The 56,929-nt window shown below is 59.6% G+C and carries 53 protein-coding genes, 3 tRNA genes and 1 riboswitch (1 of these 57 cut by a window edge); of the genes, 31 read left to right on the top strand and 25 right to left on the bottom strand.

Features of this window, described 5'->3' with window-relative positions:
- The 7 genes from serS to EXY20_RS34945 form a co-directional block, all read left to right on the top strand.
- Positions 1–273, top strand: the 3' portion of a protein-coding gene (gene serS / locus EXY20_RS34970) for a serine--tRNA ligase (protein WP_135557066.1). The gene continues 1,011 nt to the left of window position 1, outside the view; the window shows 273 of its 1,284 coding nt (coding positions 1,012–1,284); its start codon lies beyond the left edge, outside the window; the stop codon is at positions 271–273.
- A 132-nt stretch (positions 274–405) separates the two neighbouring features.
- A tRNA-Ser gene (locus EXY20_RS34965) sits at positions 406–495 on the top strand.
- A gap of 94 nt (positions 496–589) precedes the next feature.
- Complete coding sequence (gene lepB, locus EXY20_RS34960) at positions 590–1,150, top strand: signal peptidase I (RefSeq protein WP_135557065.1); 561 nt, start codon at positions 590–592, stop codon at positions 1,148–1,150.
- 105 nt (positions 1,151–1,255) lie between these two features.
- Positions 1,256–1,585, top strand: coding sequence for a hypothetical protein (locus EXY20_RS34955; RefSeq protein ID WP_135557064.1), 330 nt, complete (start codon positions 1,256–1,258; stop codon positions 1,583–1,585).
- Positions 1,586–1,621: 36 nt separating this feature from the next.
- On the top strand, positions 1,622–1,771 hold the full coding sequence (locus tag EXY20_RS39370) for a hypothetical protein (RefSeq protein ID WP_167859740.1): 150 nt from the start codon (positions 1,622–1,624) through the stop codon (positions 1,769–1,771).
- Positions 1,772–1,790: 19 nt separating this feature from the next.
- On the top strand, positions 1,791–1,937 hold the full coding sequence (locus EXY20_RS34950; RefSeq protein ID WP_135557063.1) for a small acid-soluble spore protein P: 147 nt from the start codon (positions 1,791–1,793) through the stop codon (positions 1,935–1,937).
- A 570-nt stretch (positions 1,938–2,507) separates the two neighbouring features.
- Positions 2,508–3,527, top strand: a complete 1,020-nt coding sequence (locus tag EXY20_RS34945; RefSeq protein WP_135557062.1) for an HD-GYP domain-containing protein — start codon at positions 2,508–2,510, stop codon at positions 3,525–3,527.
- A gap of 18 nt (positions 3,528–3,545) precedes the next feature.
- Here EXY20_RS34945 and EXY20_RS34940 read toward each other — a convergent pair whose 3' ends face one another.
- Positions 3,546–4,745, bottom strand: coding sequence for an MFS transporter (locus EXY20_RS34940; protein WP_135557061.1), 1,200 nt, complete (start codon positions 4,743–4,745; stop codon positions 3,546–3,548).
- A gap of 178 nt (positions 4,746–4,923) precedes the next feature.
- Here EXY20_RS34940 and EXY20_RS34935 point away from each other — a divergent pair, with 178 nt between their 5' ends.
- The 3 genes from EXY20_RS34935 to EXY20_RS34925 are packed head-to-tail and all read left to right on the top strand — an operon-like array spanning position 4,924 to position 7,859.
- Positions 4,924–6,345 carry a sialate O-acetylesterase gene (locus EXY20_RS34935; protein WP_167859739.1) on the top strand — a complete coding sequence of 474 codons (1,422 nt, stop codon included), beginning with the start codon at positions 4,924–4,926 and terminating at the stop codon, positions 6,343–6,345.
- Between the two features lie 49 nt (positions 6,346–6,394).
- The gene (locus tag EXY20_RS34930) at positions 6,395–7,255 is read left to right on the top strand and encodes a helix-turn-helix domain-containing protein (protein ID WP_135557059.1); all 861 of its coding nucleotides are present in this window, start codon (positions 6,395–6,397) and stop codon (positions 7,253–7,255) included.
- Positions 7,256–7,277: 22 nt separating this feature from the next.
- On the top strand, positions 7,278–7,859 hold the full coding sequence (locus EXY20_RS34925; RefSeq protein ID WP_135557058.1) for a GNAT family N-acetyltransferase: 582 nt from the start codon (positions 7,278–7,280) through the stop codon (positions 7,857–7,859).
- Here the strand turns inward: EXY20_RS34925 and EXY20_RS34920 are convergent.
- Positions 7,802–8,476: a VOC family protein gene (locus EXY20_RS34920; protein WP_135557057.1), complete on the bottom strand. Its 675-nt coding sequence runs from the start codon at positions 8,474–8,476 to the stop codon at positions 7,802–7,804. The two genes, EXY20_RS34925 and EXY20_RS34920, sit on opposite strands and share 58 nt — an antisense overlap.
- A 523-nt stretch (positions 8,477–8,999) precedes the next feature.
- Between EXY20_RS34920 and EXY20_RS34915 the strand changes: the two genes are divergently transcribed.
- Positions 9,000–10,526 (top strand): FAD-dependent oxidoreductase, encoded by a 1,527-nt coding sequence (locus EXY20_RS34915; RefSeq protein WP_235886344.1) that lies wholly within the window; start codon positions 9,000–9,002, stop codon positions 10,524–10,526.
- A 78-nt stretch (positions 10,527–10,604) separates the two neighbouring features.
- On the opposite strand, the gene EXY20_RS34910 is transcribed toward EXY20_RS34915, so the two are convergent.
- From EXY20_RS34910 to EXY20_RS34895, 4 genes are read right to left on the bottom strand one after another with little or no spacing between them, the layout of a single operon-like run.
- Positions 10,605–11,276 (bottom strand): hypothetical protein, encoded by a 672-nt coding sequence (locus EXY20_RS34910; protein WP_135557056.1) that lies wholly within the window; start codon positions 11,274–11,276, stop codon positions 10,605–10,607.
- Entirely contained in the window at positions 11,273–12,457 is a 1,185-nt protein-coding gene (locus EXY20_RS34905) for a hypothetical protein (protein ID WP_135557055.1), read from the bottom strand. The genes EXY20_RS34910 and EXY20_RS34905 overlap by 4 nt, the downstream gene beginning before the upstream one ends.
- A complete protein-coding gene (locus EXY20_RS34900) occupies positions 12,450–13,013 on the bottom strand; it encodes an anti-sigma factor family protein (protein WP_135557054.1) in 564 nt (187 codons plus the stop codon). Before EXY20_RS34900 ends, EXY20_RS34905 begins: the two co-directional genes overlap by 8 nt.
- The gene (locus tag EXY20_RS34895) at positions 13,010–13,591 is read right to left on the bottom strand and encodes an RNA polymerase sigma factor (protein WP_135557053.1); all 582 of its coding nucleotides are present in this window, start codon (positions 13,589–13,591) and stop codon (positions 13,010–13,012) included. Before EXY20_RS34895 ends, EXY20_RS34900 begins: the two co-directional genes overlap by 4 nt.
- Positions 13,592–13,774: 183 nt before the next feature.
- Here EXY20_RS34895 and EXY20_RS34890 point away from each other — a divergent pair, with 183 nt between their 5' ends.
- Positions 13,775–14,872, top strand: a complete 1,098-nt coding sequence (locus EXY20_RS34890) for a DNA alkylation repair protein (RefSeq protein ID WP_135557052.1) — start codon at positions 13,775–13,777, stop codon at positions 14,870–14,872.
- A 70-nt stretch (positions 14,873–14,942) separates the two neighbouring features.
- On the opposite strand, the gene EXY20_RS34885 is transcribed toward EXY20_RS34890, so the two are convergent.
- The 4 genes from EXY20_RS34885 to EXY20_RS34870 all read right to left on the bottom strand — a co-directional run bounded on the left by EXY20_RS34885 (position 14,943) and on the right by EXY20_RS34870 (position 21,147).
- Positions 14,943–15,722 (bottom strand): class D sortase, encoded by a 780-nt coding sequence (locus tag EXY20_RS34885; RefSeq protein ID WP_135557051.1) that lies wholly within the window; start codon positions 15,720–15,722, stop codon positions 14,943–14,945.
- A gap of 109 nt (positions 15,723–15,831) precedes the next feature.
- Entirely contained in the window at positions 15,832–16,371 is a 540-nt protein-coding gene (locus EXY20_RS39595; protein ID WP_207671385.1) for a hypothetical protein, read from the bottom strand.
- 751 nt (positions 16,372–17,122) lie between these two features.
- A complete protein-coding gene (locus EXY20_RS34875) occupies positions 17,123–19,447 on the bottom strand; it encodes a helix-turn-helix domain-containing protein (RefSeq protein WP_135557050.1) in 2,325 nt (774 codons plus the stop codon).
- A gap of 152 nt (positions 19,448–19,599) precedes the next feature.
- Positions 19,600–21,147 carry an extracellular solute-binding protein gene (locus tag EXY20_RS34870; protein ID WP_135557049.1) on the bottom strand — a complete coding sequence of 516 codons (1,548 nt, stop codon included), beginning with the start codon at positions 21,145–21,147 and terminating at the stop codon, positions 19,600–19,602.
- Positions 21,148–21,382: 235 nt separating this feature from the next.
- Here EXY20_RS34870 and EXY20_RS34865 point away from each other — a divergent pair, with 235 nt between their 5' ends.
- Positions 21,383–22,279, top strand: coding sequence for an ABC transporter permease (locus EXY20_RS34865; protein ID WP_235886343.1), 897 nt, complete (start codon positions 21,383–21,385; stop codon positions 22,277–22,279).
- A gap of 27 nt (positions 22,280–22,306) precedes the next feature.
- Positions 22,307–23,188, top strand: coding sequence for a carbohydrate ABC transporter permease (locus tag EXY20_RS34860; protein WP_135557048.1), 882 nt, complete (start codon positions 22,307–22,309; stop codon positions 23,186–23,188).
- A gap of 47 nt (positions 23,189–23,235) precedes the next feature.
- On the opposite strand, the gene EXY20_RS34855 is transcribed toward EXY20_RS34860, so the two are convergent.
- Positions 23,236–23,547, bottom strand: coding sequence for a hypothetical protein (locus EXY20_RS34855; RefSeq protein ID WP_135557047.1), 312 nt, complete (start codon positions 23,545–23,547; stop codon positions 23,236–23,238).
- A gap of 55 nt (positions 23,548–23,602) precedes the next feature.
- Positions 23,603–24,295 (bottom strand): DUF1648 domain-containing protein, encoded by a 693-nt coding sequence (locus EXY20_RS34850; protein ID WP_167859738.1) that lies wholly within the window; start codon positions 24,293–24,295, stop codon positions 23,603–23,605.
- Positions 24,296–24,417: 122 nt separating this feature from the next.
- Between EXY20_RS34850 and EXY20_RS34845 the strand changes: the two genes are divergently transcribed.
- The 3 genes from EXY20_RS34845 to EXY20_RS34835 all read left to right on the top strand — a co-directional run bounded on the left by EXY20_RS34845 (position 24,418) and on the right by EXY20_RS34835 (position 25,379).
- Positions 24,418–25,026, top strand: coding sequence for an SGNH/GDSL hydrolase family protein (locus EXY20_RS34845; RefSeq protein WP_167859737.1), 609 nt, complete (start codon positions 24,418–24,420; stop codon positions 25,024–25,026).
- An 89-nt stretch (positions 25,027–25,115) separates the two neighbouring features.
- Positions 25,116–25,191, top strand: a tRNA-Arg gene (locus EXY20_RS34840).
- A 111-nt stretch (positions 25,192–25,302) separates the two neighbouring features.
- Positions 25,303–25,379, top strand: a tRNA-Pro gene (locus tag EXY20_RS34835).
- Between the two features lie 136 nt (positions 25,380–25,515).
- Here the strand turns inward: EXY20_RS34835 and EXY20_RS34830 are convergent.
- The 9 genes from EXY20_RS34830 to tadA all read right to left on the bottom strand — a co-directional run bounded on the left by EXY20_RS34830 (position 25,516) and on the right by tadA (position 35,171).
- Entirely contained in the window at positions 25,516–26,940 is a 1,425-nt protein-coding gene (locus tag EXY20_RS34830) for a sensor histidine kinase (protein ID WP_135557044.1), read from the bottom strand.
- Positions 26,937–27,623, bottom strand: coding sequence for a response regulator transcription factor (locus tag EXY20_RS34825; protein ID WP_135557043.1), 687 nt, complete (start codon positions 27,621–27,623; stop codon positions 26,937–26,939). Before EXY20_RS34825 ends, EXY20_RS34830 begins: the two co-directional genes overlap by 4 nt.
- A 175-nt stretch (positions 27,624–27,798) precedes the next feature.
- Positions 27,799–28,467 (bottom strand): zf-HC2 domain-containing protein, encoded by a 669-nt coding sequence (locus EXY20_RS34820; protein WP_135557042.1) that lies wholly within the window; start codon positions 28,465–28,467, stop codon positions 27,799–27,801.
- A complete protein-coding gene (locus EXY20_RS34815; RefSeq protein WP_235886342.1) occupies positions 28,457–28,993 on the bottom strand; it encodes an RNA polymerase sigma factor in 537 nt (178 codons plus the stop codon). Before EXY20_RS34815 ends, EXY20_RS34820 begins: the two co-directional genes overlap by 11 nt.
- A 214-nt stretch (positions 28,994–29,207) precedes the next feature.
- Positions 29,208–29,564, bottom strand: a complete 357-nt coding sequence (locus EXY20_RS34810; RefSeq protein ID WP_135557041.1) for a hypothetical protein — start codon at positions 29,562–29,564, stop codon at positions 29,208–29,210.
- 61 nt (positions 29,565–29,625) lie between these two features.
- Entirely contained in the window at positions 29,626–30,909 is a 1,284-nt protein-coding gene (locus EXY20_RS34805) for a CapA family protein (RefSeq protein WP_235886341.1), read from the bottom strand.
- 79 nt (positions 30,910–30,988) lie between these two features.
- A complete protein-coding gene (locus tag EXY20_RS34800) occupies positions 30,989–32,707 on the bottom strand; it encodes an ABC transporter ATP-binding protein (protein WP_167859736.1) in 1,719 nt (572 codons plus the stop codon).
- A complete protein-coding gene (locus EXY20_RS34795) occupies positions 32,700–34,544 on the bottom strand; it encodes an ABC transporter ATP-binding protein (RefSeq protein ID WP_135557039.1) in 1,845 nt (614 codons plus the stop codon). Before EXY20_RS34795 ends, EXY20_RS34800 begins: the two co-directional genes overlap by 8 nt.
- 120 nt (positions 34,545–34,664) lie before the next feature.
- Positions 34,665–35,171: a tRNA adenosine(34) deaminase TadA gene (gene tadA / locus EXY20_RS34790; RefSeq protein ID WP_135557038.1), complete on the bottom strand. Its 507-nt coding sequence runs from the start codon at positions 35,169–35,171 to the stop codon at positions 34,665–34,667.
- Positions 35,172–35,523: 352 nt separating this feature from the next.
- A riboswitch (cyclic di-GMP riboswitch) is annotated at positions 35,524–35,618 on the top strand.
- A gap of 104 nt (positions 35,619–35,722) precedes the next feature.
- On the opposite strand from tadA, the gene EXY20_RS34785 reads away from it, so the two are divergent.
- Entirely contained in the window at positions 35,723–36,430 is a 708-nt protein-coding gene (locus EXY20_RS34785; RefSeq protein WP_167859735.1) for a PilZ domain-containing protein, read from the top strand.
- 68 nt (positions 36,431–36,498) lie between these two features.
- Here the strand turns inward: EXY20_RS34785 and EXY20_RS34780 are convergent, their stop codons facing one another.
- Together EXY20_RS34780 and EXY20_RS34775 are read right to left on the bottom strand one after the other, a co-directional pair.
- Positions 36,499–37,527 carry a Gfo/Idh/MocA family protein gene (locus EXY20_RS34780; RefSeq protein ID WP_135557036.1) on the bottom strand — a complete coding sequence of 343 codons (1,029 nt, stop codon included), beginning with the start codon at positions 37,525–37,527 and terminating at the stop codon, positions 36,499–36,501.
- Between the two features lie 201 nt (positions 37,528–37,728).
- A complete protein-coding gene (locus EXY20_RS34775) occupies positions 37,729–37,956 on the bottom strand; it encodes a hypothetical protein (protein ID WP_135557035.1) in 228 nt (75 codons plus the stop codon).
- 233 nt (positions 37,957–38,189) lie between these two features.
- Here EXY20_RS34775 and ychF point away from each other — a divergent pair, with 233 nt between their 5' ends.
- From ychF to EXY20_RS34755, 4 genes are all read left to right on the top strand, one after another.
- Positions 38,190–39,290 carry a redox-regulated ATPase YchF gene (gene ychF, locus EXY20_RS34770; RefSeq protein WP_135557034.1) on the top strand — a complete coding sequence of 367 codons (1,101 nt, stop codon included), beginning with the start codon at positions 38,190–38,192 and terminating at the stop codon, positions 39,288–39,290.
- Between the two features lie 106 nt (positions 39,291–39,396).
- Positions 39,397–40,473 carry a peptide chain release factor 1 gene (gene prfA, locus EXY20_RS34765; RefSeq protein ID WP_135557033.1) on the top strand — a complete coding sequence of 359 codons (1,077 nt, stop codon included), beginning with the start codon at positions 39,397–39,399 and terminating at the stop codon, positions 40,471–40,473.
- A 42-nt stretch (positions 40,474–40,515) separates the two neighbouring features.
- A complete protein-coding gene (gene prmC / locus EXY20_RS34760; protein ID WP_135557032.1) occupies positions 40,516–41,415 on the top strand; it encodes a peptide chain release factor N(5)-glutamine methyltransferase in 900 nt (299 codons plus the stop codon).
- 50 nt (positions 41,416–41,465) lie between these two features.
- Entirely contained in the window at positions 41,466–41,684 is a 219-nt protein-coding gene (locus tag EXY20_RS34755; RefSeq protein ID WP_135557031.1) for a hypothetical protein, read from the top strand.
- Between the two features lie 248 nt (positions 41,685–41,932).
- Here EXY20_RS34755 and EXY20_RS34750 read toward each other — a convergent pair whose 3' ends face one another.
- The gene (locus EXY20_RS34750; protein WP_135557030.1) at positions 41,933–42,670 is read right to left on the bottom strand and encodes a glucosamine-6-phosphate deaminase; all 738 of its coding nucleotides are present in this window, start codon (positions 42,668–42,670) and stop codon (positions 41,933–41,935) included.
- 117 nt (positions 42,671–42,787) lie between these two features.
- On the bottom strand, positions 42,788–43,819 hold the full coding sequence (locus EXY20_RS34745) for a LacI family DNA-binding transcriptional regulator (RefSeq protein ID WP_135557029.1): 1,032 nt from the start codon (positions 43,817–43,819) through the stop codon (positions 42,788–42,790).
- A gap of 331 nt (positions 43,820–44,150) precedes the next feature.
- Here EXY20_RS34745 and EXY20_RS34740 point away from each other — a divergent pair, with 331 nt between their 5' ends.
- The 9 genes from EXY20_RS34740 (at position 44,151) to EXY20_RS34700 (ending at position 56,730) form a co-directional block, all read left to right on the top strand.
- Positions 44,151–45,011: a response regulator transcription factor gene (locus tag EXY20_RS34740; protein WP_135557028.1), complete on the top strand. Its 861-nt coding sequence runs from the start codon at positions 44,151–44,153 to the stop codon at positions 45,009–45,011.
- Positions 45,008–47,776, top strand: a complete 2,769-nt coding sequence (locus tag EXY20_RS34735) for a cache domain-containing sensor histidine kinase (RefSeq protein ID WP_167859734.1) — start codon at positions 45,008–45,010, stop codon at positions 47,774–47,776. The genes EXY20_RS34740 and EXY20_RS34735 overlap by 4 nt, the downstream gene beginning before the upstream one ends.
- Positions 47,777–47,857: 81 nt before the next feature.
- A complete protein-coding gene (locus EXY20_RS34730) occupies positions 47,858–49,579 on the top strand; it encodes a type 2 periplasmic-binding domain-containing protein (protein WP_135557026.1) in 1,722 nt (573 codons plus the stop codon).
- 150 nt (positions 49,580–49,729) lie between these two features.
- Positions 49,730–50,647 (top strand): ABC transporter permease, encoded by a 918-nt coding sequence (locus tag EXY20_RS34725; protein ID WP_135557025.1) that lies wholly within the window; start codon positions 49,730–49,732, stop codon positions 50,645–50,647.
- A 1-nt stretch (position 50,648) separates the two neighbouring features.
- Positions 50,649–51,575: a carbohydrate ABC transporter permease gene (locus EXY20_RS34720; RefSeq protein ID WP_235886340.1), complete on the top strand. Its 927-nt coding sequence runs from the start codon at positions 50,649–50,651 to the stop codon at positions 51,573–51,575.
- A 20-nt stretch (positions 51,576–51,595) separates the two neighbouring features.
- Complete coding sequence (locus tag EXY20_RS34715) at positions 51,596–53,572, top strand: FG-GAP repeat domain-containing protein (protein WP_135557024.1); 1,977 nt, start codon at positions 51,596–51,598, stop codon at positions 53,570–53,572.
- A 210-nt stretch (positions 53,573–53,782) separates the two neighbouring features.
- The gene (locus EXY20_RS34710; RefSeq protein ID WP_235886346.1) at positions 53,783–54,748 is read left to right on the top strand and encodes a sialidase family protein; all 966 of its coding nucleotides are present in this window, start codon (positions 53,783–53,785) and stop codon (positions 54,746–54,748) included.
- A gap of 108 nt (positions 54,749–54,856) precedes the next feature.
- A complete protein-coding gene (gene spoIIR / locus EXY20_RS34705; protein ID WP_135557022.1) occupies positions 54,857–55,516 on the top strand; it encodes a stage II sporulation protein R in 660 nt (219 codons plus the stop codon).
- 107 nt (positions 55,517–55,623) lie between these two features.
- Positions 55,624–56,730 carry an L-threonylcarbamoyladenylate synthase gene (locus tag EXY20_RS34700; RefSeq protein WP_135557021.1) on the top strand — a complete coding sequence of 369 codons (1,107 nt, stop codon included), beginning with the start codon at positions 55,624–55,626 and terminating at the stop codon, positions 56,728–56,730.
- The last annotated feature ends 199 nt before the right edge of the window (positions 56,731–56,929 follow it).

Genomic DNA, 56,929 nt, shown 5'->3' with positions numbered 1-56,929 from the left:
GAGGTATGGCTGCCGCAGAGCGGCACGTACCGCGAGATTTCGTCCTGCACCAACTTCGAGGACTTCCAGGCGCGCCGCGCCAACATTCGTTTCCGCCGCGAGCCGAAGGCGAAGCCGGAGTTCGTACATACGCTGAACGGCTCGGGGCTGGCGATCGGGCGTACGGTAGCGGCCATTCTCGAGAATTACCAGCAGGAAGACGGCAGCGTCGTCGTACCGGAAGCGCTGCGCCCCTACATGAACGGAGTTACGGTAATCGCGCCGCGTCCTTGACGGACGGGGCGTTTTTCTTTGTTTTAGGGAAGGGAGCCAGCTTGCACAAATTTTTCGCTTTGTGGTACAATGCTCAATGTGACGTGGAGTGCTTTCGCCTGTGCGGCCAACGCGCGGCGGAATGTCTTTCACGGAGAGGTGGTCGAGTGGTTTAAGGCAGCGGTCTTGAAAACCGCCGTGTTCGCGAGGGCACCGTGGGTTCGAATCCCACCCTCTCCGCCATAACAGAACCATTAAAGAAAGTACCGTGGGAAAACGGCCGCTGTCCCGGACAGGTCAGCGCGACCGTTTTCTCTTGCGAAGAGGGAGAATGCGCATGAACAAGCTGTGGAAAGAGCTTCGCGGGTGGATCGGCTCGATCGCGCTCGCCTTTATTCTGACGCTCATCATCGGCGTCTTCATCGTACAGCCCACGAAGGTTTCGGGCCATTCCATGGACCCGACACTGCATGACGGTCAGCGCGTCTACATATCGAAGCTTCCTCACACGTTCGGCTATACGCCGAAATACGGCGACATCGTTATCGTCGACAGCCGCACCACCCGCAAACGGTCGCTGCTCGACGACATCAAGGATCACCCGCTCTTCCATCTGTTCGAGAAAAACAACGAAGAACACATCATCTTCATCAAACGCGTCATCGGCAAAGCGGGCGACGAGCTGCGGTTCCAGGACGGCCACGTGTACCGCAACGGCGAGAAGCTGGACGAGCCCTATTTGTACGAAGCGATGCATTATTCGTCCAATGAAACGGTGATTGTGCCGGACAACTTCGTCTTCGTGATGGGCGACAACCGCAACCACAGCCAGGACAGCCGCGCGATCGGCTCGATTCCGCTGGACCATGTGCTCGGCTCGAAGATCGGCGCCAAATAAGCGATATCGCAAAACCTTCCTTACGCTCCTTGCGGGCGAGAGGGAGGTTTTTTTCGCATAAAAGGGCGGCGACTTCCGCAATTTAAAGTGGAGGAGGTGTTGCCCATGGAGATCGAACAGGAACGTCTGGCTGCCGCATGGCGCAAAATGATGCCCGCGGTATTGCATGAAGGAGACGAAGCCACGGTGAACGCCGACGAATCGGACCCATCCGGGCTGATGATTACGATTCGCACGGCCGGGCATACCGGGTTTTCATTCGATTTTCGCTGCCGCTATGTGGATGATCGGGAAGTGATGGTCGAACTGGTCGATGCGGACAAATACGGACGCACGATCGACGAGCGGCCGGAGCGTGTGCAGCAGTTGGTCGAGGACTACGTACGGCATATTCACGAATGCGCCCAGGCGCTGCAATCGATTACGCGCGCCTAGGGCAACGGCCCCGCGGCGCAAGGAGGATAATCGTTCATGAGCAAACGGCAAGGAGCGGCCGACAAAAATGCCCGCAATGTCGTCAAGGATCTGGAGCAAACGCCGGTCAACAGCCACCAGGCGCAGCAGCTGCAGCAGCAAACGAACGACCGCAGGCACCAGGACGCGCTCAATCACGAGGAATAACCGGCGGAGGTGATCGCAGATGGCGAAGAACAAGGCGGTGCCGGTGAATGCGCCCGGCGGCGAGAACAACCGGCGCGAACGCGGCGGAGCGCAGCAGGAGCCGCTGTCCGGCTCGAAGAAGGTCAAGAACCAGAACCATACCCGGCATAACAATGGGGAAGGCTGAAGGCTGACGTGCAGCAGCTCCTCCGGGCGCTTGGCGCAAAAGCCGGGCGCATAGAACGGCGGAGACGGGACATACTATTGGTGACGGTGAAAGAGAGGTGTGGTTCCATTGAACGACAGTGGGCAACAACCGAAAGGACTTTCCATCTCGACATAGAAGCTGGAGGGATGTGCCAAAGACACGTAAACGGTAGTCTGAGACACATGATTGTCGAAAGACAATAAGACGAAAGTTGCTATCGCCGAAGTAAAGCTCCGAAATCAATCACCGTCGGAAGGGCCCTGTCAACAGGGTCCTTTTCCGCATGTCAGGGCCAACGGTCGTTCTTTGGGTGCATACGGCTCCTCGCGGGTTGGCGCGATCTGGGACCAGAGCCTTGTGATCCGGCTGAAGCGAGTAGGCTCGCCGGCGGTGAGACAGGTTGGGATTATTTTGAAAATAACGCAATTCGACAACACCGTTTGCTAAACTTTTCACGGACAATCGCCTATATTATTTACAGGCATTGGTCATTTTGTCATTCAAGGGGGCATCCACGAATCGAATGTTATCAAAATGGAGGAGGTTCTTATGAGAAATAAACCTCACGAAATGGAACATTTGGTCGGTCAACGGCTGAAGCGGGATTTGTTCAGCCCTAGCGGAGTGCTTGTATTGCCCGCGTATACGGTGCTTAGGGAGGAGCATCTGCACAAATTGGCGGTGCGGAACAGCGGGCTCACAGCGAATGACGTTCACGATTCGAAGGGATTGGAGGCCAGCCACATTGTCGAAGAAGCGATAGAGCAGATTCGGCAAATTTTTCGCGAGACGCACCACTTGCGGCGGATTCCGCTGATCGAGGTGCGCAAGCGGGTGATTCCCGCGATTCACCAGGCGGCGGAGAATGGAAGCATCTTCAGCTTGCTTAACGAATTGCAGGCCAAGGACGACTATACATATCGACACAACATCGCGGTCGGCGTGATCTCAGCGATGATCGGCAAGTGGTTGAAGCTGAGCGAAGCGAATTTGACGTCGCTGACGATCGCGGCCACGCTGCACGACATCGGCAAAATCAAGATACCGCTGCATATTCTGAATAAACCGGGTCCGTATACGGAAGAAGAATTCGAAACCATGAAGGAGCATACGTGGTACGGCTATGAGCTGCTGACGAACACGGTCGGCATTTCGCACCGCCAGGCGCTGGTTGCGCTGCAGCATCACGAGCGGATGGACGGCAGCGGCTACCCGCACGGTCTGAAGGGCGATGAAATCGAGCTGTTCTCGCGCATTGTCGCGGTCGCCGACGTGTTCCACGCGATGACGTCGGATCGCGCCTATCACGAGGCGGTGCCGTTCTACAAGGTGCTCGGCGAAATGCACCGCAACGCATTCGGCAAGCTCGACCCGACGATCACGACGCTGCTGATCAACAAGATCATGAACTCGCTGGTCGGCAACGAAACGATGCTGTCGGACGGACGGCAAGGCCGGATTGTGATGGTCAATCCGCACAATTTTGCCAAACCGGTCGTCTTTACCGGCAATGAGTTCATCGACCTGAGCAAAATGGACGATGTGAATATGGAACGAGTCATCGGCTAATCGATGGTGAAAGCGCTATTACGACTTGCTTCCCGCCGGCCCGCGCAAGCGTGAAACGACCGTAAACAAGAGCAGCATGACGGCGAACAGCGCGGCCAGCAGCCACTTGGTTGCGCTCGTATCGAAGGTGTCCATGCTCCAGCCGGTGAGCAGCGGCAATACGGCGCCTCCGACACCTCCCGAGGCGATCAGCGTGCTCGTCGTACGCTCGGTGGAGCCGGGGAGCGCGGCATTGGCGAAGATGAGCGCAATCGAGAAGATGCCGGACATGGCCAGGCCGAGCAGCAGCACGGCGACAAGCGCCAGCGCGGCCTGACCGGACGCGGCGAAGATCAGCGCCAGCGCAAAGGAGCCGCCGCAGCTGACCAGCAAGTAGCGCGCATACGTGTAGCGCTCGGCAAGCAGGCCGGCGAACAGGCGGCCGATCGACATGGTCAGCCAGAACAGCGTCACGCCCAGCAGGGCGGACGTACCGGTCAAGCCGTACGATTCTTCGAGCATGGATGGCAGGAAGTTGACCAGCCCCATCTCCAGCCCGACGTAGACGGCAAAAAACAGCACCAGCAGCGCAATCAGCCGGCTTCTTCCCGAAGCGCGGCTTTGTTGCTTGCTGCCCGCCGCAGGCCCGGGGTGCGCCGCGGCGGCCTGCTGCTTCGCTTCGCGCAGCGCCTGGTTCACGGCATGGAACGGCATTCGCCACCAGGCGACGGCCACGGCCAGCGAGAGCGCGGAAAGCGTAACGAAAGCCCATTGCCAGATACCGGCGGCAATGAACCCGCCCGCGGCCAGCGGCATGAGCAGGGCGCCCAGCCCGAAGCACACTTCGAGCCGGCTCATCGCGACTGCCTTGCGTGTCTGGATGACGTCGATGATGACCGAACCGACGACGGTTTCGACGATGCCGAAGCCGAACCCGGCTGCGGGAGCCACCGCCATCATCAGCGGCCATGCGGGCAATGAGCCGTACACCGCCTCTGCCGCACAGAGGACGACGGTGGCGAGCAGCAGCGTGTTCTTGATGCCGAGGCGCTTCGTTGCCAGCGGCGTGCCCAGCACGCCGATCAGGAAGCCGCCGAACTGGGCGAAGACGAGCGTTCCGCCGTATTTGTAAGTCAGGTCGTAATGATGCAAAAGGTCGGTCATCAGCGAGCCGACAATCACGTGAGCGAAGCCGATCAACAAGTAAGAGAAACATCCCATCCAAAGCAGGCGATTCATGGCAAACTCCATTTCGTAAGGCAGAATGTGCAAGTTGCAAAGCCTTTCTTAACATATCAAGGTTCTTGCCCGATGTACAGTAGTGTCGACTGGTGGAATGTGTTATATTGTACGCAATTGGGTGGACAATACCCGAATGCGGACTCGTTCGGACAGGGAAAAGGGGCGGCAAGATATCATGGGGGACCACCATACGGCGTCGTTCGGCGTCGTTATTGCGCAAGGGCCGCAGGCATGGGCCATCATCCAGCAGGAGCAAGGGTTCGGCGCGATTGCGCTTGCCGGCGTCTGGTCGCCGGCGGATCAGAAGGAGCCGCAGGAGCCGGCCGTTTACGCGCGCGTGGTGCGCGAAGAGGACGGAAGCGCGGTTATGCCGTGGCAGCGCTGCGAGATGCTGCCGGATCGCGGCTGGCGCACGGTGCTTGAACGTATTCCCGCGGGCGGGCTGTACCGGGTGGAAACGTGTCTCCAGCCGGATCATCGCATGACCGATATTACTTGGGCGCTGCGCGGCGACATGATTCACCATATCGGCGTCGGCGATCTGTTCGTCATTGCCGGCCAAAGCAATGCCGCCGGCTACGGCCGCGGCCCGCACCAGGACGCGCCGGAGCTCGGCATTCATCTGATGCGCCATAACGGGCGCTGGGATTTGGCGTCGCATCCATTCAACGAATCGACCGCCACAGTTCATCCCGCGAACCGGGAAACGGCCAATCCGGGCCATTCGCCTTATCTGGCCTTTGCGAAGCTGGTGAAGCGGGAAGCCGGCTATCCGATCGGGCTGCTGATGACAGCGCTCGGCGGGTCGCCGCTGCGGAAGTGGAACCCGGACGAAGACGGCGATCTGTACCGGAACATGATGAATATTATTGCCGCCGCCGGCGGTAAGGTGCGAGGCATGCTGTGGTACCAGGGCGAGTCCGATTGCGCCCCGGACGCAGCGGACACGTATCTGGACCGCTTCCGCAGCTTCGTCTTGCATTGGCGCCGCGATCTTGGCGATGCAGGGCTGCCGGTGTTTACGGTGCAGTTGAACCGCCATACGTGGGCGCCCGGCACGGATGAGAACGACCGTTCCTGGGGCAAGGTGCGCGACGCGCAGCGACGGGCCGCCGAAACGATGGACGGCGTGTATGTCGTGCCGGCGCTCGATTGTCCGCTGTCGGACAATATTCACAACAGCCCGGCCGGCAATATGACGATCGGCGAACGAACGGCGCATGCGGCGCTGGCGGTGCTGTACGGGCGCGGGACGGCTTATCTGGCGCCGACGATTGCGGAGGCGACGTACGGCCTTGTCGACCGCGACGGGCTGCGCACGATTGCGCTGCGCTTCAACAACGTCGTCGAGGTGCTGCGGCTGATTGGTGCCCCGCAGGAGCGGGTATTCGCCGTGGAGGATGCGGAAGGCGCGGTGGAAGTAAGCCGGTGGCGCATTACCGGCCGCAACGAAATCGAGCTGACGCTCGGCCGGGAGACGGCCGGACTTACGTTCGTGCATGCGGCCTATGAAGCGAACCCGCCGGTGACGCGTCTGCCGCTCGATACGGCGACGTATTTGCCGATGCTCGCCTTCTACGGCGTAGCGGTGAAGTAGCAAGCGAGTAACAAGCGGGGCGCTGCCCGAACGGACGGAGGGACGGCCGATGAATCCGTATTTGTATCACCAGCTGCCGGACACCATGTCGCCGCCGCTGGGACCGTTGTATGCGAGCCATTTTGTCGAGTCGTACGGGTATTACGGCCGTCGGCCTCACGGGACGAAGGACTGGCTGCTGATCTACACCGTTTCGGGCGAAGGCGCGTTCCGCATCGACCAGGAGGTGCAATTGTCCGGGCCCGGAGACGCCGTCATTTTGCCGCCGGGCACGCCGCATCATTATGCGACGCCGGAGGGCAAGACGTGGGAGCTGCAGTGGGTGCATTTTCTGCCCCAGCCGGAATGGACTCGCTGGCTGCAGCTGCCGCGGCTGGCGGGTCAGCTCATCTATATGCGAATCGGCGATCTCGAGTCGCGGGGGCGGATCGAGGGCGCTTTCACCAGACTGATCGCCGATTGCCGCAGCATGAACAAGTTGAACGAGGAGCTCGCGCGTATCGCGCTGGCGGAAATTCTCGCGATCCTGTACCGTGAACACGCGAAGAGCCGCATGAACGTCTATGACGAGCGGGTCGAAGAGGTGCTGCATTATTTTGCCGAACGGCTTGCGGACAAGCATACGCTGGCCGACTTGGCGGCCATGGTGTCGCTGTCGGAATCGCGGCTCGGCCATCTGTTCAAGCTGCAGGTCGGCAAAGGCGTGATGGACACGCTGCTTGCCATGCGGCTGCAGAAAGCGGCCAAGCTGCTGGAGCTGACCGGCCGGCCGATCGGCGATATCGCGACGGAGGTCGGGTTCGAGTCGCCGTTTTATTTTACCCGGCGGTTCCGGGCGTTCTTCGGCGTCAGCCCGACGGCGCATCGCAAATATGCGCAGGAGAAATGGCGCTACGACGGAGAGCCGTAAGGAAAGAAGGGGGCGGGGGGCGATGACGCCGAGGTTGGAAACGGAGCGACTCGCGCTCCGGTTGTTCGAATTGGCGGATGCGCCGGAGGTGCAACGGCTGGCCGGCGCCGCGGAAGTGGCGCGAACGACGCTGTCCATCCCGCACCCGTACCCGGACGGGGCGGCGGAAGCGTGGATCGAGCGGACGCGGCAAGTTTATGCGAGCGGGAGCATTCATGCGTTCGCCGTGGAGGCGAAAGTGCCGCCGTTGTCGCGGGAAACCGGCGAGTTGGCGGGCTGTGTGAGCTTGCGCGTCAACGGGGCGCATCGCCACGCCGAGCTGGCCTATTGGATCGGCCGGCCGTTCTGGGGGCGGGGCTATGCGACGGAAGCCGCGCGAGCCGTAGTGCGGTATGGCTTCGGCGAGCTGAAGCTGAACCGGATCTTCGCCGCCGCGATGACGTCCAATCCGGCCTCTTCCCGGGTTATGGCCAAACTCGGGATGAAGCACGAAGGCACGTTTTCGCAGCATATTTGGAAAGACGGCAGCTTCGCGGACTTGGTGTACTATGGCGTGGTGCAGGGAGAATGGGAGGATGGAGGCGCGTTGTCGGTAATGCGATAAGGGTAACCTTCCTCCAAGGAATAGACGCCGCCGGGTATTCCGCTAATCGAAATTGCTGTTGGGAATATGGCTGCTTGTTTGTTGGATCCCAGCCAGACTCTCCTGCAAGCGGACAAAATCAACAACCCCTCTTCGTCCCCCACAGCAGCAAACGTGTCATTCCGATCCTTATAGAATTCGATCAGAAGGCTGGTTTGCAGCAACTTTATGGTTCCTGGAACATCTTTCACGGCGAGCCCGATTTCGCTAATATTCAATAAATGTTCTGCGGAGAAGGGAGTATCGGTTTTATTTGCCAAGGAGTGTCTGGCGATTAGCTCGACAATATTTTCCGCAGGGTCATAAAAATAGATGGATGTAGCATGCCAGCTTTTCGAGTAAATCCGATACGAGTTGTTGGGCAACAAATTCAGATGAACCCCTCTGCCGTTCAGCCAGCTTACGGCTTCGTCGATTTTATTTTCCGGAATGTCGAAAGCGAAATGGTAAAAGGGGCGTCGTCCGCGGTCCGATGTCTGTTCGAAAGTTAAGGATGATTGGCCTGCCTTTACCGTAAACGAATCCTGCAATTCGGCCAGCAGCGGCAACCCAAGATCAAGTACGTAGTAACGTTTCAATCGATCCAACTCTCCTGTGAGCAGCTTTACCCCGTCTATTCGCACGAAAATCCACTCCATTTCCGCTAATTTGAATGTATGTTTCCCAACAAAACTTCCAAATGGTCTATGACTCGGCGGTCTTTTTTGAAATAAGTCATTATTCATGGCCTATTTAATGAAAAATGGGCCGCCTCTACAAAATAGGCCATGATTTCGCTGGCTATTCGGTTAAAGGTCACCGAAAACAGGGTGACTTGGTGCGAATAAGCCATGTTTTCACTGGCTATTTTCGATGCAACGGGTCAAATACGGCAAATAAGCCATTTTTTATGGGCTATTTCATTCGTTCAACGATCGTACCCCATCAACTCGACCTTCGTCATTTAGCGGTCGCGCCAAATACATGGTTACCCCCCTCATCGTGTTGATGCATTTCCATCATCATGCAGGGAACGGAACAATAATGCAAGGATTTCCGGTTCTTGTGGCGAATTTCCTATTATTCGCATGATTCGATGTAGCAGAGGAGATCAGCGTAAGGATGATTCAGTTTGCAAAAGGACGTCGGCAGGTTTCGGCGCTGCTTATTATTTTTGCCGCGCTGCTGCTGGCCGGGTGCAGGGAGGAGCGGGAATCGGAACCGATGGCAAGTGCGGTTCCCACCGATTCGCGAAGCATGGATGTCGTGCTGATCGGCTCCGAGATTGAAGGGGTTTATTTGGCTAACGCTGCCAAAGAAGCCGGTTTGTCGGTCGTCATATTGGATCCGCGGGACGAACCGGGAGGCCAGCTCATCCAAGGGGAAATGCATTTTCTCGACGAAGTGCAGGATGGCGAAGGCCACTCCTTGCTGCAAGGCAAGGTCAAGGAGTTGTTCGACGCTTACAAAAAAGGCACGATCCGCAAAGCGCCCGAGTTTCGGAGCTATTACGGGAAGCTGCTGGAGGGAATTCCGATCGAGTCCGGCATCACCGTTGCTTCTGTGGATTTCGGCACCGACCCGGCAACCGCGAAAAAACGAATCCAGTCGCTACACTACCGGACCCCAAACGGACAAGCCCAAACGATTTCCGCGAAATACTGGGTGGAAAATAGCGATTTTGCCGCTTTATCGAGCAAGCTCGGCCTGAATCGCCTCCCCGGCGTTGAAGTGGTATTCGGCGGCGACAAGGACTACATGGCTTCATCGCTGATGATGAAGTTCAAGAACGTGGACTGGGCGACATTCAAGCTGGAAGTGAACAAGCTCGGCAATGATGAGCGCGAATCGAAGTACGGGAAAACGACCACTGTGACGGATATGTTCACCTGGGGCTTCGGAGATGTCGGAGGAAGGTACAAGCCGACAAGCCCGCAAGTATTTCTCCGCGGCTTGAATGCGGTTAACCAGTTGAACGGCGAAGCGCTGATCAACGCCTTGCTGGTGTACAATGTCGATCCTTCCGATCCGGAATCGATCCGTCAGGCGCTGGAGCTGGGCAAGCGCGAGTCCGGGCTGATTTTGCAGCATCTTCGTCAAGAGCTGCCGGGATGGGAAAAGGCCGAGCTGAACGGCTATCCCAATTACTTATACGTACGGGATTATGACCGGTACGAAACCGAGTATGTGCTTCGGGCAACCGATCTGATGAGCGGCCGCATGTTTCCGGACAATGTGAGCATTGCCGGCTACAAGCTGGATCTGCAGGGGACGCAGCACTCCGTCTGGGGCAGAGAAATGGGACATCCGGACAAATATGGCATGCCGCTGCGCGCTTTTCTCCCGAAGGGATACGCCAACGTCATCGTCGCGGGCAAAAATGCAGGAGCCGCCGGCATCGCTTACGGAAGCGCCCGCATTCAGCAGAATACGTCGATTGCCGGCGAGGCAATCGGTTATTTGCTCGGCTATTTGGAGAAAGGCAAACTTCCTCTCACCGGTCTTACCGATCAACAGATGGCGGAGTTCCAGAAGACGTTGCTGTCAAAAGGCATTACGGTTACGGGCGTACAAGGGAAAAACAAACTCGACGAAGCGGACGCCGGGAACAGGGAGCTGTACACCCGGGAGGCGTCGCGGATCAAGTAACGCCCGGGGCCGATCCATCCGGCAAAAGCGAAAAACCCTCCGTGAAGGAGGGTTCTGTATCGTTCCGGCCGTCGTCTGTTATCCGTTCTGCCATTCGATGGGCTGGTTGTTCGCTCCCCGCAGCTCGATCGGCACGTCGTTCGGCAGCGCCACCGTGATCGACGGATAGGAGTAAGACCGGTTCCACCCGTTGCGCTCCGGAGGCTGTTTGAGGGAGATGTACAGTGTATTGCCGACGGTCCGCAAGGTGGCCGCATCGCCGGTCATCGGCGTTTGTTCTTTTCCGCCTTGGAATTGGGCGCGGTAGCTGCCGAAGATGTGCACCTCATGGGTGGCGACGGTGTCGATCCGCGGCAGCATCCCTGCAACTTGCACGACGATCCGGTCGACGCCGGCCGGCAGCGGCTGCTCCAGCGCGGGCCACTCGACGGTGCGCTCTTCGCTGCCGATTGCATAGCGGATTTCCGCCGCCAGCCCCGTTGAAGCCGCCAGCGCATAGCCGAGGCACGCGATCAGCAGCACGCCGACGAACAGGATGCTGAACACGTCGTAATAGACGACCGGCCGCTCCCCGCGCGAAAGCGCGACGAACAGCAGCAACTCCAGGCCAAGCAGAATGAAGATGACCGGCCACCAGCGGATCAGCGCATCAAAAGCGGACCAGCCGTTCCAGGTCGAGCCGAACAGCGCCATGCCGGCCATGATCAGCGACAACCCCATGGACATGGTCCCTACCCGCCAGCGTTTCATGGCGATTCCTCCCCTCGTTTGGCCGACTTGCTGCCCAGCATCAGCTTCAATCCGCCGAGAATGAACAGCACCGACACGACGATAATTTGCGCATAACGGTCAAACCAGTAGGACAGCCGCCATTCCGGATACGCCTGGTCGATCAGCCGCAATACCGCCCCATCGAGCAAATAATATGCGCCTAGCGCCAGGAGCGCGATGCCGACCCATTTTTGATAATTCATCAGTCCGTTCACCAAAGGGACATCCTTCAGTTCTTCCTCCTCTTGCCTCGATACGTGCTGCATGGCGTCAAACAGGCTGAAAAACCACAAGATCGGAATAACGAACATGAACAGCGTCAACCGCAGCGCGTCCATCAGGTAAATCGCCAGCAGAAAAGCCGCCATCAACTGCAGGCCGCGCTTCTGCAAGCCGAGGTACAGATGACCCGCGCCGGGGAAAATCGACAATGTCAATGCGACGATTTTGCTCTTGCGGCCGTCTTCGCGCGTGCGGTCGAGGTCCTCGAACAACGTTCGGTCCACGAGCGTTTCGCCCCGCTGCTTGCGGGACTGCAACTGCACGGCGTCGAACAGGCCGTAGAACATGATGACGGGCAGCGCCAGCAGGAAAATGAAGAAGCCGTCGACATGCGTTACGTAGCTGACGAAAACGGTCATTGCGAACAGCCCGAAGAAGCTGAGCAGGAAGGTCAGGCCGCGCTGCATCAACCCGAGCTGGAAGTGGGCGAGCCCGGGAATGAACGACAGCACGATGGTGAAGAAGCGTTCGTTGTGATGGCGATAGTCCAGCTCGGCGCGCAGACGTTCGGCGGCGTGCGGATCTTCCTCTTCCATCCGGGCGGCGATCACGGCGGCCGACAAATCGTCTGTCTGTTCGACGTGGCTCGCGTAGGCGTGGCGCTGGCGATAGCCGTGTCCGTTCCCGCGTCCGGGCGAAAGCAGCGAAACGATCATGTCCAGCATGTTGACGACTCCGAACGCGAGCGAAACGAGCAGCATAAACACGGCCAGATCGTCCGGAGGCAGGTTGTTGACGATCGCGGCGAACAGCAGCAGGGCAAGCGGTCCGAAGAAGCCGCCGCCATACAACACGGCGCGGATCGGGCGGCCCCAGTACAGATGGCCCAGGCCGGGGATAAACGATAACAGGAACGCGATCAGCGGATTTTTATTCACGCGGGGCTCCTCCTTCGGTGCGGGTATGGATATTGTCGAGCACGGCTGTCGTTTTGACCAGCAGCCGCTCGGAGAACGATTCTTCCTGGCGGTCCGATTTTGCCGCCGAATCGAACTGATCGACGCGTTCGCCGATATGGCGGAAGACGCCGGATGCCATGAGCAAGATAGTGATGGCGGCTGCAATCGCATACTGCACCAGCGTTCTCCTCAGCGGCGAAACGGGGCGGCGGCCTGCCGGATTGTACGGACGATGCCGCGCCGGATGAGCGGCCTTCGTTGCCGCGGCGCCCGCGGCTTGTTCGGCGGGGCTCGCTTGCGCGATGGCGAGCATGACGCGATCGGCGAAGCCTGCGCCGACCGGCTGCGCGCGTGCCGGCTCGCGGCCGGTTTCGGGCGCCGGTTGCGTTTCGAGCTCGTTCATGAACCGCTGCAAGCATTCGTCGCAGCCGTACAGATGCTCTTCCAACTCGTCCCGGCGCTCCGCCTCCAGCTTGCCTTCGCGATAAGCGCGCCATTCTTCGGCCGGGATCGGGATCGCTTTGCATCCATTCATCGGAAATCGTCCTCCTTCCAATGTTTTCTCATCCAGCTGCGGGCTCTGTACAGCTTCGATTCGACCGTCTTCAGCTCGATGCCTTGTTCGGCGGCGATTTGCCGCTGCGACTTGTCCTGCATATAGAAAGCGACGACGATTTCGCGATGGCTGGCCGGCATTTCGTTCAAATAACGCGCAATCAACCGTCCGCGCTCCTTGCGCAGCAAATCTTCCTCGACCGATTCCGGCGCTTGCGATTCATCGTAGGGAAGCGATTCATCGTGCGCTTCGACCTGGTACAGCGTCTCCTTGCGGCGCCCCAGCTTGCGGCGGTGATCGATGGCGGTGTTGACGGCAATGCGGGTGAGCCAGGTTTTGAACCCTTGGCCCTGGTAGCCCGGAAGAGAGAAGTAGAGTTTGACGAACGCCTCTTGCGCGGCGTCCTCCGCGTCCTTCGGGTTGCCCAGCACGGCCAGCGCAGCGCGGTATACATGCGATTGATAGGCTTCGATTATGGCGCGGAATGCGTCGGCGTTGCCGGCGAGCGTCAGCCGGATGGCATCTTCGTCCCGAATGTTCCTCTCCTCCTTCCCCATGACAATAGACGCGCGTTTCGGGACAAACCACTGCATGTTTTGCAAAAATATTTTTGGCGCGGGTTCGGATGGTTCCAGGGAAGTGTATCGCGGGAGGACGAGTGGCGAACTCTTGTTCTCTTTTGCGAAAATGGGGTATAATGGGGAAGTGTGACTTTTGCAGCGGAGCGGGAGTGGAGCAGGATGGCGGAGCCATTGAAATATTTGTACAACGAAGCGTATGTGGGGCAGCTCGGAAGCGCGCTGCTGGCGGAGTATCCCGCGTTCGACGCCGCGGCGTTCGCGCAAGCGGTGCTGGACGAAGCGTGGGAGGAACGGGAATTGAAGCAGCGGATGCGGCATATTACCGGATGCATGCATCGTTTCCTGCCGGGGGAGTACCGGGAAGCGCTGGCGATTCTGCAGCGGGCAATACCGAGACTGCCGGGCCGGGGGCTGGAAAATATCGTGTTCCCCGATTATGCGGAACTATATGGGTTGGAGGATTGGGAGGCGAGCCTTGCGGCGCTTGCGTTGTTCACGCAGCATTCGACTTCCGAGTTTGCGGTGCGGCCGTTTATCGTCCGGTACCCGGAGGAGACGATGGCGCGCATGTTAGTCTGGGCCGGCAATGACAACCATCACGTCCGGCGGCTCGCGAGCGAAGGCTGTCGGCCGCGGCTGCCGTGGGGGATGGCGCTGAAGCTGTTTCAGCGAGATCCGGGGCCGGTGCTGCCGATTCTCGAGCGACTTAAGGACGACCCGTCCGAGTATGTGCGCAAGAGTGTGGCCAACAATTTGAACGACATCGCCAAGGATCATCCCGATGTTGTGCTTGCGCTTGCGCAGCGCTGGCTCGGACAGAGCGAGCGCACCGATTGGATCGTGCGGCACGGCTGCCGCACGCTGCTGAGGCGCGGCCATGCGGAGGCGCTGGCGCTGTTCGGGTTTGCGTCCGGCGGCGGGACGATCGCGGTGGAGCAGTTCGAGTTGGAGCGGGCGGAGGTAGCTATCGGCGAGACGCTCGCGTTTCGCTTCGCGGTGCGCAACGACGGCGACGCGGGCCGCAAGCTGCGCATCGAGTATGCGGTCGATTATCGCAAGGCGAACGGCAAGCTGTCGCGCAAGGTGTTTATGGCGGCGGAGCGCTGGTGCGACAGCGGCGGGCGCGTGGCGGCGGCGAAGACGCAGTCGTTTCGCGACATGACGACGCGGAAGCACTACGAAGGCGAGCATCGGTTGACGCTGCTGGTGAACGGCGAGGAAGCGGGGGCGCTTGTTTTTGCGGTGACGGCGGGGTAAAAGGGAAGAACGCGGAGCCTCTTCCTCGCTCAGGCTTGGGCCAAGGCCAAGGCAATACCCGGGCCAAGGCTCAGGGAAGCTGCTCCGCGTACAGAATGAATCGTTTCGGCGCGTTGCCGACGTAATAGAACGGGTAACAGGTAATGAGCGTCAGCATTTGTTTGTCGCTGTCGAGCGGGACGCTTCGGCTGTCCTGGTCGACGATCTCCGAACCGGTGACGCGGTACGTGTACGCGCCTTCGGTCGTTTCGACTTGGATTTCATCCCCTTCCTTCATTTCCCCCAGCCGGCGGAATACGCTGTCGCGATGGCCGGCAAGCACAGTATATCCGGTGCCGCCGGGGAGCACGCTCTCCGCGTAGTGGCCAACGCCGCGCGCCAACTGAGGCAAATCCGTTCCTTCAATGATCGCATAGGCCAGATCGAGCTTGGGAATAACGACTTTTCCGATCACCTCCCCTGTGGTTGGCCGCTTCTTGGGCGGCGGTTGTTCGTCGCCGTTGGCGGCTAAGGTTGCTTTTGGCTGCAGCTCCGACTCCGGCAACGGATTCCGTTCCGTTTCCGGCGGCTCCGGCCGGCTGGGCTGTGCCGACTGCCGGAATATCGTTTCCGCGAACGGCGCGATGTCCTCCAGCGGGACGGCAGGCAGCGGCTCCGGAAGCGGCGCGCTCAACTGCCGCCTGTCCCATTCGAGCAAGGCCCGGTCGGCGGCGGCGCCGGCCGAGCGAATGCGGTGGTAAGCATAAACCATCACGGCAACGGAAAGGACAAATACGATGCCGGCGACGGCGATGCTGTACGTTTTGCGTTTGGCCGCTGCGCTTCTGCCGGTTCTTGTTCTCGCTCTCATAGGCGCTTGCGCCGCTTATTTGCGACGGAACGTCTGCACGCGCCACAAGGCGACGATGGCGGAGAATACGGCGCCGATGAAGCCGAACAGCAGGATGTTGTACCACGGTTCAGCCGTGTCCGGCAGCTTCACGGTGCGCTGCTGATCCGGGCTCGGCATCGGCGTGTCGGACGGCGCCGGCGGTGACGGTGTTGGTGTTGGTGCGACCGACGGCGATGGTGTCGGAGTCGGTGTAGGCGTCGGCGATGGTGTAGGTGTCGGCGATGGTGTAGGTGTCGGCGATGGTGTAGGTGTCGGCGATGGTGTAGGTGTCGGCGTTGGTGCAGGCGTTGGCGATGGTGTCGGAGTCGGCGATGTTGTAGGCGTAGGCGACGGCGATGGTGTCGGCGTAGGTGTCGGTGTTGGAGTCGGTGTTGGAGTCGGAGTCGGTTCTGGTGTTGGTTCTGGTGTTGGTTCCGGCGTTGGTTCCGGTGTCGGCGTCGGTGTCGGTGTCGGTGTCGGAGTCGGAGTCGGTGTCGGAGTCGGTGTCGGAGTCGGTGTCGGTGACGGTGTCGGTGTCGGAGTCGGTGTCGGCGTCGGAGTCGGAGTAGGTTCCGGTGTCGGAGTAGGCGTCGGTTCCGGTGTTGGCGTCGGAGTAGGTGTCGGGCATCCGCAGGCTACTACGATCTGTCCGTTCGCCATGGCGCTGGCCGCAGATGCGGCGGCCGTGTCGTGCGATGCGAAGCCCGACAGGAACCAGAACAACAGAGCCGGCAGCGCGATGGCAACCATTTTTTTGCTTGCTGCTTTCATTTGTTTACTGCCTCCTTAAAGGAATTATTGATTGATACAATATGTATCGTTGTGGATGAAGTTGAAGAAGCCTGACCGATGATCAGACAGCAGTAACGCCGGGAAAATATTCTTGGTGGGACAACTGGAATGGTGACTAATCAACAAACATGGGCAAAACAGCAACTTTTCAGTCAGCAAAGAAGGGTTCGGTGCCAGTTTGGGCATCGGCGTCATTTTTGCTTAATAAATGGCGGTTTTCTTTGGCGTTGCATGTCTCCCCAACGAAATAGCCCATAAAAAATGGCTTATTCGCACCGTTTTACTCGTCTTGATGGAAATAGCCAGCGAAAACACTGGCTATTGTAGCCCAGATCGCCGGAAAATCGAATTTGCTGCCGAATAGCCAGTGAAAAGACTGGCTATTTCGCGAATACCGGTCCATTATTACGGAATAGGCAATAAAACAGGGCTTATTTCACAATAGAGCCTACACTTAGCTGATCTGATAGATACATAATGTATCTAAAACAATAATATGATACAAATAGTATCGTGTCAACAAAAAAATGATCCGAATGAAACCGGATCGGAGGGGGCAGCGCCGAGCGAGGTGCAGGATCGGCCGCTTACGCTCGTTTGGATGCAGCCGGCCGATCCAGTTCGCGGTATTGGCCCGGAGTCATGCCGACCATTTTGCGAAAGTGGCGGATAAAGTTTTGCGAGTTCGTGTAACCGATTCGGGCCGCTACCGCCTGCACCTGCAGGTCGGTTTCGCGCAGCAGCCGGCGCGCCGTACTCATCCGGTAATCCGAGACGTAGTCGGTGAAGTTTTTTCCCGTGCGGGAACGGAACACCCGGCTGACATAGTCGGGATGGTAACTGAGCCGCTGCGCGCATTCTTCGAGCGTAATTTGCTCGGCTGCCTCCTCCTGCACGAATGTCATCACTTGGCGCACGATCTGGGCGTAATGATCCTCCTGGCGTTCCCGCAACCGGGCGATCGCCGGCGCGATCACGGCTCGAAAAAACCACCGTTCGATTTCCTGGGCGCTCGTCAGCTGGAACAGCTGATCGTACAAGTTGGCTTGCAGCGGCGGGAACGAATCGGCCGTTTCGCCGGATTCCTGCACGACGCGAAGCAGGCCGGCCAGCAGCTGCGCGGCGCAAAGCCGCTGGCGGCCGACCTCGGCCGACTCCTGGTAGATGGCGCCGAGGCACTCCCGCAGCGCCGTGGACGCCTCGCCTGCATCGGCTTGCCGAACCGCTTCGAACAGCCGCCTCTCGGCGTCGGCCGGAAGCGAAACGACTACCTTCGGTCCGGAGCGCACATCGTCCCAGTACAGGATGGCGCCGCTTCCGAACCGGATGCGCCACGTCAGGGCGCGCACCGCTTCCTCATAGGCGGCGGCCATGCCGTCGGCCCCCTGGAACGGTGCGCTGACGCCGATGCTGATGCCGACATGAAGCAACCGCGCCACTTCGTCCCGAATGCGCGTCAGCATCGCGCCCTGTTGCTCGCGGAATGTGCGATCGTCCAGACCGGCGCTGCGGAGCAGGGTGACCTGCATACCTGCGTGGGCAATCGGCTTGCAGCGGTAAGCGGTCGGCACGATGTCGCACACCATATTGTTGACGGCAAACAGCAGCAAATCGAGATCGCAATCCGCAAACTTGGCATGCTCCAGCGATTCGATCCTCACGACAGCGACGCAAAGTCGCTCGTTTGCCAGCGAATACCCGAACTGGCCGAGCGTTTCCGTAATATCGGCGGGCCGTACGAGGCCCTGATAAGCGCGCATCAAAAAATATTCCTCCAAATGGCCGGCCTGCTTCCGGATTCGTTCGGCAAGCCGGGTCTGATTCGTGTTCAGCGACGAAGCGCGTTCGAACAACACGCTCATTTCGTCGCACATCATCCGCCTTCTCCTGCGCTCCGGCTCCGTATAACCGGCTGCTGCCGCCGGCGAAGCGGCGCCGGCGGATGTTCCCGTTTCAGCGAAGCCAAGCGCCTCATGCAGCCTCCGCACCGGCCGGTACATCACCCGCGTTCCCCAGAAAGCGAATCCGGCGATCGCCGCAATCATAAGCGTGCAGATGGAGACGGTGAACCAGGCGATCCGGCTCGCGTCGCGGGTCACTTCCTGAATGGAATACACGGATACATACCGCCATCCATTGAAAGCGGACGGGCTGCTCTGCACCACCATCGTTTGATCGTGCCACGGCAGCTCGAAGCGCGCGGCCGAGTCGGCTCGATCCGCAAGCGCGGCGCTTACCGACTCGTACAGATCGCCGTCATCATAGGCGCCGTTCTGGGCAATAAGCTTGCCGTTCCGGTCGAACAGCAGCGTGGCGGCATTGTCCCGGGAGGTGGAGATGAGCCTGCGCAAGCTGTCCGCGCCAATCTTGGCGATCAGGACGCCGCGCGGCTGCAGCGAGTTGACGGGCAAATTTTTGACCAGCCACCATTCGTCCGTCTGGCCGTCAAGCGCCGAAGTCCAACTGGACGGGGCCGGCTGCCTTGCATACGCGCGCAGATCCTGCATCTCCGTCGCATCCGGGTGAAACTCCAGACCGGCATTGCTGATCGACCAGCCCTCGTCGTAATTGATCAGGACGATGTCGCGGATGCCGAGCTCGAACGTCTGCAGCCGGTACAGCGCCGTCTTTAAATCTTCCGTATCGCGAAATTGCAGCAGCGTCAGCGGCCAGTTGAGCGAATTGTTAATCAGCGGCGTCGTAGTGAATTGCGTCAGCGAAAAATCGATCGCCCGCAGCGTCTGCTCCACACGGAGCTGCTTCTGCAGAAGCACCTGGCCGTTGCCCGATTCGGATTGCCGCTGCGCGTCCTGCGCGGAACGATGGTACGAAAACACGCCCATCACCAACACCGGCACGATGCTGATCATCAGGCTGAAGACGAGCAGCCGAAGCCGATAAGAGCTGCGCAAAGCGATCACCTCCGAAGATCTAGCGATAAAAGAACAAGGCCGAGAAACCGTAAGGGCACGAAAGCATTATATCATTGCATCGTATACATTGTATACAATAAAATGCAGCCGGCATCGGACGATTGTCCAAATGCCGGCTGCCGAATGCTTCGTTATTTCTTCTGCCCTTTTGCCCAGGCGTCTTCGTATTCCTTGATGATTTGGTCGCCGCCGCCTTTGCGCCAGGAGTCGATCGCCTTGTCGAGATCGGCTTCCTTGATCGCGCCCATGATGTATTTGATCGCGGCATCCTTCATCGACTGATCCAGCTCGTTTCCTTTGCTCACATACGTTTCGGAAATCAGCGCATAAGCCGGATTTTCGACCAGGTTCGGCTGGTTGTCGAGGTAGCTCTTGTTGATTTTCTGGCGAATCGGCGAGAGACCCTCAGCCCCGGTGCGAAAAATAATATCCCACGTGCCGCGGAGCTGGCGAAGCGGGTTGATTTCGTCCTCGAATTTCTTCGCTTCGGTCGTCACCGGCTTGCCGCCGTCCATCTTGTAATGCTGCCCTTCGATCCCCCAACTGAGCAGATTGGTCACTTCGGGACCGGCCAGCTTGTCGAAGTAGGACAAGATCGCTTTCAGATCGGCTTCGGTTTTCACTTTCGTTTTCGGGAAGACGTACAAGCCGTCATAACCCGGCTGCGCCGGAATTTTCGGCCCGCCCGGCCCGCTGATGCCGGTGACGAGATCGACCTGATTCTGCTCGAGCGCCTTGGTCGACAGCGCCGCGTCGGACACCGCCGCTTCGTACATGGCCGCTTTGCCGCCGAAGAACAGATCCTTCTTCTGGTTCTGCTGCAGCGTGGCGAAATCCTGGTTCATCAGCTTCTCGTCGTACAGCTTCTTGACGAAATTGATCGCCTGCTTGTAAGCCGGCGTCATGAAGTCGGGCGTAAATTTGCCGTCCTTCTGCTGCCACTTGTTCGGGCCGCCGTACATCGTGATCGCCCAGGTCAGCAGCTTGGCTTCGTTATGCTCGGCGAACGCGACCGTGTCCTCCTTGCCGTTGCCGTCCGGATCCTTCGTCTTCATCGCGACCATCGTGTTGTACCATTCGTCGATCGTAGTCGGCGCCTTCATGCCCAGCTTGTCAAGCCAATCCTTGCGGATAATCAGACCGCCGTCAAGCGCTTGCGGCCGGCCGCGGTAAATGCCGTACGTTTTGCCGTCGATAGAGCTGTTGGCGACGATGCTTGCCGTCATTTTGTTCAGGTTCGGGTAGTCTTTCAAATACGGCCCGATTTCCCAAAACATGCCCGAACGCACCGCGTTGATGAAGCCCGGCGACTTGTCGAAGGGGATGCCGACCATGAGCACCTGCGGCATTTCGCCGGATGCGATCGTTGCGTTCAGCTTGTCGGTGTATGTGGCGCCCGGCACCCAGTTGATGTCGAGGTTGGCGCCTGTCGTTTTCTGGATGATTTGCATGGCGTCGCTCGTCGTTTTGGGCGATTCGGTTACCCACAGCGTGTTCATCATGGTGATGGTAACCGGGGCAGCCGGTTTGGAGGAAGCGGACGAACCGCTTGTCCCCGACGCATTGTCCTTGCTCGAGCATCCGGCCAGCGACAGGCCGGCGACGGAGACGACAACCGCCGCCAATGCCGTCCGTCTGCGCCAGGTATTGCCGTTCCACTTGCGCTTGCTTGCACTCATGAAGAAACCCTCCCGATCAATCGTATTTGCGGACGGACCGGAGAATGGCCATCTGCGGGCAATCAACCGTCCGTTCCTTTTCCCATCCTAGGAGATGGGTTCGGTGCCGTCCATAATCATGTTCCGACGCGTTTGCGCTGCGCGCTCCGGCTGCCGCTGTGCGGAAAGTGATTATAGACGGCACTTTCGGCGCCGGGTTACGCTCGGTTCGATCAGAAGAGAAGGGGAGGTCGCCATGCTGCGCCGAATGACGAGAAACCGGTGGATGTATTTGCTGCTGCTGCCGGGATTGGCTTATTTTATCGCTTTCAAATACGTGCCGATGTGGGGCATTATCATCGCTTTTCAACAATACCAACCGTTCAACGGGATTTGGCACAGCCCTTGGGTAGGCACGGACCACTTCGAGCGGCTGTTCGGCGATCCGCTGTTCTGGCGGCTGTTCCGCAATACGATCGTGCTGGCGATTTACAACATCGTATTCTTTTTCCCGCTGCCGATTGTGCTGGCGCTGATGCTAAACGAGCTGCGGAAAGAATGGTTCAAGCGGACGGTCCAAACGCTGGTTTATGTGCCGCACTTCGTTTCGTGGGTCGTCGTGGCGGGCATCGCCCAACTGGTTTTTACGACCGAGGGCGGCATGGTGAACGAATGGCTCGTTTCGGCCGGCTTCGAGAAAATCCCGTTCCTGCTGAGCGAAGGCTGGTTCCGGCCGCTGGCGGTCGGCGAAGTGGTGTGGAAGGAAACCGGCTGGGGGACGATTATTTTCCTCGCGGCGCTGGCCGGCATCGACCCGAGCTTGTACGAAGCGGCGCGTATCGACGGAGCCAGCCGGTGGCGGCAACTGCTGCACATCACGCTTCCGGCGATCCGCAGCACGATCGTTATTCTGCTCATTTTGCGGCTCGGCAGCTTTCTGGACACCGGCTTCGAGCAAATTTTCCTGATGGTCAATCCGATGAACCGCTCGGTGGCGGAAGTGTTCGACACGTACGTCTACACGATCGGCATTACGCAAGGACAGTATAGCCTCAGTACGGCGGTCGGGCTGTTCAAATCGGTTGTCGGCCTCGTGCTCGTCGCCGGCGCCAACGCGCTGAGCCGACGGCTGGGCGAGGAAGGCGTGTATTAAGATGATGGATAAAGAGGTGCATTCGCAATGAAACGCGCTACTGCCTTTTCCCGTCTGTTCGACGGCCTCAATATGACGGTGCTCGCCGTGCTCGGCATACTGACCATTATTCCGTTTATCTGGATCGTTGCCGGTTCGTTCACCGCTTCCGAAGAGCTGCTGCGCAAGCAGATTGTTTTCTTCCCCGAGCAGTGGTCGCTGGACGGGTATCGTTACGTGTTCTCCGCGTCGACGATTCTGCGCAGCCTGCTCGTCACGATCGGCGTGACGGTATGCGGCACGCTGCTCAACCTGCTGTTCACGGTGACGACCGCGTATCCGCTCGCGCGGCGCGATCTCGACGGACGGCGGCCCGTCATGTTCCTGATCGTGTTCACGATGCTGTTCAGCGGCGGCATGATTCCGACGTTCCTGATCGTCAAGGCGTTCGGCCTGATCAACAGCCCGCTGTCGCTCGTCGTCCCGGGGCTGATCAGCGCCTTCAACCTGGTCGTCATCAAAAACTTTTTCCAACAACTGCCCGAAGGTCTGGAGGAAGCGGCCAAAATCGACGGCTGCCACGACATCATGGTGCTGTTCCGCATCGTGCTGCCCTTGTCGTTGCCGGCGCTGGCCACCTTTTCGCTGTTTTATGCGGTTGGCCACTGGAATTCGTATTTTCAGGCGGTGCTGTATATCAACGATTCGCATTGGTGGCCGATCCAGGTATGGCTGCGGCAAATCGTCATTCTCTCCCAAGGCTCCGGCATCGGCGATTCGAGCCAACTGGACGCGGAGTTCGCCATTCCGCCCGCGCCAGTGCTGAAGATGACGGTCATCGTCATCTCCACCGTGCCGATCCTGCTCGTCTACCCGTTCCTGCAGAAGCATTTCGCCAAGGGAGTGCTGCTCGGTTCGGTAAAAGGGTAAGGCCGAACACCCCCGGTCCGCAAAGGACGGGGGTTTGCTGCTGTTTTCTACTGCAGCTTCGCGTATTTGTCGTATACGCTCAGCCACAGGGTCGGGAACATATTGATGGTGGCCAAATCGTCGGTGTCCGTTCCGTCCAAATTGAACTTCCCCTCGTTGCGGTTCATGATGTAGTATTGGCCGGACGTATTTTTTTCCAGAAACAGCGCATACCGGCTATTCTGACGAAGCTCGATGTAATCGTCCATGCGCAGCTTCTGCCGCGTTCCCAACGTCGTAAAGGCGAACGTTTCCAGCACGTCGAACGAATCGCCTTCTTTCAGCGCCAGATCGGACGGAGCCTTGACGACCTTTTCCACGACCAGCTTCGTTTCCGTATAGAAATCCTCGATGATCCCTCGTGCGTCCCAATCGTCAGCCGCGCGTTGCGGCGAATACGATGAATGCGATCGGCAGCAGCAGGATGGCGCCGAGGATGATCCAACTGAGCGGGTGGGCCATGTTGAACGTCGAGCCGATGCCGATGCGTTTCGGCACGAGCAGCGCCGGATTGTCGCGGTTGAAGTAAAAGATGTCGCCCCGCCAGTAGCGGTCCTCGCCTTCGGCTCCGGAGACCGATCCTTTGCCGCGGGCCAGGTAAATGGGCAAGCCGATGGCGCCGGCAATGACGATCACCGGCAGCAGAAACGCGACCCACTTTGCGGCGCCCAGCGAGCCGCCGAACAGCGAGGTCGCCTGCAAGTAGCCGATCAACACGACGATCGGCAGCGAAATCGCCATCATCATGATGATTGCCGAGCGGTTCATGCGCCCGGCCGCCGCCTCCGGGGTGCCGGGTGCGACCAGGGCGCCGCTCCGCGCCGCGAAGCGGATGATGCCGTCGATGAACGTGAACAGCAGCAGGAGACCAAGCTGGATGAAATTCGGCAGGAAGACGGTGCCGATCGACTTGGCTTCATATCGATCCGGCTGTCCGCTGACGCCGAAATGGGCGGGCACCGGGTCGGGAATGCGATCCCAGAACACAATAGCCGCCAGTGCCGAAAGCGCGACGACGAGAAGGTGAAGCAAGTACCAGCGGGCGCGGGGAATGGGGGTGTTGGACATGGAAATCGCCTCCTTTGTCTCCAGTATACCCGATTGTACGTCAAGCTGGAATCGGCTGGACATTGGTGCGCGTATCTTTTAAAGTTAAATTCAGTATACTTGATGAAATGGGGACAGGAGTCTTGGACAAGTGGAGCGGCAAAAGCTGGGCGACGCTCGGCGACAGCATCACCGCGGCAAACGGCTACCAGCCGATCGTAGCGGCGGCGCTTGGCTTCGCGCGCGTGGACAATTACGGCAAGAGCGGTTGTCCGATGACGGCCGGCGGGGAAAGGGATGCAGGCTCGACGTTGCGCGTGGGGCTGGCGATTGCGTCCCCGTACGACTGCGTCACGATTTTCGCGGGTACGAACGATTACCGACTCGGCAAGCCGCTTGGTACGGTGAACAGCCGGGACGAGCTGACGTTTTACGGGGCGTATCGCACCGTGGTGGAGCATCTGCTGTCGGTTCATCCGGCGTGCCGGATCAGCTTGTGGACACCGCTGCAGCGGGACAAGGACGGCTATGATACGGAGCGGCTCAACGACGCCGGCTGCCGGCTTCCCGACTATGCGCAGGCCGTCCGCGACATCGGCAAGCTGTATGCGCTGCCGGTGCTCGATCTGTACGAGGAAAGCGGCTTCAACATGCTCACCTTGGACTACTTGACGAGCGATCGGCTGCATCCGAACGAATACGGGCACAAGCGGATCGCGTCGATGGCGATTTCGTTTCTGCAGCGGTTGTAGGATGAGGGGGGCGTAAGAGTCCGCGGCTTTTTTATGCGAGAGGGCGCTTGGTTCCCGTGCAGGTTTTGTGGTAGAATGGATGATGCTGTGGCCCCGTAGCTCAGTGGATAGAGCACACGTTTCCTAAACGTGGTGTCGGATGTTCGAGTCATCTCGGGGCCGCCATGTTGGCGCCGATTTTTTTCTCCGCATGGAGGTTGAAATCGTTCGGCAATCGTAGTATCATAGAAATCCGGAAGACATGATGCGGTGCGAATCGCTCGTGCGGGACATTATCGAGACGTGGCTCAGCTTGGTAGAGCGCTTGGTTCGGGACCAAGAGGTCGCAGGTTCAAATCCTGTCGTCTCGACCACCATACAAACAACGGAATCGCAGCTTACGGGCTGCGGTTTTTTTGCATATCTTGAGTGGCCAGCTTTCTTGCTGGGCAACCCAAATAGCCCATGAAAAATGGCCTATTTCACAAGGGGGCAGTTGGCGGATGAACCCTACAACCGATTATATGGGTACTGCCGCGGCAGGTTGATCCGGAACACCGTTTCCACGTTGGGCGTACTGCTCATCTCCACGCTGCCTTGGTGGGCAAGAGCAATGTCCTTGACAATAGCCAGGCCAATCCCCAGTCCCTCTCCCTGTCTTCCGCTGTCCACCCGGTAAAAACGCTCATAAATATGAGCTTGATGTTCCGGGGCGATTCCTTTTCCTTTATCCTTCACGATTACGCTCACGGTATGATCGTCCGCCGTCAAGTGAATGCCGAGGTAACGGCCCTCTTTTCCATATCGGATCGCATTATCGATCATATTCCGCAGCGCTCTTTCCGTGAGCGGCGCGTCAATCGGGAGATGAATATCTTCATCCGGGATTTCGATATCCAGTTCAATGTGATCGCCGTCCAGAATCATGATATATTCGGCCGCCATTTTGCGCACGAGCTCGGATATGTTGTGAGTCTCCAAACGAATGGCCAGGTCGCCCGCATCATGGCGGGAAATGTCCAGCATCTGGTCCAGCAGCTTGTCCATGTAACGGCACCGTTGCAGAATGATTTTGGCTCTGGCCTGGAGTTCTTTCTGGTCCTTGTAATTGCCGGTGCGAATCATTTCGGCGCAGCCGAGCATCGTCGTCAGCGGCGTTCGCAGATCGTGCGACAGATTGGACAGCAGCAGCTTGCGCTTGCTCTCGAACTGCTGAATTTCCGCAAATTGGGTTCGAATCCGATTCGCCATCGAATTATAATGCCGCGTCAGCTGGCCAAGCTCGTCTTTAGATGTATCTATCAATTCCACAAGAGGAGAATCGCTCTGGATATTGAGCCGATTCAGAGCGAGGTTCAGTTTGCGAATGCGTTTATTGAGAAAGGAGAACAACCACAGGGCCACCAGAAAAGGCAACAAGAACGACAGAAACAGCGGCAACACCAAGGTGAGCAGCGATGTCGTCTTGCGAATGAGAAAATAAACCTCGCCTTGCTTCATTTCGGAGGCCGGAATGCTGATGAGCAGGAAATACGATTGCCCGTCCTTTGTTGCGGGTGTGAGGATAGGAACGTTGTCTTCCTTGAAATATTTCTCCGGCATATTCTTCATCAGCATCGCCAGGTCGTGAAAAGTAAAGGTCGGATTAAGCCCCGCCGTATCGTAAAGGGACTGTCCTTGATCGTTTATCCATAGAAAGCGGATGGCCGGGTGTTGTTCGCGCGCGCGCTCCAAGGTTCTTTTCAGCGCGTCTGCACCGAAATCAGGCTGTTCCTCGATCGAATCGACAATCGATTGCGCAAGCGGATTCAACTCCAATAGCGCGTACCCTTTGTTCGCCGCTTTCCCGATCCAAACGGTCATATAGCCGAACAACACCATACTTAATGCGGCGCTAAGTACAAGCGACAACCACAGCTTGGTGCGCAATTTCATATTCCGGCTCCCGTCAACCGGTAACCGACGCCGCGTACCGTTTGAATTTCCCAGGAAGATTGCGCTTGCTCCAGCTGTTTGCGCAGCCGGCTCATGTATACGCTCAAGTTATTGTCATCGTACCGCTCATGCTGCCAGACCTGCTGATAAATTTCGAGCTTGGTCATGACGCGGTCCGGATTTTGCATGAAAAGTTGCATCAGTCCGCATTCGATCATCGTCAAGGAAATCTTCTCATTATAGATGAGCAGCGTAAAATTATCGAGATCCAGTGTCATCGGGCTCAAGCGAATGGCCAAAGGGGAATGGTTCGTGAGCGGGTATCGCCTGCGCAGAACGGCTTGAATGCGGGCCATCAACTCCAGCGGGCTGAAGGGCTTGGTCATATAATCGTCCGCCCCGAGGCCAAGCGTGGCGATCTTGTCTTGTTCCTGCCTTCTTGCGCTGACCACGATCGTCATGGTGTCCATTCGGCGGTGATGCAAATAGCGCAGAACCTCGAAACCGTCGCGGTCATCCATCATGAGGTCAAGAATGATGACGTCCACCGGCGCCGTTTCCAGCTGTTCAATCGCTTGCCGCCCGGACTCGGCTTCGATCGGGTGCATGCCCGCTTGTTCGATATGGGTACGGATCAATTCGCGAATTTGCGGATCGTCGTCAACCACGAGAATGCGTTCCATTTATCGTCGTCACCGCCAAAGATTTCAGATTAGCTTATCATAGCACGATTCCTCCGGAATTTGTCTTTGCGAGGGCGATGATGTCGAATCCTTTAAGATTGCTTTAAGAGTTCCGGGCATATCGCCGATAAAAACGATTCGCCTGCAAGGCGGTTTTTCTGCGGGGCCGCCCGCTTTACCTTTTGCTCACGACATTCTGTTCGTAGGCGGCTTCTTGTTCGGCGCTCGCTTGAGGAAGCGTCATGCCTTTCTCCCAGATGACAATCCGGTCGCCTTTCCCTCTTCCCTCGTAGAAGATCGCGGTAATGTCCCCGGTGCTGCCCGGATTGCGCAGATTTACCCATCTTTCGGGCAGGGCGACGCTGCTGGCGGATTGGCCCGGAGAGAAGCGCCTGTGTTCGTAGAGCCGGAAGATGTCCGAATTGCCGTCGTTGGTCGCGGTAACGTTGCCCAGGTAGCCCTTCACGCTCGTCGAGATCCGGTAATGAATCGAACCGTCCTTCATCTGATACACATCGCTGATCGTGACTTGACTGCTTGGAACCGGGAACTGCCTTTGACTAATATAAGAAACGACACCGGCAAAAATCGTGATGGCGACCAGCACACTGATCGAAGCGATTATCCATTGGCGGCGCTTGATTTTTTTCAAAAAATTGATCTGCTTCTCCGTGGCCTTGTCGACCGGCTGGACTTCGTTCGTCATGGTCGCCAGTTCCTTTTTGCAATTGCTGCACGATGACAAATGCTCTTCAATCGCGCTTGTCGTCAAGTCGCTGGTCAAGCCTTCAATATAGCTCGGCAGAAGGTCCTGCACGACGTTGCAATCCAGTTTATGACCCATTTCGTTCCCTCTCCTTCATCATCTTTTGTTTGCCCCGGTAAAAGGTTACGCGAGCCCACGTTTCGCTTTGCCCCACGATTTCCCCGATTTCGGAAAAGCTTAAATCGCCGGAAAGACGCAAATACATCACTTCTTTTGTTTTTTCGTCGAGTCGGTGCAGCAGGCGAAACATCGCGAGCTTCTCCTCGTTCTGCAGCACATCGGCTTCGATGTTCTGCCCGGCGGGAAGTGGGAATTCCAGCTCATGGATCGTAAGAGAGTTCCTTTTCTTGTGCTTGCTCAACTCTTTATACCAAGCCCGCTTGGCGATTTGGCATAACCAGACGGACATTTTGCAGTCGCCGCGAAAATGGTGAATCGTTTTCATGGCCTGGTAGAACGTTTCCTGGGTAAGCTCTTCGGACAGCTCGGCATGCTGCGTGAGGCTGTACAAGAATTTATAAACGGTTTGAGCATACGTTTCATAAAGATGCTCCATACTTTCCATCCCTTCACCTCCCACACCATAAGTGCGATCTTGCGGCACTTCGTTACAGGCTTGCACAACTTTTTTTCGGATGAGGCGATGAGATGGGGGAGGAAGGGGATGAAGGGGAAACGCGCCAATCGTCAGGGGTGAAAATGGGGGACGGTCCTATCCGGAGAGGAGGGCCGCCGCCTCGGCGGTTTGTCTCCCTCTCCACGAGTCGGCAAAAAAACATATGGATAGATAACCGGAGGATCGTGGAACGTGGATAGATTCACAATGCTTTTCGGAAAAATAGATATGAGTCCGACGCACCCGCCCACTTGATGACGATGCGCAGTCCTTGACCATACAGCTGCTTCAGCGGCTGCCAGTTTCCGGGCACACGAAGGAGATCCGGTCTGGCAAGCTTTCCCGGATCTTGCATGTAAAGTGCGTATGGGTAGAAATCCCATTCGCCATTCAACGGGATTGCCCGGTTCGACGAAAGGTCCCACTTCGTCAAATCGAGGGCGCCCTGAATGGCGTAGGGATGGGAGGGCGGAGCCATCACGGCGATCCAGACGAGGCGGATGCCGGTGATGGCAGTCAGGAACGCAACCAGGATGAGCGCGAAATGCTTCGTTTTCATAACCAGCTGCATTCGACGGCCCAATGGGATATTCCTTCGACCGCGCCGGGCTTCGGGCAGCTTAATCGCCGACGATCGTCAACTCCGGCATCCGGCTGCCGACAAGGGCGGCGACTTGCTTGCCGAAAGCGGCGGCGTTCGGCAGTTGGTCCGTGCCGGCGTCGCGGAGCGGGACAATTCGGAACTGTCGCCAGTTCGTCATGTGGATCCAGGTCGGCAGGAAACGGGGATTGCTCACCGTTACGGTACCGCCCCGCTTCTCGATGTCGAGCTGCAGAATGCCGCCGGTTTGCGTTCGTGCGCCGTCCTGCGCGGCGATAAAGTTGCCGAGCGAATAAGCGACGAACGTACGCCGGCCGAATGCCGTTTCGATCCATTCCATCGGCTGCAGCACGTGCGGGTGATGGCCGATGACAATATCGGCGCCGGCCTCCGCCGCGGCGCGGGCGAACTGCTCTTGCGCTTCGCTCGGCTCGTCCATGTATTCGACGCCGAAATGCGCGCTGACGATCACCACATCGGCGAGCTTGCGCGCCGCGGCGATGTCGGCCGCCGCCCGGTCGTTGTCGATCAGGTTGACCAGATACGGTTTGCCCTTGGGGACGGGAATGCCGTTCGTGCCGTACGTGTAAGATAAAAAAGCGAAAGTAAGGCCGTTCTTCTCCACGACACGAATGCGCTGCCGGTCGTCCTCGGACAAATAAGCGCCCGTATAAACAAGGCCGAGCCCGTTCAAATAATGAATTTCGTTCGTGATCGCTTCTTCGCCGCGATCGAGCGTATGGTTGTTGGCCAGGTTGACGATATCGAAGCCGACCGCTTTCAGCGTATCCCCTACTTCGTAAGGGCTGTTGAAGCGGGGGTAGTCGGACAAGCCGAGCGCTTCCCCGCCGATGACGCTCTCCTGGTTGACCATGGCGAGATCGGCCGATTCGATGTAGCGTCGGATCGGCTCGAACATGTGCGTAAATTCGTAGCCGCCGCCGGCGACTTGCGCGTCCTTGTAGATGGAGCTGTGGATCAGCACGTCGCCTACTGCCGCCAAGGTTACTTTACGCGCGGCGTCCGAAGGCGACGGCGAAGGAGTCGGCGATGCCGCAGGCGAACCGGACGGCGACGCAACCGGCGCTTCCGTCCCGACCGGGGACGAGCTCGGCGCGCCTCCCGGCTGGGGCGAAGCCCGATCGTCCAGCAGCCGGCAGCCGGGCAGAAGCAGTACGAGCAGCACAAGCAGCGATAGCCCGCCGGCGAATGCGGTCCGGCGATGACGCAGAAGGTTCGTGACGGCACCTCCTCTCGGGTGAATAGGCGTTACCGCGCCGCGTCGGAACGGGACGGATCGCAAGTGTTCCGGTCCGGGCAGGTTAGTGTTCCTCTTTTAGATAGACGATTTGTGTGACAAAATGTTGCAGCGCCGCTTCGCGCTATACCGCCGCGTTTTCCCGCTGCTTCGCCACAAGGCTGCTGTAGACGCGCCCGGAACGCAGCAGCTCGTCGTGCGTGCCTTGCTCGGCGACAGCGCCGCCGTCCATGACGAAGATGCGGTCCGCGTTGCGGATCGTCGACAGCCGGTGGGCGATGATGATCGTCATCCGGCCCTGGCGAAGCCGGTCGAGGCTCTCCTGCACGCGGCGCTCTGTCTCCAGATCGAGCGAAGACGTCGCCTCGTCGAGAATGAGCACCTCCGTGTCGCGCAGCACCGCCCGGGCCAGGGCCACCCGCTGCCGCTGCCCGCCCGACAGCGTTACGCCGCGCTCGCCGATCGTCGTGTCGTAGCCATGCGGCAGCCCGGCGATGAAGTCGTGGATGTGCATCGCCCGGCACACCTCGATCATACGCGCCTCGGACACGTTCTCGCTGCCGAGCAGCAAGTTCGTCCGGATCGTATCGGGGAACAGGTACGGCTCCTGAAAAACGAGCGTGACCCGGCTCATCCAGTCGGACCGGCGAATCGATGCGAGCGGAACGCCGTTGACGTCGATGGTGCCGCCCGTCGGTTCGAAGAAGCGAACGAGCAGCCCGGCGATCGTCGATTTGCCGCCGCCGCTGGCGCCGACAAAGGCGATTTTGCCGCCGGCCGGCAGCGTCAGGTCGAGCCGCTCCAGCACCGGCTGCGCATTGTAGGCGAAGGCCACGCTATCGAATCGGACGGAGCGGATCGGCTCCTGCAGCGGCAGCGTGCCTTCTGGCACCTGCTCCTCGGCGAGCACGTTGCGGACCCGGTCGACGGAAGCCATCTTGCCCGACAGCCCGAGCGCAAACTGGAACAGCCCGCCGATCGAATCCATCATCCGCAGCGTGAACTGGAACGAGATGACGAACATGCCGAGCGACAGCTGCCCCTGCAGCACCAGGGCGCCGCCGAAGCCGAGCACGAACAGCATCGAGCCCCACTTGATCGGATCGCTCAGAATCAGCTGCTTGTTGATGAGCTTGCCTTCTTTCATAATGCTGGCGAAATAGGCGCCGAACTTGCTGCGATACGCTTCCGCTTCCCATTCCTGGCGGTGGAAGGCGATCACCTCGCGCGTCGCGGAGACGCCTTCCTCCAGATGGACGAGCAGCGCGGAACGATGCCGGCTCACTTCGGCGGATACCGCCCGGCGGGCGGGGGCGAACAGGCGCCCGAGCGCGAGGTACAGCGCGCTGAACAGCAGCATTGCGCCGAGCATCCACCCGCTGGCGGATGCCATGATGCCGACGATGATCGCGGCGGTGACGAGCTGCTGCACGAGCCGGGGAAAGTCGGCGCCGATCATATTGGCGCAAACCTGCAAGTCGTTCGAGAAATGGTAGACAAAATCGGCGGTCCGCTTCTGCTGCAGCCGGCCGACCGGAATCCGGTACATATGCCGCATCAGCTCTTCGCTCATGGAAGTGCGCAGCCGTGCGATCGTCAAGTGAATCGCGTGCGGACCGAAAGTGAACAAGAGCGAGTACACGGCATAAGCAGCGGCGATTTCCAGCAGAATCGGCCAGAATCGCTCGTAATGCCCACCGGTGAGCACCTGGTCGATCATCGCCTGGTTCAAGGCGGTGGCCGCCAGGTTGGAGCCGGCCTCGGCCGCCATCAGCAGCAGCGCCAGCAGCAGCAAGCCGCGTGCGCCGGAGGTGTGCGACCATAACCATTTCCAGTTAGCCATGAGCCGCCTCCTTCTCCGCTTCCCGTTCTTGCCCTTGCACCAGGTGTCGGAACGCGCCATCCAGGCGCATCAACTCGTCGTAGGTGCCGATTTCGGCGACGCGGCCGTCCTCGATGACGGCGATGCGGTCAAAGTCTTTCACCGTGCTCAGCCGATGGGCGACAGCGACGACCGTACGGCCGTGCAGCAACGACCCGAACGCTTTCTGCACCTCGGCTTCGCTTGTGTTGTCCAGCGTGGAGGTAGCTTCGTCCAACAGGACGACGGCGGGATTCTTGATCAGCATGCGGGCGATGGCGATGCGTTGTTTCTGTCCGCCCGACAGCTTGACGCCGCGCTCGCCGACGATCGTGTCGTAGCCGTCCGGCAGCGCTTCGATAAAATCGTGCGCGTACGCCGCGCGGGCAGCTGCCACGACCTCGTCTTCGCCGGCCTGCGGGCGGCCGAACTTGATGTTGTCGCGCACCGTCGTACCGAACAAATACGTTTCCTGCATCACGTAGCCGAGCGATTGCCGCAAGGAGGAGAAGGACAGCCGATTCAGCGGCACGCCATCGATCGTGATCTCCCCCTCCTGCGGATCGTAGAAACGGCCGATCAGCTTCAGCACGGTCGATTTGCCGTTCCCGGTCGTGCCGACCAGAGCGAACCGTTCGCCGGGACGCACCTCGAGATCGCACGATTGCAGAACCGGCTTTCCTTGCCCTCCTTGCCGATAAGCGAAAGTCACGCCGCGGAAACGGATATGCCCGCGCGGCTCGCGCCAGTGAACCGGCTGCGCCGCTTCCTCGACCTCGGGCGACTGCCGGACGAACCGGTACAGCCGCTCTGCCTGGTACATCAGCACCTTCTGCTCGGTCACGTTGGTGACGACTGCCGTGAGCCGGTGCATCGCCGTAAAATAATACAAGATGAATGAAACGAACGCGCCTACCGACAGCGAGCCGCCCTTCAGCAAATAGAAGCCGTAAATAAAAATCGCCACCGCCCCGACATTATAGGTCAGCCGGCGGTTCGTGCCGCGCCAGTAAGCGTACCAGTACGTGCGGATCATGCTGGCGTTGAAGGTGGCGACCTTCTCCAGGAAGCGGCGCAAATCCCACGGCTCCGCGGCAAATACGCGCAGCTCCGTCAACGCCGACACGCTTTCGTAAACTTTCTGGTTCTCCGCAACGCGGTGCTCCGACATGACTTTGCCGGTGAGCGACGCTTTGCGCTCCAGCATCGGCCCGAACAGGTAGTAGAGCAGGAAGCAAGGAATCACGACCGCCGTCAGCCGCAAGCTGAGCGACGCCATCATGGCGATGGAGATGAGCGAAAAGATCGAGCCGCTGATCATGAAGGGAAAATGGGTGCGGTACATGTTCTGAAGCGCGGCGACTTCGGTGTTGAGGAAGGACAGCGTTTGCCCGACGGGATTTTGTTCGTAGTAGGCGAAGCCGAGCTTGCGCAAGTGGGTGAAGATCGTATGCTGCAGGTCGCGGGCCGCTTTCTCCTGCAGGTGGCGCTGCAGCAAATTGTTCAGCATGCTGGCGCCCAGCACGAGCAGGATGACACCGCCCAGACCGGCGAGCAGCAGATGGAAGCGTCGCCAATCGCGCTCCGGCACAATCTGGTCGATAAAGGTGCGGATGAATTGCGGCACGATCAGCTCCGCAGCCGACAGGACGCCCATCACGAGCAGAAGCAGGAGGAAGAGGCCGGCGTAAGGCTTCAGGAACGAGACGGACCAGACGTAGACGGGCCAAAGCTTCGGAGGCGCGCCTTCCGGGGCAGCGGGCGAGACGGGAGCGGCAGGCGAAGCGGATGATGCGGGACTGCGGGATTGTGTCTGCAAGCGGCGCACCGACCTTTACGGGAAATGGCACTCGGGTTTCTATATTATGGAATAATAGAAAGGTTGTCAACAGTTAGTTGCCGATTCGCCGCCGGCAAAACGGCGGACTGCCGCGGACGCCTATTCCGCTGCCGCGTCCGCCGACTTCGCCCGTTCCCGCCGCAAGCCGCGGAAGAAGTCGCTCAGCAGCGCCGCGCATTCTTCCTGCAGGACGCCGGAGACGACGTCCGTGCGATGGTTGAAGCGCTCCTCCTGCAGCAGGTTCATCAGCGTGCCCGCGCAGCCCGCCTTCGGGTCGGCGGTGCCGTAAATGACTTGCGTCACGCGCGATTGCACGATCGCCCCCGCACACATTGGGCACGGCTCCAGCGTCACGTACAGCCGGCAGTCGAGAAGCCGCCAAGCGCCAAGCGCCTCGCTCGCCTGGCGGATGGCGATCATTTCGGCGTGGGCGGTCGGGTCCAGCGACGTTTCGCGAAGATTGTGCCCGCGGCCGATAATCGCGCCGCCCTGCACAATCACGGCGCCGATCGGCACCTCGCGGATCGCTTCCGCCTTGCGCGCTTCGGCGATCGCTTCGCGCATCCAGTATTCGTGGGTATCGCAATCGGATGCGAATAGTTCCATGGCGACAGCTCCTTTTCCACAAGTTATCTACAGGTTGTTCACAAGTTTATGTGGATAAACCGGAACGAACATGTATTCGTTGTTAACATGCTGGGGATAACCCGGTGGATAAGTGGGGGTGTTATGCACATTTGCAGGTCAAACTTGTGGGAAAAGCCGGGATAACTCACCGATTACGCACATGAATCGGCTTCACTTTCTCTATTGTACGGCGGCGTTCCGCCGCACGGCAAGTTGTGGACAACCGGTGCAGTCGACAAAATGAAATAAGTTCGGCAATATTTCATGAAAATTAATGAAATATCAATTGAAACCGGAGAAAAAATTGACTATACTGAACGTAATTTCATCGTTTCGATCAAGGCAAACTTGCCGAAAGGCAAGGACGCAAAGCCGAGGGTCTACCGCCCGGATTCGCTTCCGGACCATGACAGCCTGGCTGCCGAAGGGAAGTCGAGCATTTTTTCGCGTACAACGCGTACATTCGGCCGCTTCGTTCCAGAAGCGGTCTTCTCTTTTTTCTTCCATTCTCCATGAAAGGTGGTCTTCCAATGTCGAACAGCGCCGCGAACTCTGTCCGCATGGAGGCGGGCGACGGCAAGCCGCTGCCGGCTGCCACGATCTTGCTTAACAGCCGCACGGTCGTCGAGCGGAAGGATTTCGTTTCCACCGGCATCTTGATCCACTTGGAAGGCGACATGCTCGAAATCGAGATGGGCGAAAGCAAGCGCTATGAGCTCGGCGACTCGGTGCGGATCGCGATTTATTCGCCGATCGGGCTGTGCATGTTTCAATCGACGGTGATCGCCAAGGACGACGAGACGCTCATCGTCATCAATCCGCCGGAGAACCGCCGGAAGTTCGCCGAGAAGCGGGAGCATCCTCGCGTCGACATCGAACGTCCCGGACACGTGCACGCGATTGAAACGGCCGGAGATGCAGGGGGATCAAGCGAGCAAACGATTCCGTTCACGGTCAACAACATGAGCGTCAGCGGCATCGGGTTCACGATCGAAGGCGAATGGAGCATTCCGGAGAAAGCCAAGGTCGGCTTAACCGTGCAGCTGGAGAAACCGCTGGTGTGCGAAGTGGAAATTGTGCGCCGCGACTCGGCGGCGAACGGCGTTTACTACGGGGCGAGATTCGTCGAGCTGTCCAAGGATTCGCTGAACACGCTGCGAGGTTTCGTGCTTCGGGCGCAAGTGGAATCGCATGCGAGCCGCAAGAAGACGGAGACGAAGAAGCGGACGTTCAAATAAAACCCGGCGCAAACAGAACCACCCCGGAAATGGATCTTGAGGTCCGTTGCCGGGGGTTCTTCTGCCGGTTATGTCGATTGAATCTCGATTTCGCTGCCGCGCGCCGCCGACTCGTAGATCGCTTCAATCAGCGACAAGGCGCGCAGTCCGTCTTCGCCGGCAACCAGGGGACGCCGTCCTTGTCCGGCGCTGTCCAGCCAGTCGGCGATTTGCCGCTTGTGCTGGTCGATCGGGAAGTCGTTCGGAATCGCCACTCCCCCCGGATGGAAATCGTCGCCCGGCGACTCGGGCGGTTCCACGCCGGGAACGGTCCAATGCACGATCCGGTTCGCCTCCAGCTTGATCGTGCCTTTGCTGCCGTACAGATGCAAGCTCTGCGGGAACCCGGGCTGCAGGTTCGTCGAGGCCAGCAGCTTGCCGAATGCTCCGTTCCTGAACGTAATGAGCGCCAGCCCAAAATCCTCCGCTTCCATCTGGTGGAGTTGCGTTGCCGTTTTGGCGAATACCGACTTCGCCTCTCCCGCCATCCACAGCATCAAATCGATAATGTGGATTCCCTGGTTCATCAGCGCTCCGCCGTCCTCTGCAATCGTGCCCCGCCAGGAAGCCGAATCGTAGTACGCCTGATCGCGCCAGTAAGGGCAGGCTGCCTCGACGAACAGCAGCTCGCCGATAGCGCCGGACGATACCGCTTGTTTGATCGCCGTCGTCTGCGGCTCGAAGCGGCGCTGCGATACGACGGCAAGCGTCAGCCCGCGGCTCGCGGCTTCCGCGATCATGGCCCGGGCTTGCTGCGCGTTCATTGCCAGCGGTTTCTCCACCAGCAGATGTTTGCCTGCCTGCAGCACCTCCATTCCGATGGCGTAATGGCTGCCGCTGCTCGTCGTCACGCATACCGCGTCGACATCCGGGTGCTGCAGCAGCTCCCGGTAATCGGTTGTCCACAAGCAGCCTTCCCGTTCGCCAATGGCACGCGCGCGTTCGGCGCTCCGGCTATGAATGCCGATCAGCCGCGCTTGTTCCAGTTCCTGCACGGATTTCAGATGAAAACTCCCGATCCCGCCGCATCCGATCACGGCGACTCCCCAGCATTTCATGTCGGCTTCGCTCCCTTCAATAAGCGCAGTGCAGGATAAGCACAGTATAAGCGCAGTATAAGAGTTGCCGCCGGGAGCCGTCTAGTGAATCGTTGTTCGGCGCAAGACAATATTTGTCTTCCTCCTCCGCTGAAAGAAGCGATGCCGACGCAAAAAGGACGACGGCCGGCAGCCGTTCGTCCCTTTTCGCGCATGGCAGCATTACAGGATGCGGCGGCGGACAAGCACGATGCGGAAGCCGCTGCGGAAGACGATGCGGAACCCGTTTGTCAGCAGGCAGCTCAGGGCAATGAACACCCTTCCGCCGGGGAACAGCGTGCTTGTGCAAGGCCGGGCGCTGCCGATCACACTGACGCTGACGATCCGCCTCACGCCGTTCACGCGAACGAAACGGATGATGACCACATCGCGGTTTTTGGCGATGGACATCGCAATCACCTCCCTGCGATCGATGGTCGCGAAGGAGCATCGCTGTCGCGAGCAACGGCCCCTTCCATTTACTCTATTCTCGCAATCTAGCAGTTTCGTGGACGGATGGACGAGGAGATTCATTTGATTTGTACGAGGGGCGGCAGCGCGTTTGGCGAGAAAGATGACACCGTTCGGGAAGTGCTATATAATGAATGGAGTCATTTTCAGAAAATTAAGGGGTGTACTTATATATGGCACTGAAAGCCGGCATCGTCGGATTGCCGAATGTTGGAAAATCGACGTTGTTTAATGCAATTACTCAAGCAGGCGCGGAATCGGCCAACTACCCGTTCTGCACGATTGATCCGAACGTGGGCGTGGTGGAAGTTCCCGACGAGCGGCTGGGCAAGCTGGCGGCGATCGTCGATCCGCAGCGGATCGTGCCTACGGCGTTCGAATTCGTCGACATCGCCGGCCTCGTGAAAGGCGCGAGCAAGGGCGAAGGGCTCGGCAACAAGTTTCTTGCCCACATCCGCGAGGTGGATGCGATCGTGCACGTCGTGCGCTGCTTCCAGGACGAGAACATTACGCACGTCTCCGGCACGATCGATCCGATCTCCGATATCGAAACGATCAATCTGGAGCTGATCCTGGCCGATATTGAATCGGTGGAGAAGCGGCTGGAGCGTTCGCGCAAAAACCTCAAGGGCGGCGACAAGAAAGTAGTGGCGGAAGTGGAATGCCTCGAGCGGATCAAGGAAGCGCTGTACGCCGACAAACCGGCGCGCAGTCTCGAGCTGGGCGACGAAGAGAAGCTGCTCGTGCGCGACCTGCATCTGCTGACGATGAAGCCGATGCTGTTCGCCGCCAACGTCAGCGAAGGCGAAGCGGCGAATGCCGACGGCAATCCATACGTGCAGCGCGTGCGCGAGTTCGCGGCGCAGGAAGGCGCCGAAGTCGTGCCGATTAGCGCCAAGGTGGAATCGGAAATCGCCGAGCTGGAAGGCGAGGACAAGGCGATGTTCCTCGAGGAGCTCGGGCTGGCGGAGTCGGGTTTGAACCGCTTGATCCGCGGGGCTTACAAGCTGCTTGGGCTCTATACGTATTTTACGGCCGGCGTGCAGGAAGTGCGTGCCTGGACCATTCGCGCGGGCATCAAAGCTCCGCAGGCGGCGGGCGTCATTCATACGGACTTCGAACGCGGGTTCATCCGGGCGGAGGTCGTCTCTTACGACGATCTTGTCGCTTCCGGCTCGATGAACGGCGCGCGGGAGAAAGGGCAGTTGCGGCTCGAAGGCAAGGAATACGTCGTGCAGGACGGCGATGTCATGCATTTCCGCTTCAACGTCTAGCGCGGCGGGGCGGGGGCATACTGGCAGTACAGGCGCCTTCGGTTGACGGGCGCCTATTTTGGAGCGGAGACAAGAAGAACGTGAAGACGTAAATGAGGTGATGCCCGTGTTGGACCGGTTGCAATCGCTGGCGGACCGCTACGAGAAGCTCAGCGAGCTGCTGTGCGACCCCGATGTGGCGAACGATGCGAAGAAGCTGCGCGAGTATTCCAAGGAGCAGTCGTCGATCCAGGAAGCTTACGAAGCGTATATGGAGTACCGCAGCGTGATGGAACAGCTCGATGCTGCCAAAGAAATGCAGAACGAACAGATGGACGCCGAGATGCGCGAAATGGTGAAGCTCGAAATCGACGAACTGAACGAACGCAAGGAAGAGCTGGAGGAACGGATCAAAATTTTGATGCTGCCGAAAGACCCGAACGACGATAAGAACGTCATCGTCGAAATTCGCGGCGCGGCCGGCGGCGACGAAGCGGCATTGTTTGCCGCGGACTTGTACCGCATGTACACCAAATTCGCCGACGCCCAGGGCTGGCGCGTGGAAGTGCTTGACTCCAGCCTGAACGATCTCGGCGGATTCAAGGAAGTCATCTTCATGGTGACCGGCAAGGGCGCGTACAGCAAGCTGAAATTCGAGAGCGGCGCGCACCGCGTGCAGCGGATCCCGACAACGGAATCCGGCGGACGCATTCATACGTCGACCTCGACCGTGGCGGTGCTGCCGGAAGCCGAAGAAATCGAAATCGAAATCAAGGAAAGCGACATCCGCGTCGATACGTTCTGCTCGAGCGGCGCCGGCGGCCAGTCGGTCAACACGACCAAGTCGGCCGTGCGCGTGACGCATATTCCGACCGGCATCGTCGCTACATGCCAGGACGGCAAGTCGCAGAACTCGAACAAAGACAAGGCGCTGCAAGTGCTGCGCGCCCGCATTTACGACAAGTTCCTGCAGGAGGAGCAGTCGAAGCTGGCCGGCGAACGGAAAAGCAAAGTCGGCACCGGCGACCGCAGCGAACGCATTCGCACCTACAATTTTCCGCAGAGCCGGGTGACCGACCACCGCGTCGGCTTGACGCTGCACCGGCTCGACGCCGTGCTGGACGGCGACATGGAGGAGATCGTGTCGACGCTCACCATGACGGCGCAGGCCGAGCTGCTTGAGAAGGGCGAATCGACGCTGTAACGGTTGCAGCCGAGTCGGGAGATAGTTGGGAGGAGCCTGCAAATGGTCAAGGCAATGACGATTCGGGAAGCCTATTTGCAGGCTTCTTCTTTTTTGCGGGAGCGGGGCGTGACGGACGACGCGTCCTGCGCCGAGCTGCTGCTGCAGCACCTGCTCGGGTGGGACCGCACCGGGCTGCTGCTGCGCTGGGCCGAGCCGTTCCCGGCGGAGCTTGCGGCGCGCTGGGAGCGGCTGCTGGCACGCAAAGCGGCGGGGGAGCCGCTGCAATATATCACGGGGCGGCAGGAGTTTTACGGCTTGCCGTTTCGTGTGACCGGCGACGTGCTTATTCCGCGGCCGGAGACGGAATTGCTCGTCGAGGCTATCGTGGCGCACGGCCGCCGGCTGTGGCCGGACGGCGCGCCGCTGCTGGCCGACGTCGGCACCGGCAGCGGCGCCATCGCCGTCAGCGCCGCGGTGTTGTGCCCGCGCTGGCGCGTCGTCGCTTCCGACTTGTCGGCGGCGGCGCTGGAGGTGGCGCGCGGCAACGCGGAAGCGAACGGCGTCGCGCCGCGGATCGACTGGCTGCGCGGCGACTTGCTCGCCCCGCATATCGAGCGCGGGCTGCGGATCGACATCCTCGTCTCCAACCCGCCGTACATCCCTTCGGGCGACATTGCCGGGCTGCAGACCGAGGTGCGCGACTTCGAGCCGCATACCGCGCTCGACGGCGGAGCGGACGGGCTCGACCTGTACCGGCGCATGATCGGTCAGCTGCGGTCGCTGCCCGCCGTTCCGCGGCTGGTCGGCTTCGAGGTCGGCCAAGGTCAGGCCGCGGATGTCGCGGACATGCTGCGGGCGGCCGGGCACTGGGACGAGGTCGGCGTGGTGGACGATCTCGCCGGCATTGGCCGGCATGTAGTGGCGGTGCGCCCGGCCGCTGGCCCTGCAGCGTCGCAATAGACCGCTTTCTGCCCGGTATCCCCTTGGCTCAACGCTCCGTAGGAGTGGCGATGCCGGGGAAAACAGCCATCGAAGCCGCTCGCGATGCGGACCTGGCTTTGACGGCAGGTTTCCATGCCATGGCGAACCAACATTCCGTGTGCTTGAACGTTTCGCCGTCGTACCTCTATGTTCGTATGCGGGCGGACAAAATAGGCCATAAAAAATGGCTTATTGGCTCCATTTCGCCTGTCGCGTCGGAAATAGCCAGTGAAAACACTGGCTATTAGGGCCGAATGGCTATATTCCGGGCATTTTTACGCGAATAGCCAGTGAAATCATTGGCTATTTCTTGGCTACTGGCCGTTTTTGGCGAAATAAGCCATAAAAAATGGTTTATTTTGATCATTCCCGTACTCGAGCAGGCGGGTTTACACGGCAAGCGCCCTGATCGGGGAGCTTGCGGAGGGATGAGCCGGCGCTCCGTTCCGCTGAAGCCGGAGCCGGGCGCGGCTAACTGCCCGGAAGCTGTCGGGCGTTACCAGGCGACCGGCAGCAAGGATGCCGATGCCCGGTCGAGGTAGAGCGACCATTCGGGGTGCCGCTTCAGCATCGTCGCCGGAACCGTCGGTGTCAATTCGCTCGCGAGCGTCATCTGGATCGCATTCGCCTTGACTTGCCCCGGCACGCACGAAATGATGCGGCGGCAGCGCATGATCTGCTTCACCGTCATCGAAATCGCTTGCGCGGGAACGTCCGCATTCGTCGCGAACCAGCCTTCGCGCACTTGCTGCGCCTTGCAATCTTCGTCCAGATCGACGATTTTGTAGGCCGTGTCGGTGTCAAAATCGGCCGGCGGGTCGTTGAAGGCGATGTGCGCGTTTTCACCGATGCCGATGAGGCCGAGATCGAATGGCGCTTCCGCCGCAGCGGCTTCCAACTCGGCGATCATCCGCGCCGCATCGCCTTCGCCGTCGATCAGATGGGCTTTGCGCAGCGGTACGCGCGAGACGAAGCGCTGCCGCAGGTAGCGGCGGAAGCTGGCCGGATGTGATTCCGGCAAGCCGATATATTCGTCGAGATGGAACATCTCGACAGCGGTCCAATCGAGCTCCTGCTTGACGAAATGCTCGAAAAAAGCGAATTGCGACGCTCCCGTCGACAAAACGACGCGGGCTTTCCCCTGCCGTCCAATCTGTTGCCGAAGCCAGACGGCGGCTTCCTCCGCGGCTCTGCGGCCCAGTTCGTCGGCCGTTTCCAGTATGTTCAGCTGCATGCTTGCCACTCCTTATCGCATTTATAGTAATCGATTACTATTCCGCGTTAAGCTTACCACAACGCTTCGGAAGCCCGCAACCGCAAATTGCGGCGCGGGCACGCGGCGTCCTTCTTGCTAGACGAGCGGAGCTGCTACCGATTCGCGGACAACCAGCTTCGGTTGCAGCATAATTTCCATCTGCGGCATCGGTTTGCCTGACAGCCTGTCCGTCAGGAATTGACAGGCGAGCCGGCCCATTTCATAGTCGGGCTGCTTCACGGTTGTCAGCGGCGGCACCGTCATCCGGGAGAACGCAATATCGTCGAAGCCCATGACCGACATCTCCCGCGGCACCTGAACGCCGGCCGCCATCAGTTCGTTCATGACCCCGACGGCGGTCATATCGTTGCAGGCGAGGATGGCGGTCGGCCGGTCGGAGAGCTCCAGCAGCCGGCGCGTCAGCCGTTTGCCGTTGTCGAATTCGTAGACGCCGTCGTAAATTTCTTCGCTCTCGGCGACCTGGATCGTCGGAGCCAGCCCGTGCTCGCGCAGCGCGTCCTCGTAGCCGCGGCAAATGCTTCTGCGGCTCGGCCGGTCAAGCGGCGACGTCACGTAGGCGATCCGCCGATGGCCGCTCGCAATCAGGTGGGCGGCTGCCAGGTACCCGCCCTTGCGATAATCGAATTCGATCTGGAGTATGCCGTCCTCCTCCAGCTTCTGATCGAGCGCGACAACGTGCAGCCCTTTGGCGATGTACCGCTTCAGCAGCTTCGTGTCGGCGGAGATTGAGGAGATAATCAGCCCCTTGACCTGCTTCTCGAAAATCGACTTCACGTATTCGTCCTCAAGCCGGGCATCCTGCAGCGAGTTGCAAAGCAGTACCTGATAGCGGTTCTCCCGGGCTATTTCTTCGATGCCGAGCACGACCGAGGAGTAGAACGGATTCGTGATCGATGGGATGATAGCCGCCAGCGTCATGTTCGTGTTCGTCTTCAATTGCTTGCCGAGCAGGTTCGGCACGTAGTTCGTTTCTTTGGCGATGCGCACTATTTTTTCGCGGTTCGCGGCACTGACCGGGTATGTGCTGTTGCTCAGCACGCGGGATACGGTAGCGGAGGACACCCCGGCCATTTTGGCGATGTCGTGGATGGTGAGCGATTTGTTCACTGGACAGGCCCCTTCGGCAATCGATTTCTGGCAAAAGCTGAATTCCCGCTTCTTATCCCTTTCGTCTATTTTACTCCCCTGCATTTTTTCTGTCCAACTTCGTGCAAACGGCCCGGCTGGTTGCCATTCCGGCCTGCTTTTTGCATTTCCGTCGAAGACCTGAACATTTTGCTATGGAGACCTGAACATTTTTTTAGTTCGGCGCCGGCAATGTTTCTATACTTGTACTAGCGGCGCCGGCAGCGCTATCCGATCGTCCGTGCCAGCGATTATAATGAAACAGACAACGCTTCGTCCTATACACATCTGAGGGTATCGGGAGGGGACCGGGATGTATCGGGTGCTCATCGTGGACGACGAGAAAAAAATTCGCGAGCGCGTGGCGAGCAAAATGCCTTGGCAGGAATTCGGTTTCGAGGTGATCGGAAGCGCGGAAAACGGGGAAAAGGCGTGGCGGATGATCCGCCAGCTGCAGCCGCAGGTGGTGCTCACCGACATCCGGATGCCCGGCATGAGCGGGCTCCAGCTGGTCGAGCGCATTCATCGCGAATACCCGCATATTCGTACGGCGATCATGAGCGCGTACGACGATTTTGCCTACGCGCAGGAAGCGATGCGTTTCGATGCGCGAGGGTATATGCTGAAGCCGCTCATTCGGCGGGAGTTCCGGCAGTTGTTCGGGAAGATCGCCCGCGAGCTCGGCACGTCGCCGCTGAAGACGGCGGGGAACGAGCCGGCAGGCGGCCCGCCTGCCTCCGGCGGCGATTCCGCAATCTCCGGAACCGGGGAAACCGCGACCGGGGCAAGGACGCAGCTGGAGCGTAACCTGTACATTGCGGAAGCGAAGCGGTACATCGACCATTTTTACGAGGACAAGATCCGTTTGGAAGATGTGGCGGGCCACCTCCACCTGAATCCGAACTATTTCAGCTCGTTGTTCAATCGCGAGACCGGCTACAGCTTCGTCGACTATTTGAACGAGCTGCGCATCGCCCGGGCGACAGAGCTGCTGCTCCGCACGGACGGCAAAATCAGCGACATTTCCGTCAGCGTCGGGTTCGCCAGCTTCTCTTACTTCAATAAGGTGTTCAAAAAAATTACCGGTGTCACTCCCCGCGAGTATCAGGAAGGCAAGGCGGCCATGCCAACGAATGGCCCAGCCGCCGCATGGGCGGAGGAGGATGGCGTGTGAACCAGCGCCCTGTTCCGCTCACGCGGTTCCTCATGCTGTTTTCGCTGCTGACGGTATCCGTGCTGCTGTTGATTGTCTGTGCGGTGCTCTACTTCAAGACCAAATCGTTCATCGACCAAAAGGTGAACGACCTGCTCGAAATCAAACTGAGCCAGACGACCGTCGATACGAAAAAACAGTTCGAGGATGTTTATCAGGCATTGGAAGGGCTGCGCGGCAATGAGCCGTTCCTTGGCACAATCGACCGGCTCGCCGGATCGGCCGCTTCCTCCTACGAGCGGGTTACGCTTTCGCTCGACGTGGAAGCGGCTTTGTTCAATTTCAAGAAGGACAACGATTTTATCGCCCGCATTGACGTGGTTACGACGTCCGCACAATACGGCACCGACCGGCCGTTGTTCGCGTATCCGCTGGACAAGCGCCTGCCGGATCTGTTCCGCCCGATGCGGCAAATTCGGCTCGTACCCGAAGGAGAAACCTATGCCGCCCTGGGCATAACCCGTGCCGACGTAACGGAGCCGCAGCTGCGGGATAACCTGGATCGGCTGAATCAGGCGGTTTATTTGGCGGGCTCCATTCCATCGTTCGGAAGCGGCGGCGGCTACGGCATGATTATCATCCAGCTTGCGCCGGACAATTTGAAACATCGCATTCCTTACGACGAAGCGATCGCGATTGTTGCCGGCGACGGGAACGTGCTGTACCGCGGCGCCGGCGTGGCGGCCGATGTCGCGCCGCTGCAGGCGCCTGCGGCCTGGACGAAGGGGAAGTGGTGGAAGGGCAAGCGCTACTATACGCGCGATATCGGCTTCTCCGACTTGTATCTCGTCTTCGCCGAGTTCTCCGGCAATGTGCTCCGCCCCCAATTGCCGACGATCGGCGCCTTCTTCGCCGCCGCTTTGCTCGGCTGCGCCTTGCTTTCTTTCGTGTTGGCCACGCTGCTGCGAGACCAAATGCTTCGCCCGCTGCACGGCCTGATCCGCTCGATGGGCCGGTACCATCAGCTGCGCGACCGGTGGAGGCAGCCGGCAGGCGCCAATCTTAAAAGATCGCGGGTCACCATGCGGGATCGGCTGTTTTTTTATTTCACGGTCACCATCCTGCTGCCAATCATCCTGTTCGTCGCGCTCGTCTTCCGGCACTCCACCCAAATCATATCGCAGGAGCTGCGGCGCACTTACGAGGCGACGTTCGAGAAGACGGTGCACCGCATCGAGCTGTTCGTCGAGCAGAAAAAAATCGTGCTCGCCCGGCTCGCCTACGACTCCGGCGTCATCCGATTCGTCAATCGGCCGGAAGACGCGGAGCCGTTCGCCCCGATTATGATGGCGCTCCGCTCGTCTCCGCTCGGGCAGGATACCGTGGCCATCTACACCGCCGACAACCGCTTGCTGTATGCAAGCCGCAATCCGTGGAACAACCGGCTGCCGGAACCCTTCTACCTCCAGATGCATTCGGAGCGCAGGAATCTGTTCTACTATGCGCAAGCCGGCAGCGGCTCCACCGCGATCAGCCTCGGCATGGCGATCGTCGCATTGAACCGCACGGCGGCAAGCCCTGACGGGTTTCTTGCGGTCGATGTGGAGGAGGTATATTGGTCCAACCTGTACGCTTCCCTGGAATCGTACGGAGGGACCTCGTTCATCGCCGACGAGAACGGACGCATCCTGTCTCATCCCGATCCGGAGAAGATCGGTTCCACCGCGCCGCTGCCGCTTCCTGTTTCGCAGTTGAACGGGTACGCGTCGGGAGGGGAGACGGCCTTGTATTTTGCCAATCGGATCGGCGATTTGCCTTGGTATCTTGTGTCGCGTTACGACTATACGGCGATGCGCGGCCAAGCCGAGGCGATCATCTACGACGATATTTATTTGATGGTTATCGTGTTGCTGCTGGCGATGCTGCTTGCGTACGGCTTGTCGCAGTATTTGCTGAGCCCGTTCGCCGCCATGAACGCCCGGTTTTTCCTGCAGCAGCCGGATGGATCGATCGGGCCTATCCGCGAGGAGCCGTATGCGATCGATGAGGTCGGCCAGCTGCAGACGTCGTTCAACCGGATGCTGGAACGGATTGAGCAGCTCGCGGGCGAACGGGTGCTGGCCGACCGCCGCCAGATGGTGCTGCAGATCGATGCGCTGCAGGCGCAAATCAACCCGCACTTTCTGCATAACACGCTGGAAAACATCATGTATGCGATCGAAGAAGGGGACGGAGACGGCGCCGTGGAGATGATCGGCCTGCTCAGCCGGTTGTTCCGCTTCGCGATGGGCAAGGAATATCCGCTGACGACGCTGGGGGAGGAACTGGACTACGCCAAGGCGTATGCCGACATCATGGGCTTCCGCTTTGGCGATCGGATCGTTTTCGTCTGGGAGGAGGATGCCGCGCTGAACAATTGCACGGTAGTCAAAATGCTGCTGCAGCCCCTCATCGAAAATGCGATCCGCCACAACGAGCAGACGGAGGAGCGGACGCTGCGCGTCGTTGTCTCCTGCCGCCGGGAGGATGACATGCTGCTGCTGCAGGTAGCCGACAACGGTTCGGGCATCGCGGAGGAGCGGCTGCGCGCACTGCAGGCGGAGCTGACGCAGGAATCGGGCGTTCGCGGGCATGTGGGGCTGTACAATGTGCACAGCCGCATCCGCCTGCATTTCGGCCGGCCTTACGGCCTTGCCGTCGACAGCGCCGCGGGGGAATGGACGTCCGTTGTGCTGCGTCTGCCGTACCTGCGCGAAAGTGCTGAACATTTTGCTAACGAGAGCTGATGATTTTTTTAGTAGCGTCGTTTCCCGCTTTTTATACTGAAGAGGCAAGGTCATCGCGACAAAAAGGGGAGGGCGGAAGAGATGGGCAACAAACGGGTAGTACAAGCCGGGGCGGTAATGCTCGCGGCGACACTGGCGATCGCGGGCTGCAGCAAGTCGCCGGCGGCGGATTCCGGCGCCGGCAAGGGGAGCGCGAGTCCGGCTGCGTCGGCAGCGGCAAGCGCTTCTACCGGCACGACGCCAAGCGGCGCCGATTTGTCCAAGAAGCTGGAGATCGAGTGGCTTGGCGCAGGGGCAAGGGGCAAAATCGAAGACGGCAATCCGGTGCAGAAAAAACTCGAGGAAAAGTTCAACGTCAAGCTGATCAACAAAAAGGTGGACATCAACAACGCCGATCAGACGAATCTGATGATCGCTTCGGGCGGATTGCCGGAAATGTCGTTTACGTACGTCGACCCGTACAAAATGGTTTCGGATCAGCTGACGCGGACGATTCCGATCGAAATGATCAAGAAGTACGCGCCCCAGTACGCCGCGCTGCTGACCAGTCAGCCGACCGGCTGGAAGGTCAACAAAGCGAAAAACGAAGAGTCGCTTATCGCACTGACCGGGTTCGAGGAAGCGTCCGGCAACGTCGGCTGGTTGCACGCGTACCGGCTGGACTGGCTGGAGAAGGTCGGCATCGCGCCGAAAGGCCAGCTGACGCCGATGGGCAATACCGGCGAGTTGTCGCGCATCTTCTTCTCGAAGCAGGCATTCACCCTCGCGGAAGAAGAGAAAATAATGGATGCCTTCGTGAACGGCGACCCGGACGGAAACGGCCAGAAGGACACACATGCGATCACGCTCAACACGAACGCGCTAAACTACGCGCTGACGACCTATGCCGGCTCGTTCGGCTTTGGCTGGAACTACAACATCGAGGAGAACGGCAAAGTCGTCGAATACAACATCAGCGCCAAATACAAATCGCTGCTTCAACAATTGAACGCATGGTACAAAAAAGGATATATCGATCCCGAGTTTACGACGCTCAATCTGGCCAAAACCTGGGAGAAGTATGCAGCCGGCAAGTTCGGCATCACGCCGGTCATCGCCGACGCCGTCGCGATGATTCCGTACACGAACGGACGGCCTCCCGGCGTGCTGTCGCTGAAGGATCCGAAGTCGAAGTTCCTGATCACCCCGCCGCCGATCGGCGCGAACGGCGCGCAATTCATTCCGTCTACCACGCAGGTGGACAATTTCAATTACAGCATGGTCGTACGCAAAGGCGTCTCCGACGAGAAGCTGGTTCGCATGCTGCAGATGTTCGAGTACATCAATTTCGACAAGGACATGCACGTGCTGGCGACGTTCGGCGTGGCGGGCACGGACTTCGACTGGGAAGGCACGCCTTACGATTCTGCGGTCGTGGCCAAGCCGAATGTCGCGCTCGAGCCGAAAGGATCGACGTACTACAATTTCGTCGTCCGCTCCGGAGTGACGAGCCGTTTCCTGGATTTGGCTTCGAAGCGCAAGCTTAACGACATGTTTACGGCGACGCCGGAAGGCAAAAGCCTGTTGATCCGGCCTTACAAGGCCGATCGCTTCAACGAAACGAAGTATAAGGATCTGCTTGCCGCGAGCGGTGCGAAGTTGAATACGATCCGCGACGAATTTTTCTACAAAGCGGTAACGGGCGAGGTGGATGTGGCCAAAGACTGGGACGGGTACGTGAAAAATTGGCTTTCCTCCGGCGGCAGCGAGGTGCTTGCTGAACTGGAGAAGGCCCCCACTGTGGCGGATCTGTTAAGGAAATAGCGCCGAAGCGGCCCATGGCCACTGCGGAAGGCAGGATAGCGGGGCGGCGTCCGCCGGTGCACGGACGTCGCCTTTGCCGTCTCCGTCTAAACGCAGAGTTGGCGAAGCGGGCACCGCATCTTGCGGAAAGCCCCGAAAGGAGGTAGTGCGATGACGGCGCACGCGAAGTCGGTCCGCAACAAAATGTTTCGCATGCGGGCGCTTTATTTGATGCTGCTGCTCCCGGTCGTCCATCTGGCCGTATTCCATTACGCGCCGATGTACGGCGTGATCGTGGCGTTCAAAGCTTATAAGCCGGGGCTCGGCATTTGGGACAGCCCCTGGAATCAAATGGCTCATTTTCGCATGATGTTCGAGGATTTCGCTTTTTTGCGGGCGCTCCGCAATACGTTCATCATCAGCTTTTTGCGGCTGATCGTCGGGTTCGTCCTGCCGATCGGGTTCGCCCTGCTTATCAACGAAGTGATCCACCACCGCTTCAAGCGGCTGATACAGAGCATTTCCTATCTGCCTCATTTCCTGTCCTGGGTCATTATCGCCTCGATGGTCGTCGAGGTATTCTCGCCGGAGCGGGGTGTCATCAACTATCTGATCGTGCAGTTCGGCGGCGATCCGGTTCATTTCCTGTCGAACAAGGGCTATTTCGTGCCGCTGTTGATATTGACCGATGCCTGGAAGGAGGTCGGCTGGGCGTCGATCATCTATCTCGCTTCGATATCCGCGATTTCGCCGGAACTGTATGAAGCGGCCGAAGCGGACGGCGCCAACCGCTGGCACAAGATGCGGTTCATCACCTTGCCGTCGCTGGTACCGGTCATTACGATCCTGTTCCTGCTGCGGCTCGGCAGCATCCTGTCCGGCGGTTTCGACCAGGTGCTGAATTTGTACAATCCGCTTGTATACGAAGTGGGCGACATAATCGATACCTACGTGTACCGCGTCGGCCTCGAGCAATTCCGGTTCGACTATTCTGCCGCTGTCGGCCTATTCAAAAATGTCGTCGGCGTCGTCTTCCTGGTGACCGTCAACCAGATCGTGCGCCGGCGCAGCGATTACGGAGTGTGGTGATATGGCGGAAATAAAAATGAACGCCGCGCGGGTATTGACGGCCGGCCGTGGCCGGCGCGTGCACACGGGCTGGTTCGACATCGTCAACTACGCGGTGCTGCTGCTCTTCTCGCTGCTGATCTTGTATCCGTTCTGGCAGATCGTCGTCATCGCGTTTTCGACCGGCAAGGAGGCCAGCTCGCTCGGGCTTCACGTCTGGCCGAAGGTTTGGTCCGTCAGCGCGTTCCAGTTCCTGTTCTCCTACGAGGAGATCGTTCGTCCTTACGTCAACGCACTGCTGCGCACCGTCGCCGGCACCGCGCTTGAGCTGCTGTTCACGATTCTGGCCGCTTATCCGCTGGCGAAGCGGGAACTGCCGCTTCGCGGCTGGCTGACGACGTATTTCGTCATCCCGATGTTTTTTACCGGCGGGCTGATTCCGACGTATTTGCTGATACGCAGCCTCGGACTGATCGACAATTTTCTGGTCCTGATTTTGCCGGGAGCGGTGGCCGTCTTCAGCATCATCATCATGCGCAATTACTTCATGTCGCTCGACCCGGCGCTGGAGGAGTCGGCGCTGATCGACGGCGCGGGCTACTTCCGGCTCGTGTTCCGCATCGTTGTGCCGGTGTCCGTTCCCGTGCTTGCCACGATCGCCCTCTGGGCCGCCGTCAGTCACTGGAATGCCTGGTTTGACGCCATGATCTACATCCGCGACCGCAAGCTGACGGTCATCCAGGTGATCATGCGCGAGATGCTGGCCGCCGTCGACATGTCGGTGAACAATGCCGTGTCGCTTAATCAGACGGCCGAGCTGGCGCAGCTGTCCCTGCTGAATGTGCGCTCCGCGATCGCGCTGCTGTCGATCGGACCGATCGTGCTCGTGTATCCGTGGGTACAGCGCTATTTCATCAAAGGCATTATGCTCGGCTCCATGAAAGGCTAGTAAGGGGAGGAAAAGAACCGATGACGACAACCTGGAAACCGGCCGCTTATGGCGAGAAAATCCCGATCCGCACGCCGCATGGTCCGATATCGTTCGGCCTGACGATGGCCGGCGCGATCATCCCCGGAACGGGCGGACAAGGCAAACGGCTGCTGCTGTCGCGGATCTGGGAGGGCATCTTCGACTATGCGACGGAGGAGCTGCTTGACGGCGAGCTGCAAGGCGAGCCGACGCTCGCCTTCGAAGCCAAAAGCAAGGAGCAACTGTTCGGGCTGGCCGACTGGAACCACGACGGGCGGGAGGACGCGGTCGTGTCGGAACGGTACGGGTTCCTGCACCTGCTGGAGCGCCGTCCGGACGACGCAAGGGTGGCCTTCGACTATGCGGGTGTGATCGTCGACCGCGACAGCGGGCTGCCGTTCAATCTGCCTTACGACAATCCGAATTATTTGACCGATGCGCTTGCCGGGTATACCGATCCGTATTTCTACAACTATGCTTACCCGATCGCCTATCCGAATCGGCACCGCCGCGCGACCGATCTGATCGTCGGCGACATGGCCGGCAACTTGTGGTGGATGCCCGACGTGTCAACGGCCGGCGAACGTCCCGCCTACGTCGGCGTTGAATACGAGAAGCCGGCGCAGGCGGCGTCCGAGTACGGCCGACGCCTGCGGGAGCAATACGGCACGCGGTACGTGCGGCCGGCTGGCAAAATCGCCGACGAGTCGGGCGTTCCGTTCCTGCTTGGCGTCGGGTTCGAGAACGGCAAGCGGTTCGCCGGCGGCAACGTCAGGCCTGTCGTGTACCGCAACAAGCGGACGGGTAGCGACGATTTGCTCGTGCTGACCGGCTACATGGAGCTGAAGGCTTACTACTTGCAGCGGGTGAACGACGGTGAGGACGGGCAGCCGGCGTTCCGCAATCTGGGTGAAGTCGCCCTGCACGGCGTTCGGCATTTGCACCCGTTCAGCTTCCACGACAAGCTGATCGTCGATCCGGAGCGGGATGACGAGCTGCTGCTGACATCCGGCAACCATATCGCCCGCATGACGAATACGCGTCCGGACGGCATCGTGCCGGAATTCAGCTGCTCCGGCCTGATCAGCGCGGACAACGCGATCACGTGCGATTATCATTATACGGAAGTGCTGGAGGACCGGCAGTGCGGGAAGCGGTATTTGCTCAACGCCGGTTTCCGCGACTGGACGGTGCGCGAAATCGTTGGCACTGCGAACGGGATTATGCTGGCGAGCGGGTCTGCGCCGCTTCTTGACCAGAACGGCCCGTTCCATGTCGACGGGGAGACCGATCCGCAGGTATCGCCCGAATGCGGCTGCCATCATGCTTCCCGGTGGGACTTTGACGGCAGCGGCAGGCAGCACCTGATCGTGGGCACCGACATGGGGCATCTTTATTTACTCGTCGATGAAGGGGAGGTCGGCAAGGACGGGCAATTTCGGTATCGTTCGGAAGGTCCGCTCCGGGATAGCGGCGGGCATATCATTCGCATTCACAACCGGCTGAGTCCGATCGGCATCGATCTCGACGGCGACGGCCGGGAGGACCTGCTGGTCGGCGGTGCGACCTACCAGCGCGGCTTCGAGACGGATCCGGCCCCGGGAGCAGGTATTTACTACTTGCTGCACAAGGGAATCGACGCGGCGGGGCTGCCGATTCTGGAGCCGCATGCGCCCGTGCCGTTTGCCGGGGAACCGTGTCCTGTCGTCACCAATCGGATGGTCGAGCTGCAGCTGGCCGATCTTGACGAAGACGGTGAGCGGGAAATCGTGATCTGGTCGGTGGCGGATCGGTTTTCCCGCGTATACAAGCTGGTCAGGGAGAAGGGAGAAGGCGGCTTCGCGCTCGCGCTTATCGGCACGCTGCCGGACATGACGCTGCTCAAGCGGCTGCACGATCTCGACGGGGACGGCAAGCCGGAGATGGTGTACGGCGGCGGCGAGCCGGGAGTGGCTTATTATCAGCGGATGCTGTGAAGCGACAGCCGGAGAAGAACAAAGCGAAAGAATGCGGGTGAAAAATAAATGGAAATAATAGGTAAAGGCGTCGTGTACCGCGCTGAAACTCCTTCGAATACACAAAGCGCCGCGTTTCCCGGCATTTGTGTTCTGCCTAACGGACGGTGGATATGCAGCTTTCGGGCCGCTCCGGCGAAAACGCCCTTAACGGGACAGCATATCGTCGTGATGATGTCGGATGACAACGGAAATACATGGAGCAAGCCGGCAACGCCCTTCGACCCTCCAGCCATCGAGGGCAAGCCGGGATCGTTCCGTACCGCATACGTAACGGCGCTTGGCGGAACCCGTTGCATCGCCGCCTTGTGCTGGGTAGACATTTCCGATCCGTCGCTGCCCTACTTCAATCCGGAGACCGAAGGGCTGCTCGACACCAAAATCATGATCTCCCGCTCGGAAGACGGCGGAAGCAGCTGGACGCGGCCCGAGCTGGTGGATACGTCACCGTTTCATGTGCCTGTGCCGTTGACGGGACCGCTGTTGTTGCTCGGCGACAGACGGCTTGCATGCCAATTCGAGCTGAACAAGCCTTATCGGGAGACGGCAGTGTGGCGCCATTCGTCGGTGCTGCTGTTCTCCGGCGATGAAGGGAACAGTTGGACCGAGCATGTCATTACCAGCAACGACCCGACCAATCGGCTGTTTTATTGGGATCAGCGGCCGGGCGTGGTGAAGGAAGGAAATTTGCTCAATCTGTTCTGGACGTACGACGCCGCAGCGGCAACGTATTTGAACATTCACGCACGGCAATCGGACGATTTCGGACGGACGTGGTCCGACTACCGCGATATCGGCGTGCCGGGGCAGCCGGCGCAACCGGTGCGGCTCGGCGACGGCCGGATCGCGATGGTGTATGTGGATCGGACGGCGCAGCCGGCCATTATGCTGCGGCTTAGCGCGGACGGCGGTCTCACGTGGCCGGTCGAATCGGAGCTGCCGGTCGCCAGACCCGTGCCGGATAGCCAAACGGCAGCCAAATCGTCGATGCAGGATACGTGGGCGGAGATGAGCCGATTTTCCATCGGGCTGCCGGCAACCGCGTTGACGCCGGACGGCCGTTTGCTTGTGGTGTATTACGCCGGCGCGCGAACCGACGAAACGGCGATCGAATGGGCGCTGCTGCAAAGCCGGTAAACGCGGCCGGATCTACGAGCCGATGAATAAAATGCTAGATTGCTAGGTTTAGCTTTTGCCTCGCCTGCCCATACTTGGAGTATGGGAGTTGGGAAGGGGAAGCTGAATATGGTTAAACGGACTTCATACCGTCATTATTATTACTTGTTGTTTGCGTTTCTCGTGCTGATTGCCAGCTGGGAGTCGAGCCGGACCAACGCCGCGGCGTTCGAAGGCGACATCCCGAACCAGGCGATCCGGCTTCGCATACTGGCCAACTCCGACGCGCTGCAGGACCAGGCGGTCAAGCGCGCCGTCCGCGACCGCGTCATGGCCGTGATCGACTCGTGGCAGGAGAAGCCCGCCACGATCGAGGAAGAGCGCGAAACGATCCGGCGGCACATGCCGGAGATTGAAGCGGCCGTCGGCGCGCAGCTGCGGGAGAGCGGCTACGCCTACGGGTTCCGCGCCGAGCTGGGCGAAGTGCCGTTCCCGATCAAAACGTTTGCCGGCCGCATTTACCCGGCGGGCGACTACGAGGCGCTGCGCATTACGCTCGGCGCCGGGGCGGGGCAGAACTGGTGGTGCGTGCTGTTTCCGCCGCTGTGCCTGGTGAGCACGGTGACGAAAGCGCCGGACAAGAAGGCGAACGTCGTATCGGCCGCGTCCTTGTCGCAAACGTCCGCCGCCGATTCGGAAATCGCCGTCGCCGCGCCGGAGCCGGAGCTTCACTCCTATGTGTGGGACAAGATGAAACAACTCCGCTCCTGGGCCAAGGCGAAATGGTAATGGTTTGGGGATTGTTGTCAAAAGGAGAATCGGCACGCGCACGTTGGCGTGGCGGTTCTCCTTTTTTCGCGCTATAATGGCAAGAAAAATCAAAGGATGAACGGTTCATGACGCAAACGCACTACTGGACGGTCGGGCCGGCCGGCGATCCGGGGCAGCCCGCCATCCGCGAAGCGGCGGCTTTGCTGCGGCAAGGCGAGCTCGTTGCGTTTCCGACGGAAACGGTATACGGCCTGGGCGCCGACGCCCGCAATACGGCGGCGGTTGCCGCCATATTCGCCGCGAAGGGCCGCCCCTCCGACAATCCGCTGATCGTGCATATCGCCGATCGTTCGCAGCTGGCCAATCTGGTCGAACGGCCGGACGAAACGGCCGAGCGGCTGATGGACGCCTTCTGGCCCGGCCCGCTGACGATCGTGCTGCCGGCGCTGCCAGGCGCGGTATCGCCGCTGGTCACGGCCGGCCTTGCCACCGTCGGCGTTCGCATGCCGGCGCATCCGGTCGCGCTCGGCTTGCTTGCGGCCGCCGGCTGCCCGGTCGCCGCGCCCAGCGCAAACCGCTCCGGCCGGCCGAGCCCGACGCAGGCGGCGCATGTGCGCGCCGATCTGGACGGCGCCATCGCCGGCATCGTCGACGGCGGCGCCACCGGCGTCGGGCTCGAGTCGACGGTCGTCGCCGTCGAAGACGGTGCGGTGCGCATCCTCCGGCCCGGCGGCGTCACCGCGGAGCAGCTGCGGGCCGCGCTGCCCGCAGGCACCGCCGTGCTCGCCGGCGCGGAGACGGCCGCCGACGCTGCCGATGCGCCGCGCGCGCCCGGCATGAAGTACCGCCACTACGCGCCGCGCGGCAGCATGGCGATCGTCGCCGGCGACGATGCCGATGCGGTAAGCCGCACGATCCAGCGGCGGCTCGACCAGGCCAAGCGAGAGGGCGAGCGCACCGGCGTGCTGACGTGCGAGGAGCATGCGCATCGCTACCGCGCCGATGTCGTGGCGGTTTGCGGCCGGCTTGCGGAGCCGGAATCGATCGCCCGCGGCTTGTTCGCGGCGCTTCGCCGCTTCGACGACGAAGGCGCCGCGTTCCTGCTGGCCGAACCGTTCGGCCATGGCGGGCAAGGCATCGGCGCCGCGGTCTGGAACCGGCTGCGCAAAGCCGCCGAAGGCCGCATCGTATCGGCCGACGAGGCCGGCCGCAGCGAAAACGCCGGCCTATGACCGGCCGAAGCGCGCCTTGCCAAATAGCCCATAAAAAATGGCTTATTCGCCCCTTTTTCCTCGTTACATCGAAAATGAGGCTGTCCCAAAAGTAACTTCTGAACACCCGCGGCAAACAAATAGGAATGCATTCGGAAGAAATCAAGGGGCTAAGCGGCCTGTTCTCGCTTAGCTCTTTGGTTTTTGGTATCCACTGCTG

Origin of the sequence: Paenibacillus cymbidii, assembly GCF_004764705.1 — a bacterium.
In the GTDB taxonomy this organism is placed as follows: Bacteria; Bacillota; Bacilli; order Paenibacillales; family NBRC-103111; genus Paenibacillus_AN; species Paenibacillus_AN cymbidii.
Note: the sequence above shows the minus strand (reverse complement) of the source record. Positions and strands in the feature narration are given on the sequence as shown.

What these genes read in the sequence shown, in the direction of transcription:
- EXY20_RS34910 (WP_135557056.1), bottom strand. Translation starts at nt 11,276, where the DNA reads ATGAAACGCTGGCGGGTAGGGACCATGTCCATGGGGTTGTCGCTGATC.
- lepB (WP_135557065.1), top strand. Translation starts at nt 590, where the DNA reads ATGAACAAGCTGTGGAAAGAGCTTCGCGGGTGGATCGGCTCGATCGCG.
- EXY20_RS34925 (WP_135557058.1), top strand. Translation starts at nt 7,278, where the DNA reads ATGACGCCGAGGTTGGAAACGGAGCGACTCGCGCTCCGGTTGTTCGAA.
- EXY20_RS34755 (WP_135557031.1), top strand. Translation starts at nt 41,466, where the DNA reads ATGCCGGGGAAAACAGCCATCGAAGCCGCTCGCGATGCGGACCTGGCT.
- EXY20_RS34740 (WP_135557028.1), top strand. Translation starts at nt 44,151, where the DNA reads ATGTATCGGGTGCTCATCGTGGACGACGAGAAAAAAATTCGCGAGCGC.
- EXY20_RS34890 (WP_135557052.1), top strand. Translation starts at nt 13,775, where the DNA reads ATGGCGGAGCCATTGAAATATTTGTACAACGAAGCGTATGTGGGGCAG.
- EXY20_RS34830 (WP_135557044.1), bottom strand. Translation starts at nt 26,940, where the DNA reads ATGAAATTGCGCACCAAGCTGTGGTTGTCGCTTGTACTTAGCGCCGCA.
- EXY20_RS34820 (WP_135557042.1), bottom strand. Translation starts at nt 28,467, where the DNA reads ATGGGTCATAAACTGGATTGCAACGTCGTGCAGGACCTTCTGCCGAGC.
- EXY20_RS39370 (WP_167859740.1), top strand. Translation starts at nt 1,622, where the DNA reads ATGAGCAAACGGCAAGGAGCGGCCGACAAAAATGCCCGCAATGTCGTC.
- EXY20_RS34940 (WP_135557061.1), bottom strand. Translation starts at nt 4,745, where the DNA reads ATGAATCGCCTGCTTTGGATGGGATGTTTCTCTTACTTGTTGATCGGC.
- ychF (WP_135557034.1), top strand. Translation starts at nt 38,190, where the DNA reads ATGGCACTGAAAGCCGGCATCGTCGGATTGCCGAATGTTGGAAAATCG.
- spoIIR (WP_135557022.1), top strand. Translation starts at nt 54,857, where the DNA reads ATGGTTAAACGGACTTCATACCGTCATTATTATTACTTGTTGTTTGCG.
- EXY20_RS34860 (WP_135557048.1), top strand. Translation starts at nt 22,307, where the DNA reads ATGAAACGCGCTACTGCCTTTTCCCGTCTGTTCGACGGCCTCAATATG.
- EXY20_RS34780 (WP_135557036.1), bottom strand. Translation starts at nt 37,527, where the DNA reads ATGAAATGCTGGGGAGTCGCCGTGATCGGATGCGGCGGGATCGGGAGT.
- EXY20_RS34865 (WP_235886343.1), top strand. Translation starts at nt 21,383, where the DNA reads ATGCTGCGCCGAATGACGAGAAACCGGTGGATGTATTTGCTGCTGCTG.
- EXY20_RS34810 (WP_135557041.1), bottom strand. Translation starts at nt 29,564, where the DNA reads ATGAAAACGAAGCATTTCGCGCTCATCCTGGTTGCGTTCCTGACTGCC.
- EXY20_RS34800 (WP_167859736.1), bottom strand. Translation starts at nt 32,707, where the DNA reads ATGGCTAACTGGAAATGGTTATGGTCGCACACCTCCGGCGCACGCGGC.
- EXY20_RS39595 (WP_207671385.1), bottom strand. Translation starts at nt 16,371, where the DNA reads ATGCCCGACACCTACTCCGACGCCAACACCGGAACCGACGCCTACTCC.
- EXY20_RS34945 (WP_135557062.1), top strand. Translation starts at nt 2,508, where the DNA reads ATGAGAAATAAACCTCACGAAATGGAACATTTGGTCGGTCAACGGCTG.
- EXY20_RS34700 (WP_135557021.1), top strand. Translation starts at nt 55,624, where the DNA reads ATGACGCAAACGCACTACTGGACGGTCGGGCCGGCCGGCGATCCGGGG.
- EXY20_RS34785 (WP_167859735.1), top strand. Translation starts at nt 35,723, where the DNA reads ATGTCGAACAGCGCCGCGAACTCTGTCCGCATGGAGGCGGGCGACGGC.
- EXY20_RS34720 (WP_235886340.1), top strand. Translation starts at nt 50,649, where the DNA reads ATGGCGGAAATAAAAATGAACGCCGCGCGGGTATTGACGGCCGGCCGT.
- EXY20_RS34870 (WP_135557049.1), bottom strand. Translation starts at nt 21,147, where the DNA reads ATGAGTGCAAGCAAGCGCAAGTGGAACGGCAATACCTGGCGCAGACGG.
- EXY20_RS34775 (WP_135557035.1), bottom strand. Translation starts at nt 37,956, where the DNA reads ATGTCCATCGCCAAAAACCGCGATGTGGTCATCATCCGTTTCGTTCGC.
- EXY20_RS34710 (WP_235886346.1), top strand. Translation starts at nt 53,783, where the DNA reads ATGATGTCGGATGACAACGGAAATACATGGAGCAAGCCGGCAACGCCC.
- EXY20_RS34850 (WP_167859738.1), bottom strand. Translation starts at nt 24,295, where the DNA reads ATGTCCAACACCCCCATTCCCCGCGCCCGCTGGTACTTGCTTCACCTT.
- EXY20_RS34725 (WP_135557025.1), top strand. Translation starts at nt 49,730, where the DNA reads ATGACGGCGCACGCGAAGTCGGTCCGCAACAAAATGTTTCGCATGCGG.
- EXY20_RS34915 (WP_235886344.1), top strand. Translation starts at nt 9,000, where the DNA reads ATGATTCAGTTTGCAAAAGGACGTCGGCAGGTTTCGGCGCTGCTTATT.
- EXY20_RS34935 (WP_167859739.1), top strand. Translation starts at nt 4,924, where the DNA reads ATGGGGGACCACCATACGGCGTCGTTCGGCGTCGTTATTGCGCAAGGG.
- prmC (WP_135557032.1), top strand. Translation starts at nt 40,516, where the DNA reads ATGGTCAAGGCAATGACGATTCGGGAAGCCTATTTGCAGGCTTCTTCT.
- EXY20_RS34930 (WP_135557059.1), top strand. Translation starts at nt 6,395, where the DNA reads ATGAATCCGTATTTGTATCACCAGCTGCCGGACACCATGTCGCCGCCG.
- EXY20_RS34900 (WP_135557054.1), bottom strand. Translation starts at nt 13,013, where the DNA reads ATGAATGGATGCAAAGCGATCCCGATCCCGGCCGAAGAATGGCGCGCT.
- EXY20_RS34825 (WP_135557043.1), bottom strand. Translation starts at nt 27,623, where the DNA reads ATGGAACGCATTCTCGTGGTTGACGACGATCCGCAAATTCGCGAATTG.
- EXY20_RS34955 (WP_135557064.1), top strand. Translation starts at nt 1,256, where the DNA reads ATGGAGATCGAACAGGAACGTCTGGCTGCCGCATGGCGCAAAATGATG.
- EXY20_RS34750 (WP_135557030.1), bottom strand. Translation starts at nt 42,670, where the DNA reads ATGCAGCTGAACATACTGGAAACGGCCGACGAACTGGGCCGCAGAGCC.
- EXY20_RS34715 (WP_135557024.1), top strand. Translation starts at nt 51,596, where the DNA reads ATGACGACAACCTGGAAACCGGCCGCTTATGGCGAGAAAATCCCGATC.
- EXY20_RS34895 (WP_135557053.1), bottom strand. Translation starts at nt 13,591, where the DNA reads ATGGGGAAGGAGGAGAGGAACATTCGGGACGAAGATGCCATCCGGCTG.
- EXY20_RS34885 (WP_135557051.1), bottom strand. Translation starts at nt 15,722, where the DNA reads ATGAGAGCGAGAACAAGAACCGGCAGAAGCGCAGCGGCCAAACGCAAA.
- EXY20_RS34730 (WP_135557026.1), top strand. Translation starts at nt 47,858, where the DNA reads ATGGGCAACAAACGGGTAGTACAAGCCGGGGCGGTAATGCTCGCGGCG.
- EXY20_RS34950 (WP_135557063.1), top strand. Translation starts at nt 1,791, where the DNA reads ATGGCGAAGAACAAGGCGGTGCCGGTGAATGCGCCCGGCGGCGAGAAC.
- tadA (WP_135557038.1), bottom strand. Translation starts at nt 35,171, where the DNA reads ATGGAACTATTCGCATCCGATTGCGATACCCACGAATACTGGATGCGC.